This window comes from Anabaena subtropica FACHB-260, assembly GCF_014697105.1.
In the GTDB taxonomy this organism is placed as follows: Bacteria; Cyanobacteriota; Cyanobacteriia; order Cyanobacteriales; family Nostocaceae; genus Trichormus; species Trichormus subtropicus.
Genome location: NZ_JACJRF010000015.1, coordinates 1 through 57671, shown reverse-complemented (window position 1 = coordinate 57671; position 57671 = coordinate 1). Strand labels below are relative to the sequence as shown.

Below are 57671 nucleotides of genomic sequence, written 5' to 3'. Positions count from 1 at the left end.
CTTTGATGGCTATTTCCAGCGAGTGAATCCAGCCGGTGAAAAAATTCTCGGTTATTCTCAAGCAGAATTACTATCCTTACCCTTTATAGAGCTAGTACACCCAGAAGATCAAGCCTCTACATTGGGTGAAATGTCTAAGTTGAGTGAAGGAATCAAAGTTTTTCGGTTTGAAAATCGCTATCGCTGCAAAGATGGTTCCTATTGTTGGCTATCGTGGACTTCGGTTGCTCACGATAATTGTGTCTTTGCTATGGCCAGAGATGTGACTGAGCGCAAAGCCACAGAAGAAGCTTTAAAGAAATTCGAGACGAAAATAAAATTTTTGCTGCAACAGACACCTTTAGGAATTATTGAGTGGAACTCTGCTTTTGAGGTAGTGGAGTGGAACCCGGCGGCGGAAAAAATATTTGGCTATTCGGCAGCTGAGATGCTGCATCAACACGCTTTAGAAATTGTGCCAGAAAACCAAAAAGATACTGTAGTTGAAGTAATAAAGTCTCTGCTGGAAAACAGAGGTGGTAACTATAGTCTGAATGAGAATATTAGCAAATACGGTAAATCAATCACCTGTGAATGGATTAACACCCCATTAGTTGATAGTGAGGGTAATTTTTTGGGTATCTATTCAATGGTGCAGGATGTAAGCGAGCGCCTAAATTTTGAAGCTGCACTACGAGACAGTGAAGAACGATTTCGTTTAGCAACTGAGCAAACTGGACAAGCTGTCTATGACTATAACGTTCTCTCAGGAAAAATCCAATGGGCAGGTACTACTGAGAAATTCATGGGTTTGACTGCTGAAGAATCAGAGGATTTTGATATTGCTACTTGGGAATCAATGATTCATCCACAGGATCGGAATTTGGTAACTTCTCTGCTGACGCAAGCAATGGCAGGAAAAACCCGGTATCAAGTTGAGTATCGCTTGCAAAAAAAAGATGGCACATACATTGATGTAGAAGATACCGGAGTTTTCTTGTTTAACCATGAAGGCCAGGCATATCGAATGCTGGGTACTTTAAATGATATTAGCGAACGCAAAAAAGCTGAATCCATGCTACGTCAACAAGAAGCCCAGTATCGGGGCATTTTTGAAACCGTGAATGATGGTATCAGCGTTGTGGATCTCGAAACTAGCAATATTGTTGCTGTTAATCCTGCTATTTGCCAGATGCACGGCTATTCTCAAACAGAATTCCTCAATTTAAAACTTACAGATTATGTTCATCCCCATGATCATCACAGATTAGAGGATTTCATCAAAATCATCAAAGCTGGAGGCGAGTTTCATGCTCAGGCTACGGACATTCGCAAGGATGGTACTAGCTTCGATATAGAAGTGACAGGAAAACGTTTTGACTATAATGGCAAGCCTCATGCAATTTCGGTAGTGCGGGATATTAGTGAGCGTATACAAGCAGAGCAAGAGCAACAAAGATTACTAGCTATTTTGGAAGCTACCACTGATATCGTTGGCATTGCTGATGCTTCTGGCAGAAATTGCTACTTAAATAAAGCAGCACAGAGGATTCTTGGTATGTCCTCAACCGATAACTTTCCCATCATTGAAGTTGTGGGAGTGTCAATGTTAGAGAAATTTCAGACAGAAATTATACCAACAGTTCTGCAACAGGGAATTTGGTCTGGAGAATCTCTCATGCGATCGCTCTGTGGGGAAGAGTTCCCTGTTTCTCAGGTAATTATCGCCCATAAAAATGAACAGGGAGAGGTGGAATTTTTATCCACAATTGCCCGCGATATCCGCGATCGCCAACAAATTGAAGCCCAACTCAGACAACAAGCCCAAGATTTAGCAGCAACTCTGCAAGAACTCCAACGCACTCAAACACAGATGATTCAAGCAGAAAAAATGTCTAGTTTGGGACAACTGGTGGCTGGTGTCGCTCACGAGATTAATAACCCTGTCAATTTTATCCACGGTAATCTCAGCTATCTGGAAGAACATATTCAAGACCTGCTGCGAATAATTCAAGTTTACCAAGAGAAAAATACAAATTACGATGCTGAATTTCAAACTCTGCATGAGGAAATTGACTTAGATTACATCCAACACGATTTACCAAAAATTCTCAATTCGATGAAGGTGGGTACTCAACGTATCCGTCAAATTGTGCTGTCACTCCGTACTTTTTCCCGCATGGATGAAGCCGAGTTTAAAGCTGTGGATATTCATGCAGGTATCGATAGTACCCTAATGATCTTGCAACATCGCCTCAAAGAACAACCAGAACGTCCAGCTATTCAAATTATCAAAGATTATGGGACATTGCCGTTAGTCGAATGCTATGCTGGGCAACTCAATCAAGTTTTTATGAATATTTTGGCAAATGCGATTGATGCTTTAGAGGAGAGAATGGGAAATAACCAAATTCCCACAATTCGCATTTCTACTTCAGTTTGTAATTCTCATCGGATTAAAATTGCGATCGCTGACAACGGTATGGGAATGCCTGAGAAAATTCAACAACAAGTGTTTAATCCGTTTTTTACGACTAAATCTGTGGGTAAAGGAACAGGGATGGGGATGTCTATCAGCTACCAAATTATCACCGAAAAACATAATGGTAAACTGGAATGTCATTCACAACCCGGACAAGGTACAGAATTTATGATAGAAATTCCCATTCAACAATAAAGAACTTCTGACTAATTTAAAAAAGTGCTGACTAATAACTAATAACTATTGACTACTTATACAAAAAAGCATGGAATAATTATCCCATGCCTTCTTGTTACTTAAAGCTTTATCTGCCATTTGTTGATGAATTCGTATTTACCAAATATCTGCTGTACGTTTTTTATAAGGTTCACCAGTAAATGGTTGTACTCCTATAAATGGATAAGCATCATCTGTAGGCCCAAAAATCCGCAAAAATGCTTCAGAAATATATTGCATTACGCCAGAGAACATTTTGGAAATAGCCATAAACTTAGACCCCTATTTGAGTCAATTTCTGGTGATTTCCCTACTGTAGTTCAACTAAACTTATCTGGCTTTAGTTCTCAATATATTGAGAATAAATGCAATACTTTTTCAGATAGCTTTGCAATACTTTAAATTATTGGCAACTAACTGACAGTTTTCACTTAGATTTTAACTTAAAAATCCCCATGAGAAAAACTTGAAAACAACGGCAGAGAACGTGAATGTTTGCCTTCTTTTCCTTACTGTAAGGTGCTTTGAAAAATCTCGTGGATATTAAACACGAATTTTTAGTATCGGAATAATATCAAATTCAACTATTAAGAAATATTAATTAATGGAATTTTTCAAGCTTATCAATTGCTAAAAATGTTGTCTTTGCTTGTATGCGACCAAATTTTTCTGAGCGCTTGACAATATTTATGGTAAATCCTACCATAATAAAAAGAAGCATTCTTTTAAGGAAGCGCTTGCATGAAAACTATCCCCATCTGGGATGTTCAGCAAACCCCAGAATTAAACATCTCTGCGGCTGATTACAGCCTGCTTACCGATCTTTACCAGCTGACAATGGCAGCTTGTTATACAGGTGAAGGCGTAGAACAACGACGAGCTAGCTTTGAATTATTTGTCAGGCGATCGCCAGAAGGTTTTGGTTACTTAATTGCGATGGGGCTGGCGCAAGCACTGGAATATTTAGAAAAGTTACGCTTTAGCCCGGAACAGATAGCAGCATTACAAGCCACAGGAATTTTCGCTCATGCAGGGGAAAGCTTTTGGTCATTACTAGCAGAGGGGCGGTTTAGTGGGGATGTGTGGGCAGTACCAGAAGGGACAGCCGTATTTGCCAACGAGCCATTTTTACGGGTCGAGGCACCCCTATGGCAAGCACAGCTAGTAGAAACTTACTTATTAAATACGCTCAACTACCAAACTCTAGTAGCCACAAGAGCAGCACGCCTCCGTGATGTAGCGGGTGAGCCAGCAAGACTTTTGGAATTTGGTACAAGACGGGCATTTAGTCCCCAAGCCTCTTTGTGGGCAGCCAGGGCAGCCTTAGGGGGCGGACTAGATGCCACCTCCAATGTGTTAGCAGCGCTACAACTGGGTGAACAGCCAAGTGGTACGATGGCTCACGCCTTGGTTATGGCATTGTCGGCGATGGAAGGCAGTGAAGAGCAAGCTTTTAGTGCGTTCCATCGCTATTTTCCCGGTGCGCCATTGTTGATAGATACTTATGATACTGTCGCGGCAGCCCAACACTTATCAGAGCAAGTGAATAGCGGAAAAATGCAATTATCTGGTGTCAGGTTAGATTCTGGTGACTTAGTTACCTTATCAAAACAAGTGCGATCGCTCCTACCAGAAGTATCCATTTTTGCCAGTGGCGACTTAGATGAATGGGAAATCGCCAAACTCAAAGCAGCCGGTGCAGAAATCGACGGCTACGGACTAGGAACCAGACTAGTTACAGGTACGCCTGTGAATGGAGTTTATAAACTCGTAGAAATTGACGACATCCCAGTCATGAAAAAGTCCAGTGGTAAGGTAACATACCCAGGGCGCAAACAAATCTTTCGCTCCTATGCGGGAGGTCAGGTCAAAGCAGACAGACTGGGGTTAATGACAGACACCCCTTTGGCACAAGAAACGCCTTTATTGCAATTGGTAGTCAAAGAAGGTCAACGCCTCCAACCACCAGAAACCCTGTCCGCAATTCGCCAACGCACCACAGCCTCCGTAGCCAGTTTACCCGAACAAACAAGACGGCTGAATAATCCCATTCCGGTACCAGTGGAAATTTCCCCCACACTGCAAGATTTGACAGAAGTTACATTGCAACGTCTCAACCAATGACTATGAACAAAATCGCTTTATTTGGTACTAGTGCAGACCCACCAACAGCCGGACATCAGAAAATTTTACGCTGGTTGTCTGAGCGTTATGATTGGGTGGCAGTTTGGGCGGCTGATAACCCGTTTAAATCTCATCAAACACTATTAGAGCATCGGGCGGCAATGTTGCGGCTGTTGATTGCGGATATAGAAACGCCTCGACAGAATATAGCTTTAGAACAGGATTTGAGTAGCTTTAGAACTCTGGAAACAGTGGAGAAGGCGAAATTACGTTGGGGTGCAGAGACAGAGTTTACTTTGATAATTGGTTCAGATTTACTGAGTCAGTTACCGCGCTGGTATCGAGTTGAAGAATTATTACAGCAGGTGCAACTGTTGATTGTGCCACGACCCGGATATGCAATAGATGGGACTAGTCTAGAAGCCGTGCAACAACTGGGAGGCAAAATTGCGATCGCCTCTTTAACAGGTCTAGATGTTTCTTCAACAGCGTATCGTGAACGTGGAGATACCGAAGCTCTCACACCCCCTATAGTCGCATACATTCATCAACAGCATTTGTACAAATGCCCGGACGCAACCACAAAAAGTTTTCAACTCCGCTAAATCAACAACCTTTGGCCGATTTTAAGGTTGGTGTTGATAATGTAATTTTTTCCGTAGATACTGAAAAGAATCGGCTGTTAGTTCTGTTAGTAATGCGACAGCAAGAACCATTCTTAAATTATTGGAGTCTTCCCGGTACTTTGGTACGAGAAGGAGAGTCTTTAGAAGATGCTGCCTATCGCATTATGGCTGAGAAAATTAGAGTCAAAAATCTCTATTTAGAACAGTTATATACCTTTGGCGGCCCCGAACGTGACCCACGAGAAGAAATTGGTAGTTATGGTGTACGTTACCTATCAGTTAGTTACTTTGCCCTCGTCAGATTTGAGGAAGCAGAATTGATTGCTGATGGTGTTACTGGTATTGCTTGGTATCCAGTCAAGCAAGTGCCAAAATTAGCGTTTGACCATAATGAAATTTTGGCTTATGGACATCGGCGCTTACGCAATAAATTAGAATACAGTCCAGTGGCTTTTGAAGTCTTGCCGGAAATGTTTACTTTAAATGATTTATATCAGTTGTATACAACAGTTTTAGGGGAAAATTTTGCCGATTATTCCAATTTTCGAGCGCGTTTATTGAAGTTGGGATTTTTATCAGATACCGGAATCAAAGTATCACGAGGCGCAGGTCGTCCCGCGAGTTTATACAAGTTTGATGCCGAAGCTTTCGCCCCCTTCAAGGACAAACCTTTAGTATTTATTTAATTGGTAATTGGTAATTGTTGATGCAGAGATAACCTTTCTGTAATAGCAACTGATAACTGACAACTGACCACTAACTAAAAATAATGAAAATTGCGATCGCTCAAATTAATCCTATTATTGGTGATTTATCAGGCAATGCCCAAAAAATTCTAGAAATGGCACAGCAGGCAGTCAAAAAAGGTGCAAGACTGCTGTTAACACCAGAATTATCTTTATGTGGTTATCCACCAAGAGATTTGTTATTAAATCCTAGCTTTTTGGCAGCAATGACTATCAATTTACAACAATTAGCTAGAGATTTACCTGTAAATTTGGCTGTGTTAGTGGGTACAGTTACACCAAATTATCAAGCTCATATTACTGGAGAAAAGTCTTTATTTAACAGCATAGCTCTATTAGAAAATGGTGAAATTAAACAATTTTTTCATAAGCGACTTTTACCTACTTATGATGTATTTGACGAGCATCGTTATTTTGCAGCAGGTCAAGAAGCTAATTATTTCACTTTAGATAATATCAATGTTGGCGTGACAATTTGTGAGGATTTATGGAACGATGAGGAATTTTGGGGCAAACGTAGTTATGTAGCAAATCCTATTGCTGATTTAGCAATTTTAGGTGTAGATTTAATCGTCAATTTATCGGCTTCACCTTACAGTTTGGGTAAGCAAGGCTGTAGAGAAGCAATGCTTAAACATAGTGCAGTAAGATTTCAACAACCAGTAATTTACACTAACCAAGTCGGCGGCAATGATGATTTAATTTTTGATGGTCGGAGTTTTGCTTTAAATCGTCAAGGCGAAGTAATGTGTCGGACTAAGGGTTTTGAGTCTGATTTAATTACAGTAGAATTTGACGAGGCACAACGGGATTTACAATTAAGTTCTGTTGCTCTTGCTTATGAGTCAGAAGATGAAGAAATTTGGCACGCTTTAGTTTTGGGAGTGCGGGATTATGCTCAAAAATGTCGTTTTTCTCAAGTAGTGTTGGGTTTAAGTGGGGGGATTGATTCGGCATTAGTAGCGACAATTGCCACTGAAGCATTAGGTAAAGAAAATGTCTTTGGTGTGTTGATGCCTTCCCCTTACAGTTCCGAACATTCCATTAGTGACGCTTTAGCATTAGCCGGAAATTTGGGAATCAAAACGCAAATTTTACCCATAGGGGAGTTAATGCAAAGCTTTGATAACAGTTTGTTAGAGTTATTTGCTGGGACAGAATTTGGTTTAGCTGAGGAGAATATTCAGTCACGGATTCGCGGTAACTTATTAATGGCGATCGCTAATAAATTTGGTTACCTGTTACTATCCACCGGCAACAAGTCTGAAATGGCGGTGGGTTACTGCACTCTCTACGGTGACATGAACGGCGGCTTGGCTGTAATTGCTGATGTTCCCAAAACTCGCGTCTACTCTTTGTGCAGATGGTTAAATCGCTCTCAAGAAATCATCCCCCAAAACGTCCTCACCAAACCACCAAGCGCCGAACTCAAACCCGGTCAAGTTGACCAAGATTCCCTACCCCCTTACGAAATCTTGGACGACATCTTACAACGCCTAATTCACAATCATCAATCAGTAGGGGAAATTGTCGCCGCAGGTCACGACTCTGTGGTAGTAGACAGAGTTATTCAAATGGTGGCGCGAGCAGAATTTAAGCGCCGCCAAGCACCCCCAGGATTGAAAATCACCGACCGCGCCTTTGGTACTGGTTGGCGAATGCCAATTGCTAGTGACTGGAGTGCGATTAAAAGTAATTACCACAATATAGCGGTTTACAGTTAGAAGGTTGCGCTACTTATGAATTGAGTAATGAGTAATGAGTAATGAGTAATGAGTGATGAGTAATGAGTAATGAGTGATGAGTGATGAGTAATGAGTGATGAGTAATGAGTGATGAGTGATGAGTAATGAGTAATGAGTAATGAGTAATGAGTAATGAGTGATGAGTAATGAGTAATGAGTAATGAGTGTAGTAGTAGGGTGTGTCAGTATGAATAATTTTTTGATACAGCTAGGTTTTCTCGCACTGACGCACCCTGCATTTTGGATATTTTTTTATCTGGAAATCCCTTAACCAAAAACACTGGCGAAAAATTCCAGAGTTTCCTTGAGTGCTTTGATGAAGACATCAATTTCCTCGCGGGTGTTGTAGAACGATAGGCTGGCGCGTGCGGTTGCTGCTAAACCTAAGTGGCGGTGTAATGGTTGAGTGCAGTGGTGTCCGGAACGGATAGCAACGCCTTCTTGATCTAATAATGTAGATAGGTCGTTGGCGTGGACTCCTTCGGTAGTAAATGTTGCTAAAGCGGCTCTACCTTCTCCGTCTGCGTTAGGTTTGGGGCCGTAGAGGGTAATTTGGGGAATTTGCTCTAATTGTTGGTACAAATAAGCTGTTAATTCGGCTTCATAGGCGTGGATTTTGTCCATACCGATATTAGTAAGATAATCTATCGCCGCACCGAGTGCGATCGCTTCCCCAATTGCAGGTGTCCCAGCTTCAAATTTATGGGGTAATTCGGCATAGGTGGAATGATCTAAATATACTTCTGCAATCATCTCACCACCACCAAAAAATGGCGGCATTGCTTCTAATAATGCCAACTTACCATATAAGAACCCGATGCCTGTGGGAGCGCACATTTTATGCCCAGATGCTACCAACCAGTCACAGTCTATTTGCTGGACATCGACAGGTATATGGGGAACACTTTGACAAGCATCAACTAAGAATTTCGCGCCGTATCTGTGAGCAATTTCCGCAATCTCTGCCACTGGATTTATACAACCCAATGTGTTAGAAACGTGGACGATGGAAACCAGTTTTGTTTTTTCACAAATCAGTTGTTTAAACTGTTCCATATCCAAAGTTTGTTCTGGTGTTAGTTCCACAAACTTGAGAACTGCACCTGTTTTTTGAGCCACAAATTGCCAGGGAACTATATTACTGTGGTGTTCCATCACCGACAGAATAATTTCATCACCAGCTTTTAAATTGTTCATTCCCCAGCTATAGGCGACGAGGTTAATGGCTTCGCTGGCGTTGCGGGTGTAAACAATTTCTTGACGGGAGGCTGCATTGATAAATTTAGCAACCTTATCCCGTGCGGCTTCATAAGCGTCGGTGGCTTTGGCGCTGAGGGTATGCGCTCCCCGATGCACGTTAGAGTTGTATCGTTCGTAATAATCCCTGAGTGCATTTAAGACGAACAAGGGTTTTTGCGATGTCGCCGCGTTATCTAGGTAAACTAAGGTTTTACCGTTGACTTCCTGATGCAATATGGGAAAATCGGCGCGGACTTTATCTGCAAGGGTTTTGGTAGGTGTATAAGTCATTGGTAATTAGTCAATAGTCAATACTCATAGTCATTAGTCATTAGTTAGAGACTTAAAACTAGTGACAGTGTTTAGTAATTTGTCTCGCAAGGAAGGTACAGGTATTTGGTTGATGATTTCGGCGGCGAAAGCGTTAATTAATAACTTGCGTGCGTCGTTGGCATCTATTCCCCGGCTTTGCAGGTAGAATATTTCATCATCTTCCAACTGACTGACAGTTGCACCGTGGGCGCATTTTACGTTGTCGGCGGTGATTTCTAGTTGGGGTTTGGTGTCAACTCTGGCTTTTGATGATAACAGCAAGTTGCGGTTTAACTGGGCTGCATCTGTTAGCTGTGCTGGTTTGGGAACGAAAACTTTACCATTGAAGACTGCATGAGCGCGATCGCCTACAATACATTTATGTAATTGCTTACTTGTACCATAGGGATGATTGAGTGCGATCGCACTATGAGTATCTGCCAACTGGTTACTGGCTACCATTGTCAAACCGTTGAGAGTAGTTTCGGTTTGTTCACCAGTCTGCAAAATCTCTAAATTATGCCGTGATATTTTTCCACCCAAAGTTACGGCGTGACAAGTATAACGGCTATAACGTGCCTGTGTTACCGCAGTTTTCCCGATGTGGAAAGCCTGCTTACTTTCATTCTCAACTCTAGTGTGACTGACATGGGCATTGTCAGCGATCGTAATTTCCGTAACTGCGTTGGTTAGGTAAACCCCCTCTTCTGCATTTGGGGTAACAAACTCTTCAACTACACTTACCTGGGAACCACTTTCCGCCACCACTAAACACCGGGGTTGGGAAATCATCGCCGTTTCACCAGCCACAGAAATAAATACCAGATGTATTGGTGTTTCCACGATGACATTCTTCGCCACCAACACCACAGCCACATCCGAGATACCAGCCGTATTCAAGGCGGTGAATACTTCTAACGCACCTTCAGATTGTGCTAAATATTTTTTTACACGTTCCTGCTCAGTGATGGGTAACGCAGATAAATTACCAACAACTACACCGGGAGGTAAATCTGCAACTGCTGATAAATCAGGCGCATAAACACCATTGACAAACACCAACCGACTGTCTGCGGCTTCTGACAAACCCAGCACCGAAATATCAGCTGGCTTTACTTCCCCTTGCTGAAATTCCACCCGTCGCAAAGCCGACAAATCAGTAAACCGCCATTCTTCCTCACGAGTAGTAGGAATAGTTGAATGACGCACCCAATTCGCAGCACCTTCACGCAATTCCTGTAACCATCCCTCTGTCGCTGGTACAGTCACCTGATTTAACAAACTAAGCAAATAACTATCTCTATCCAACAAACTCGATGTCAAACTCACCGCATCCGAATTAGCAATTGCACTAGGAGAAACTTGCATCGTCATTACACACCCACCTCAACAGCAGCATCTTCTAGCAGCCAGTCATAACCACGAGACTCTAACTCTAGTGCCAATTCCTTACCACCACTAGTAATTATCTGCCCCCGTGCCATCACATGGACAAAATCCGGCACAATATAATCAAGCAACCGTTGATAGTGAGTAATCAAAATCGTCGCATTTTCCGGACTAGCGAGTTGATTCACACCATGAGCGACAATTTTCAGCGCATCAATATCTAAACCAGAATCAGTCTCATCCAAAATTGCCAACTTCGGTTCCAGCAAAGCCATTTGCAGAATCTCATTCCGCTTCTTCTCACCACCAGAAAACCCTTCATTCACACTCCGATTCAGGAAAGCAGCATTCATCTTCACCACTTCCAGCTTTTCCTCAATCAAATCATCAAAATCAAAGGTATCAATTTCCTCCAACCCTTGAGCTTTGCGACGAGAATTATAAGCCACCCGCAAGAAATCCAAATTACTCACACCAGGGATTTCCAAAGGATATTGGAACGCCAAAAACACACCAGTCCGCGCCCGTTCCTCCGGTTCCAACTCCAGCAAATTCCGTCCTTGGAAAACTACCTCACCACCAGTAACCGTATAAGCAGGATGTCCCGCCAACACCTTAGACAAAGTACTCTTACCAGAACCATTCGGCCCCATAATTGCATGAACTTCACCAGAACGCACCTCAAGATTCACACCCTTGAGAATTGGCGTACCATCAACTTCAGCCGTCAAATCTCTAACTGACAGCACAACTTCACTATTTTCAATAATCATCTTCTCTCTTCTCTCTTCTCTCTCTTCTCTGCGTACCTCAGCGCCTACCTCAGCGCCCTCTGCGTTAAAACTCCCTAACCAACACTACCTTCCAGCTTCAGACTCAACAACTTATCAGCCTCCACCGCAAACTCCATAGGTAACTGATTAAACACATCCTTACAGAAACCGCTAATCATCATAGAAATAGCGTCCTCCGAAGAAATACCGCGTTGAGCAAAGAAAAATAGCTGATCTTCCCCTATCTTGGAAGTAGAAGCTTCATGCTCCACCTTCCCCGTATTATTCTGCACTTGAATATAAGGGAAAGTATTAGCGTGGGCATTATCACCGATTAACATAGAGTCACACTGAGAATAGTTCCGTGCGCCTTTAGCTGTGGGATTGATTTTCACCAAACCCCGGTAACTATTACTAGATTGACCGGCAGAGATTCCTTTAGAAATAATTGTGCTACGGGTGTTCTTCCCGATATGAATCATCTTCGTCCCGGTGTCGGCTTGCTGCATATTATTTGTCAGCGCCACCGAGTAAAATTCACCAACGGAGTTATCACCAACCAATACGCAACTAGGATACTTCCAAGTAATAGCAGACCCAGTTTCTACCTGTGTCCAAGAAATCTTAGAATTTACACCTTGACACAAACCGCGCTTGGTGACGAAGTTATAAATACCACCTTTACCGTTAGCATCACCCGCATACCAGTTCTGCACTGTGGAATATTTAATCTCGGCGTTATCTAAAGCCACGAGTTCCACCACAGCAGCGTGGAGTTGGTTGCTGTCGTACATAGGTGCGGTGCAACCTTCGAGGTAGGAAACATAGCTACCTTCTTCGGCGACAATCAAAGTCCGCTCAAACTGTCCCGTATCACCAGAGTTGATGCGGAAGTAGGTAGACAATTCCATTGGGCATTTTACGCCTTTAGGAATATAGACAAAAGAACCATCACTAAATACTGCCGCGTTGAGGGCTGCAAAGTAATTATCAGCAATGGGAACAACGCTACCCAGATATTTCTTGATTAGTTCTGGGTGTTCTTGTAAGGCTTCGGAAATTGAGCAGAAAATTACGCCGTCCTCGGCAAGTTTTTCTTTAAATGTAGTGGCGACAGAAACGCTATCAAAAATCGCATCTACCGCAACGTTTGCCAAGCGTTTTTGTTCAGATAGGGGAATACCCAGCTTCTCGAAGGTTTCTATGAGGGTGGGGTCAACTTCGTCCAAGCTGTTGAGTTTTGCCTTCTTTTTTTTCGGCGCTGAGTAATAGATGATATTCTGATAGTCTATTGGCGGATACTTGACACTAGGCCAAGTTGGTTCCGTCATTTTTTGCCACTGGCGGAACGCTCTGAGGCGAAATTCCAGCATGAACTCTGGCTCGTTCTTCTTGGTAGAAATCAAGCGGACAACATCTTCATCGAGTCCACGGGGGATAGTGTCGGCTTCAATATCGGTGACAAAGCCGTACTTGTAAGGTTGGTTGACTAAGGTTTTGACAGTGGCACTCATTGGTAGTGTTCTCTCGTGTTCGGTACTGAATCTCTTGATAAGGATGGGAGACGGGCTTTGTTCTAGCCGAATCTCATCTCATATTACTGAGTGGTGACACGGCTGTTAGAATGGGGGTGGAGAGTAAAACAACATTGACGTTGTTTAATGTATCTCCATTTTACGCTAGATTAACAACAACAATGTTGTCAAAGTCAAATTTTCTCAAAAAATTTTTAGAAAAAGATGGCGACTACTCAGCAAGCCTCAACTAAACAAGAGATTTTAGAGTATCTCTGGAAACACTCACAGGCAACAGCCCTTGACCTAGCTAATGTTTTAGATGTCAGTCCCCAAGCAATTCGTCGTCATCTCAAAGATTTGGAGACGGAAGAATTAGTTGTATATTCAACTACAGTGCAAGCGGGGATGGGGCGACCGCAGCACGTTTATCAATTAAGCCGCCAAGGAAGAGAACGTCTGCACAAAAATGTGAGCGATCGCCACGGTGATTTTGCCGTATCCTTATTAGATACCCTAGCCGAAACCGTAGGACACGACCAATTCAAGACTATTTTACAGAAACAGTGGGAGCGTAAAGCCCAAGAATACCGCGATCGTGTAGGCAATGGTTCCCTGCAAGAACGGGTAGCTACCTTAGTCGAACTGCGAAAAGCTGAAGGCTTCATGGCAGAATATTACCCTGTAGATTCCTCTGACTCAACAGAGGAAGAAAGATTTATCTTCATCGAACATAACTGTGCAATTTCCAATGTTGCTGAGTCATTTCCCAGCGTCTGCGGACATGAACTAGAAATGTTCGCCGCCGTCCTCCCAGATTGTACAGTCGAGCGTACCCATTGGCAGATCAACGGCGAACATCGTTGCGGCTATCTAGTTCAAGCCCGTAAACAAACATCTCATATATAAATCTATTTTCCAATTCAGTTTAGGTCATGAATCATAACCAATTAGTAAAAGCTTTTACCAATTAGCCCAATCATGGACTAAATACACCAACATTAACAATTCAATATTCAAAATATTCTACGGCAAGTGCCAGCGCTACAAAAATAAAGACAGTTGGATTTAGGGACTCTTACCCCAACTCAACTAAGACTAAGTGTAGACTTAAAGGTCTTAAACTTTTGAATTTATGATAAAAATGTTTCTTCCCCTACAACCTTTTTCCTGCTAGCTATATAATTACCCAATATTGGCTTTTATATACTTCTATGGATTTACCATCACAGCAACCCTCAACCCAATTCCTCACCTTAGAAGAATCAGCAAAAGTAGACACCGCTCTTTTGTCATCCCCTGAGAAATTCTTAACAAGATTAACCATTTCTTCACTCAAACTCTTGAAGCATATTGCCCAAGAATATGGTGTTCCTATAGAAGATTTAACAACCCAGCAAGTTATTTCTTGGTTTGAAAACGACGGTAAAATTAGAAGAGAGCAAGGAATAGAAGCATCATATTTAAAGTGGTGAAGCTCTTAATTTTTTAAAATTAGACGAAATATTGTGAGTCAAAAACCATAACATAGCTGAAAAGACTACATTTTAAGTTTTTCACCATTCCCCAAGCCCCAACTAAGTAAAGTCCATTAAATTAGGAGGTGAAAACCATGAAATTAGAAAGTAACGCCTTTGATGCTGATGGCTTAATTCCTGTGCAATATACCTGTGATGGTGTAGATATTTCCCCACCATTAACTTGGAATGAAGTTCCCAGAGAAACACAAAGTATAGCATTAATTGTTGATGACCCTGATGCACCTAGAGGAACATTTGTACATTGGGTAATTTATGATATTCCTGCTACGGTCAACGAGTTACCAGAACAAATTTCACCGGTGAAAACTCTTTTTAATGGAGGAGTGCATGGTAAAAATGACTTTGGCAATTTAGGTTATGGCGGCCCGTGTCCACCTAGTGGTACTCATCGCTACTTTTTCCAACTTTATGCGTTAGATAAAAAGTTGGGTTTGCCAGTAGGTGCAACTAAAAATCAAGTTTTGGCTGCAATGAAAGGCCATGTATTGGCGATCGCACAATTAATGGGAAAATACAAACGCAGTTAAATCACAAAAAGCACCTGATCGGAGGTGCTTTCAAAAATGATTCCACAGTATTTATTTATTAAGCGTTGTAATGGTTAGTTCTAGGACTGCGAACTCCAGCCGCCGCACCTATTAACGAGGCAACTAGACCTAATAAAGAGCCAAATACAAACCACCATAAAGCTTTAGAAGTAGCAGCAGCAATTTCACGAGTTTGTTGAGCCGTGACATTGGGGACGTTTTGTGGTACGCCAGTACCTGGTTGTTGTACTTGGTTGATAACTTGTCCAGCGTTGGAAGCGGCTATACCAAAAGCACCTGTTACTCCACTGGCTAATAACCATGAGCTAAGTGCTAAAGTAGTCGCCCACAAAATTGCACCGTTGAGTAGTGCTGTATTCCGGTTCATGGGGCCACAGGCGCGAGATGTTACCCAACCACCAACAAATAAGGAAAGCAACAAAGCAATAGTTGACCAAAGTCCTACATTGCCGGCAACGTCAGGAGCAATTGTTCTAGGTGCGCCTGAATCGGCAACTGTGCCAGTGCCAATTGCGCTAAACAAGGCACTCAAAATTAATTGTGTAGCTAAAGCAACTAATACACCAGAAATTATAGGACCCCAACGAACACGGTCATGGTAATCACTTACTCTTCCAACTACTGCCGATTCGGGCTGAATCACATCGTCGCCTACTCGATTTACGTATGACATAAGTCTATTTTCTCCTTGCTACTTTAACTTAGGTAAAGTGTTCTCTTATTTTTATGCTTACGTTAAAATTAAATGGCTAATTACGGATTTTAATATCTATCAACAGAAAGAGTTATTTGATCTATCTTCGGTAATAATAAATAGATTCCATTTATAGAAATTAATTTATCTTTATCGAAATAAAAATGTCTATTTTTTAGATTAAGTTTACTTAAAAAATTTTCTGAATATGACCATTATATTTAGTAATTAAAAATATTTTCATAGTTGATGATGAGTAATGATAGGCAAAAAATTACCCATCATTCATTAATAAAGACCCTGTAAATGAGGAATTTATCCACTTTAACGTACTTTCACAGCAGTACCTGTCGCAGTAATTAATAATAAAACACCTGACTGGTCAACATTAATTGTGCCGGTGTCTATTTCAATGCCGATGACAGCATTCGCTCCCAAACGTTGCGCCCGGAGTTCCAATTCTTCTATAGCTTTACGTTGTCCCTGCTCAAATAGACGTTCATAACTGCCAGTACGACCACCAATAACGTCACGAATACTAGCTAAAAAATCTCGCAGAAAATTACTACCATAAACAACTTCTGCGGTAACAATACCTAAGTAGGAATCAATCACTGCACCTTGAATTACATCTGTTGTAGTTACAATCATCACTGTTCCTCATAAATTGCTGACTAGCGAACCTAGTTACTAGTCTATCAAGCTGTAGTCAGGAGAGAGTGAAGGAGGATAGATATTGACCGAATCTTGTCAGCCCATAGCGCAGCTAAGTCAACAAAAATTATCTAGGAGTCCTATAGAATTTACTCAGAAGAATTACACAAACAGAGGATGAAAATCTCTCCCTCGTTTATCTTTTCTACTTACTAACCTCATTTGAGCAGCAATCGTATTCTCAAAACAGTGCTTCAGGAGAAAATCCGACAACCTAAAATGAAAATATATCTACTATAAAACCTTTTTTACAACTAGCTTACAGGATTTGTCTAAGAAGTTTTATGTCTAAACAAATTAGGACTTTAACCCTTGTTACCAACCTATTAAATCACCAATAATTAACTCAGTATATTTTCTAGGCTTTTTGTATTGAACCCTTTAGTTAAATTTACTGATTATTAATATTTTGTAAAGAGGGATAAATACAGTTTTCAAAAATCAAATTTTTTGTTTTAATGAACAAGAAAAAAGTTCACTATAATTTAGGGAAAATTACTGTGTACAAACGCATATCATTCGTGTTGGGTGTGCTGTTATTAGGCTGTTGTGTTGCGAATATCCCCTCAGTAGCCCAAGCTCAGGTTTTGATTGTGCAGGCTAATAGCGCAGAATTAAAACGATTGTTGGAAGATGGCAAGAGGCTAGTAGATGCTGGTGATTATAATGGGGCGATCGCAGTTTATCAACAGGCTGCTGCTATGGAACCCAAAAATGCCAGAATCCATTCGGGAATTGGGTATTTATACGCTCAACAGGGAAATTTTCAGGCAGCACTAGCATCATACCGTCGGGCGATCGCCATTAACCCAAATAATAGTGATTTTTTCTATGCAGTAGGTTACATCAAAGGCAACATGGGAGATACTCCTGGTGCAAAAGAAGCTTACCGCCGTGCTATCCAATTGAACCGCAACAATGTTAGCGCTTATGTCGGCTTAGGCATCACTCAATCTCGGATGGGCGACTTCAAAGCTGCTAATTGGGCATTTGAGCAAGCAATTAACCTCGACAAGAACAATGCTCAAACTTACGAATTTATGGCGGCGATGTATAAACAACGACGACAAACCAAACAAGCAAGTAATCTGCTGCAAAAAGCCCGTGACTTATATCAAAGGCGCAATGATGCAGATGGCGTAGCTAGGGTAGAGGCGATGCTTCAGCAGTTATAAGGCTGAATTAATTTAATTGCCGTCCTGTTAACTCGACAAAAATATCTTCTAAATTAGAAGGACGTACCATCATTCCCGTTTTATCTGGCTGTTGATTTAGATAAATGTTTGCCTCTTCCAAAGAAGGAAAAAATAAATATTCCCAGCCTCGTGAACTATCATTACCTGCGTCGGTAACGCTCAACTGTTTCATGACTAGACCTTCACCGTGAGCAGAACGCAATTGTTTTAAAGTTCCCAAAGAGATTAGTTTACCACCATCCATAATACCAATGCGTCCTGGTTTAGCAGAGCCAAAAGCATTACATAAAAATTCCACCTCATCCATGTAATGAGTAGTTAGTAACATCGTCATTCCTTGTTTATTTAAATCCCGAATAATTTCCCACAGGCGGCGACGAGTTTGGGGGTCTAGTCCCACTGTCGGTTCATCTAAAAACAAGATTTTTGGTTGATGCAATAAAGCTCTAGCTATTTGCAATCGTCGTTTCATCCCACCAGACAGGGTTTTTACCAAGCTTTCCCGTCTGTCTGCTAGTTCGACATACTCCAGCCATTGATTAATTAGTTGCTGTCGCTGTGGGTTAGGGATATGATGTAGCCTGCCATGTAGCTCCATATTTTCCCACACACTTAAATCACCATCTACACTAATTTGCTGCAAAACAACGCCGATACTCTGCTTTGCTAGTATGGGTTGACGAGCTACATCATATCCGGCTACTTCCATCCGTCCTTGGGATGGTTTTGTCAGTGTAGTCAGCATCCGAATTGTGGTTGATTTTCCTGCACCGTTCGGGCCAAGGAGAGCAAATATTTCTCCGGCTTCGATGTTGAATGACAAGTCATTGACTACAGGGACGTTGTTGTAAAATTTGTAGATGTTTTCGAGAAGAACAGCAGCAGTCATGAGTAAATTGGTGACACAATTTCCTTATCTACACTACCATTCATATTTATGACGGAGTGGGGGCAATACGGTTCGGTTAACAGAGTTATCTGTTGAGGCGAGCTGTTCTTGTGCAGGGGGAGAATAGAAGCAGGGGAAGAGAAATTGCTTAATAATAACTCTCTTCCCTCCCCTGCACCCCCTGCTTATCCGAACCGTATTGGGAGTGGGGGAGATGAAAAAGATTCACCAAGGACTATGAACTAAAAAATACAAAATTTATCATCCCACAGGAAAAACCCAGTTTCTCATAGAAACCGGGTTACACGCATGAAATCAGAAAGTGAAGAGATAAGGGAGGGCAGAGAGCAGGAAGCAGAATTTCCTTCAGCATAGCTGCCTTTCTTGATAAAATTTTACTAATTATTCACTCTACAGAAAGGTAAAGCTACATCTCCATCATTCCCTCTATCTGTTCCACTAAGCCAAGGTCAAGAAACCAGTTTGAATCAAGTAGGCTGTGTAAGTCATAAATAATGTGCCATTAATCGGCGGACAGCTAATAGAACTACCTGCTAGTGCTTTGAGGGTATCTTGACAGCTAATGTGGGGCCTTCTGGCTTTGAGGTATAAATCGGGAATGGTGAGTTGTTCATCAGACCAGCGTTCTAAGAGGAAGGGACGCAAGGTGTATAGGGGATTGTCTACAGAAGTGGCATTTTGAATTAACTCTGCTTGCCATTCTTCATAAGGCAGCATTTTAATGTCATAGCCGAAAGAGCGTACCCAATCAACTAGAACACTCAAAGATACTGGTTCTGGGTGTTGCAAGTGGAAAGCTTTACCTAGCGATTGTTTCTGCATCGATAGATGCACGATCGCTTTACTGACATAATCTACAGGAGACATATCTAGCATATATTCTACTTCCGGGAAGCATCCCATTTGTAGACAACCCTTGACCATCAAGTTAATAAAGTCGTGGGTGTTACCGATACCAGTCTCACTATCTCCAGAAATTAAGGGTGGTCTATGGATAGTAACAGGTAAACCGCGATCGCTGGCAATCTTCACTAATTTTTCTGCTACCCATTTGGTTTGGGAGTAGCCTAGAAAAATACCTTCCCAGTGACTAAAATCATCACTTTCCTGCACTACCTTACCAGCATAGATAGGTGATTCAAACACCGCCACACTGGAAACATAATGCACAGGCTTGACTTTAATTTGACAAGCCAATCTTAAAATTTCTTGCGTTCCCAATACATTCGCAGCTTTCAAAGCCGAGTAAGGGAAAACATAATTCAACAAAGCACCACTATGATAAATAGTGTCAATTTCTGCTGCTAAAGTTTGGAATTGTGTTCCACTCAAACCCAGCAACGGTTCAGCTAAATCACCCACAACAGGAATAATTCTCGACTCATATTCTTCCTGCCAAATTGCATAACCTTCTAAATTAGTTTGCAGTTTAGCCTTACCTGCTTCAGTATTAGCAGCACGTACCAAACAATATATATCAGCCTGAGTTTCTTGTAGCAGTTCCCGAATTAAGAAAGCACCTAAGAACCCTGTAGCACCAGTGAGTAATATTTTCTTCGGTTGAGTCACCGGAAAATCAACAGGAATTGCACCACCAGGATGAATTGTGGGGTCAAGAACTACTTCAGCTTGTAAATCGAGGACAGGTGTATCAGGGGTGTGATTAGAACTAGGAGAATCTGTATCTTTTCCCTCAGATAATTCCTCTAATTCTTCAGCCAAACGCCCAGACAATGATTCAATAGTTGGGTAATGCCACAACAACAAAGGTGATGGTTGAAAACCTAGCAATTGCTCTAGTTTACTCACTAGAGTCATTGCCTGGGCTGAATCCAAACCGTAGCTTTCTAAATTGACGGTAGCATCAATTTCATCACTATCTACTCCCAATAATTCAGCTAGATGAGACACCATCCAAGCTTGAATATCTGCTGCACTATAATTTTGTTTTAGACTCATTTTGATATCTCCAAATTATTTAGTAACGAACTGGGTGATATTGACAGTAGTAATCAGGTATTTGCATTCCTTGAATTTTCATACTTTGAATGCGATATAAAAATGCTGCCCCAGTCATAATGTGATGAGCAACATCCACAACTTGCCGATTATTTGCTTCTGCCAAATAAGAACCACGCACCCAGTCGTTAAAACCACCCATCGCCGGGCCGCACCAAATTTGATAATCAACTTCTCTACCTTTTTCCCCGGAACTAGACCAACGGGAAGATAATCCTAAATACCAACGGAAAATCAACGCCATTTTTAGCTTAGGATTGTTAACTGCTTTACCTAATTTCTCTGGATTTTTCTGAGATAAATAAGCCGCCGTCCCTTCCCAAACTTCAGCAATTGTTTTCCGGAAAACTTGTTTTTCTAATTTCTCTCTTTCAGCTTGAGGAATGGCTTCAATTGAGTCATAATTGCGGTACAATTCATACAATTTTTGCGCCCGCATAGCGAACATTGTCCCACGTTTGAGGACTTGTAATTTCACTCCCATTTCAAACATATCGGCGGCGGGAGCCATAATTACATCAGCCATTTCAGCTTGGGCTAATAATTGCTTGGTATGGTCACAAGCACCCGATTCAATACAAGCTTGATTTACCGAACCAGTTACTATGTAAGCAGCGCCCATCATAAAAGCTGCTAAAGCTGATTCTGGTGTGGCAATTCCACCGGCTGCACCTACTCTAATCGGTTGGGGATAATTATATTGTCTTTGAATTTCATCCCGTAAAGCAATAATTGAAGGTAACAAACAAACCAAGGGACGGTTATCTGTATGACCGCCAGAATCAGCTTCAACGGTGATATCATCAGCCATCGGTACGTTAGCAGCAAGCTTTGCTTGCAACTCAGTAATTAACCCTTGTTCCAGCAATTCTTTGATAATTCTGGCTGGTGCTGGTTGCATAAATTTACTCGCTACTTCCCGGCGAGAAATTTTCGCAATGACTTTATTTTTAATTTGAATTTGATTGGCATCATTTAAACTTAATCCTGCCACCCGATAATAAACGATGTTGGCAGTTAAATCTAAAAATGCCGAAGCTTCTACAGTTGTCACCCCATATTTGAGGTATAAATCCACAGCCCGGCGCTCAATTGCCATATCATTGGGGCTGTGGATTAAATTGAAGGCGTAGGGGCCATTGGGTAAAGCTTGTTGAATCCGATTAATAGCTATTTCTAAACGTTCTGGAGGTAAACCACCAGCACCAAAAGAACCCAAAATTTTCTGTTTACCTAAAGCAATGACCATTTCTTCCGAAGCAATACCCCCAGCCATTGCACCAGTCATATAGGCAGACTGTACGCCATAAAATGAGAGAAAAGTAGGGTCGCCCAGTTGTTGAATGCGGATAGATGATAGAGATGTTAAAAGTTCTACTTGTCCTGTGATGCCAATTTCCGCAGGAGCTAAATAACCGTCATTTGTTACACCAATTTTGCCAGCAACTTTGACAATGTAACAAGGTTTATCTAAAGCCATTAATTTATTTTTTATGGCTACTTGTTCAAAAGATATGCAGTCTAAAGAACCTTTCCAAACTAGATTTTGATATGAGTTCTGGGCAGAAAATCCTAGACCATTATCATATTTATTTATCAGCGCATCAACAGTGGTCACAGTCGTTCCCTCGCACGATTAGCAATTAATTACTACCTACTGGCTCATGACAATTGGAAATAGATGTTCGTAGTAAGGACTTTAGTCCTGAAAATTAAAGACTGAAGTCCTTACTACAAACGATGATTGTTTAACTATTTCACTTCTTCCTGCAATAAATCTTCAGCACAAACCATTTGTAATTGAATAATTTCACTCAATTGCTTACTAAAATCTTCTCTGGCTTTTAAGAAGGCTGTGTGATTTTGCGTTATCCGCGCATTGTTTGCATTCAGCTTTTGATACTGAGCTTTATTTAATTCCAACATATTGATGATGGTTGCAAATTCGATATCGGTGGTAATTAATGATGAAAAATCTTGTGGCGTTGTGGGTTGAGTTGCGGTTAACTCAGAAGATTTTAGTTGTTCTTCTGGCTCTAAAACGTGTTCAATGATATTTTCTGGGGAGTTTTCTACAGGCTGGGGTAGAGTTGCACTATTAGCTAATGCCTGTGGTAACTTCAGTGAAGTTATGCCTAAAATATCGTGTTGCTGTTGTCTCTGGGCGCTTTCTTGTTTGAATTTCTCGGCAATTTCTTGAAATAGCTGACGGTTTTCTGCACTGAGGATTTTACCTGTAATTGCATCACCACCTAAAGTTACAGTCCGCAGCATGACTTTATTTAGCTGACTAATTTCTGTAACTGGACTATATAGTGGCGATAAATTCACAGCTACTCGATGGCTGACGAGTTTAGCTAAGGCTTTGATAAAAGAAGTATGGTCATCTAAACCCCGACGGTTCAGCGATATGGTAATGTGTTCTTTATCTTCGAGGATTTTATCAAGCCAGCGCGAGCAAACACTACCAGCACCAGCTTCTACGAAGATTTTTGCCCCGTCGTCGTAGATGCGGTTAACTAGTTTGGGGAAATCTAATTCTTGAGATAGCCCTGTGGCGATACTACGGGCAATATTTTCCCTCTCCAAGGTGATAGTTTGATATTGGGCAGCAGAATAAAATACAATGCCGGAAATATCCTGACTCGGTAAAGTATTTAATTTTACTAGTTCATCAAACTCCGATCGCATGGTTTGACAATGAATCACATGATCGAATGGAGCCGGAAAAGCATTACAGCCTATAGTTTTGATCACCCTTTGACAAGCCGCAGGCTCACCTGCAATTAATACTTCTTCTGGTGTATTAATTTGTGTCAGATAAACCCGTGTTTCATTTCTAATAGCATCCCGCACTTGTACAGGACTAGCCATCAGCACATAATTACCCCACAAATTATCACCTGAAGCTGTGGCAGCTTTTGGTAATCCCCAATACTCACGCACTGCGTTTTTCGGCCCAGATAACCTATCACCAAACAACGCCGAGGAGTTGAAAGAATTACTACCCTCATAAAAATTGCTCCACACCCCTTGAGCAACCATCATGCTGGTTTCACCCAAACTATAGCCAAACACATATTTCGGACGGACTTGAAAATCATCCCGAATAATGGTTGTGAGCAATTTGGTGCAGAACATTTCCGCTTCAAACATCGCCAGAGAATCATTGAGTAATTTCTTCTCTAGCTGTTCTAACTGTCTGGTGGTTAACTTATTCAAGCTTCTAGGAAATACCAGCCTCTCGACATCAGCAGCCCGTTTGTAAATACTCTGTACAAAGGGGTTGTCGTGGAGTTTGGGAAAGAGACGGAAAAGATTACGCCCAATACCCACATAAGAATTTACCGCCGCCGGATAGACGTAAGCGACTTCACCTTTTTTACCCAGTGGGTTGGCTGTAAAGTAACTACCTACAGGTGTTTGCCAATCTGTACCTTTGTCAAACGCCGCATTAATACCTTTACGAGCCGATTCAATTTCTCTGAGGAGTTCTTTCTTATTCCGCCCAGCAATTGAGATGGCGTAAGGTGCTTGGGATTGCTGTTCAAAGGTGTTGAAGGCTTGACTGGCACTATTAGATAAAGCAGCACTTTCAGCAATACACTTTTGTAGCTTATCCAAAGCCTCTACAAGGCTGGTACGGTCATCAGCCGTTACAGGGAACAGATAAAAAGGCATCTGTTCCAAATATTTATTCGGACGCTCTTGCTCACTGGTTTCTTCCGACAAGATGACATGGGCATAACTACCATCACACCCTATCCCATTAATCGCCGCAATCCGTCGTGAGGCGTTCTTGCTGAGGAACCAAGGTCTAGATTCTGTAGCTACATAGAAAGGGCTACCCTCAAAGGCTTGGGGAGTCTTCACACCAGACCAATTAGGTGTAGAGGGGATGTATCTGTAATACAAACACAGGGCGGTTTTAATTAAGCTGGCAATTCCCGAAGCCACAAAAGTATGACCAATGTTCGCTTTCACACTGCCAATTGCACAGTGCAGCCCATCACCTACCGACGGATAAGCTTGGACTAAACCAGCGATTTCCGCCTCATCTTCCTGGGGAATCCCACTGGCGCAAACTTCTACATACTTCACCTGCTCAGGTTGGACACCAGCCATCTGTAAAGCTTGCTGACAGCCTTGGCTAATGCTTGTTCCGTCTACATTTGTGTGGGATTGTCCAATACTAATAGCATCAATTACAGCATAAATGCGATCGCCATTTTCAATTGCCTGTTGATGACGCTTGAGAACAACTACACCCGCACCCTCTCCAGGTGTCCAACCGTTGGCTTTTTGGTCATAGCTCAAGGTATTGGTGCCTGTATTAATCTTCGCAGATTGACTGCGTAATAAGACATTTTCTACCCCACCAGCCAAGTCCACCGCACCAACAACCACTGCATCCACTTCTCCAGTCATCAGCAGCATTTGTGCCACTTCTAGCGCCTTGAAAGCAGAACTTTCTGCCGCCATTACCGTGAAAGAAGGGCCAGTGAAATTCCATAAAGAGGAAATTCGATTAGCCATGATGTTGGTGATGCAGCTCAAATACTCACCAATCTCTACTTGATGGTGAATACTGTCTTTAACGATGGTTTCCAGTTGAGTAACTTGTTCTGGTGGTAGGGTAATTTCTGCTGCGTTCAAACCATCCTTAACTTGCCAAGAAGCATCCCAGCGTTGTTGTAGCTGGTGTATAGATAACTCTGTTTCAGCCCCAATAATTACGGCTACATTGCCCCCTTCTGAAATCTTCGCATCTTTGAGGGCGCGATCGGCTACTGTCAACAGTAGCAATTGTTGAGGATTTAATTTTTCAACTTCGTTGGGAGGAATCTTATAAGCGAGAGCATCAACATCAAATTCTTTGATGTAAGCACCTACAGGCGCTTTCCCGTCAGCTAAACCATACTCTGACAACAAGTCTTTCTGCTCATCAATGCCATGCCATCTCTTTAGCGGTAGGGAAATGAAATGCTGCTTACCGTCATAAATACTGCGCTCAAACGCATCTAAGCTATTGCACTCACCAAAGAAGGCATCCATACCTACAATAGCGATTTTGGCAGTGTTGTTATTTTCTGTTTCAAACATCACTTTACTATTACCCTGTCAAGGTTACATAAATCCACAAGTTTGTAGTAAGGGCTTTAGCCCTTATTGATAAAGCACTTTAGTGCTGACTACAAACCTTCTTTTTCTAGAATCAGATGGGAATTGGTTCCACCAAAACCAAAAGCACTCAAAGCCACATATTTAGTTCCAGTATTGTGAGGCCATGATGTGGGAGTACGGACAATATTCTTGGCAGAAATCACATTATTTGCCGAACCTATAGGGTCATTTACATTAATAGTTGGTGCAATCTGATTATGATTCATGCCGTAAATTGCCTTCGTCAAACTCACCATACCGGCAGCTACTAATAAATGACCCACATTAGCTTTAGCTGAACCTACTAATGGTGATGTTTGGTGTTTTCCAAAAAAGGTTTCTATCGAGTTAAATTCTGTGGTATCGCCCAATAGAGTACCAGTGGCGTGACACTCCAAATAATCAATAGCTTGGGGACTCAGTTGGGCTTCTTGATAAGCACGTTCAAAAGCTAATACTTGTCCCTTCGTACTAGGGCTAAGTAAATGCTTTCCTTTGCCATCATTAGAAAGACCATTACCACATACTGTAGCCAGGATTTTATCGCCATCTCTGACAGCATCACTATACCGTTTCAGCATTACCATTCCAATGCCTTCGGATGTCACCAAACCTCTTGATGATTTATCTAAAGGCGAGCTAATTCCATTTTCTGGATAGGCTTGCAGACCAGAGAAAAACATCCGCAAGAACAAAGGGTCTGTGCAACTGATAGCACCAGCTAACATCACATCAGCTTTACCCGTCCACAGGTAATGAGATGCTAATTTAATCGCGTAAAAAGCTGAAGAACAAGCAGCATCAATACAGAAATGATTAGCTGATAGAGAGAAAGCCTTAGCAACTAACGCGGCTGGTAAGCCAGATATCATGGCATTATGTGTAGCTGGTTTAGTTGCTGTGGGTAAAGCAGCTAGATGGAAATCTGGATTTTGTAAAAGTTCTGCAACAGCAGGTTCAATGGTTTGACGATAAATTGGTGCAATTAATTGATTAGATAACCTTGTTGGTAAAGAAAGAGTCCCTAAAATTACTCCACATTTAGAGAGAACTTCTTTATTTCCCCAATAACCACTATGTAAAATTGCTTGTTTAGCCGCATATAGCGACCATTTGAAGCTATTATCTAAGCTTTCCACATATTCTGCTGGCAGATTGTATTCACTAGCATCAAATTGAAAATTGCGAATAAATCCACCTTTGAGGAAATAAATTTTTTCCGGCTTGCCTTTTACCGGGTCGTAAAATATTGTGGGATCTACGCCCATTTCTTCAACAGTTACAGATGATGTCGAATCTTTCTGATCATTAATATTCTGCCAAAATTGCTCAGGATTGTTAGCATCAGGAAAGAGGCATGATAAGCCAATGATGGCGATTTTTTCCACTACTAATTTCCTCGTTAGGGTATAACGAATTACGAACTATTAGATTTACGCTATTCCCCAAACTGGACAGGATTCACTAAGTCGCAGACAAGCAAAGATATGAGGCTGATTAATATCGGCCTACTATAGCAATCCTAAACTATTTAGGATGTTTTGAGGGTTTTGTTTTCAGATTTGTCTTACTCACAGGAGTCGAGACTTGGGAGAGTTTAGGACTAGAGTAATATACATCATTGCCCTTATAGCAATTCCTAAGCAAGTGAGGTACAGATTTATTCTTCTTGAACGCAGAGGGGCGCTGTAGACGCTTTTTCGGCTTGCCGCAGGCTGGAAAACGCAGAGAAGCGCAGAGATTTTACCTAGTACTTCAGTAGATTAGGAAACGCTATATCTCCCTTATTTCTTACTTTGGTTTATGTAAATTCATCGGTGCAATGATGGCTTTTGCGCCTAAGATGCGGGAAAATAGTTTTCCTTCGCTGTCGTGTAAGATGATGTTGGCATTTGTGCCTGTGGCTGTTTTACTGATAACTTCGCAAGAAACGTAGAATGGTTCATCGCAAGGTATGGCGCGAAACTGCTCTGAGTGAGTTAATTGTCCGGGTAGGCATACTTCTTGATGTAAATGACTCAACCACAGCCATAAGGGTTGGGTACTGATATCAGTGGAGTAGGGATTGTGCCATCTGACAGGAAACTGTCCTTGGGCTTCATCTGAGATTGTTTTCCACAAACATTCAACGGTAATTTTTTCGGAATTAATGTTTAAAACTCTGGTAATTTCTTGAAAAGATGGGCCGTGAAATAAGGATGAATCTCCATTACGATAAAAATCTTTACCTCTGGTGGTAATGATGTTATCTTCTGTGAGATTTAGGGATTCATAAAATGGTGCTTCTGGGGATTTGTGGACGATGGTAATGTGGGCGCTGAAGTGATAATGGGTTTTACCTTCTGGTGTTTTGCTGAGTATTTTGGTCTGAAATTCGATAGATTCAGAACCATGTTTAGCAATTTCTTGTATTTCTAAAATATGTTCTTTAGGAACATTTTGATTGAAGGTGATTCCCTTCAAAACTTTAAATTCTTGACAACGGAAATACTTATAACCTGGGTACAATTCTTCGCAAGCATTAATCATCCAAGACATGGCACAGGTAGCAGGTAATACGGGAATACCTGCAATTACATGGTCTTGTAAGAAGGGGTTCGCCTCTACTGTCATGCGGCGACGGATGCGATAGCTGCGTAGTTGGGGGTCTAGGTTTCCTGGTGGGGGGATGATGGGGCTACCGATGACTACTTGAGTGGAATCACGGTGACTGGGATGGAGTTCGTTAACTAACATTTTTGTGCCAACATCCACAGGGATAATATCAATTCCCCGTTCAGCAAAGGCTTTTTTTAGTTCTGGTGTCACCATTCCACTATCCCAACCGCCCCAGTTGATGGCGACAACGTGACACTGGGGATTGTTTTGTTTGATTAGATGGGCAGATTTATTGAGGATTTCATTAGCGATCGCATAATCCGATTGCCCCATATTCCCATAAAATCCGGCGACGGAGGAAAACAATACTAAATGCTCTAGTTGTTTGGGGTCAACACAAGCCAACAGGTTTTCTAAACCTTGCACCTTTGCAGTGTAAACTTTTTCAAAGTCCTGGTCTGTCTTCTTCTCAATCAATTTATCGGCTAAATTACCCGCGCCGTGGATAATACCTGTAATCTTGCCGACAGATGCTAACTTTTGCTGTAACTCCGCGACATTAGTCACGTCAACATTAATATACTCTGCTGTTGCACCTGTGGCAGCGATCACCTGTAAGGTGGCTTTGATTTCTCGGCTGGAAACAATTGTGTGATAAACCTTCTGTACGCTCATGGGTGTGGGCTTTTCACCTTGAGTCAGTAGGTGCTGCATAATCGCTTTTTTTAAAACTGGCTCCTCAAGACAATCACGAGCAAAATCTGGCTCGTTTTCGATGACTTCTGAGCGACCAAGGAGAATAAATTTACAAGGTTGGTGTTGGGCTAGTTCAATGACGCACTGAGCTGTGATTCCTTTTGCACCACCACTGACAATAAAAACTGATGCGGGGCGAACTTGGGTGAGTGTAGTCATATACTTGAGTTGTAAAAGTATTTTGTTTATTCCTCTGCGTGGGGGAGAAATAACGCAGAGGAACGCAAAGGTAAGCGCAAAGTTACGCGGAGTGGTTAGCTGATGAGGGTGAAGCGTCCTTGGGAGTTGTAAGCGACTTCAGGGATATAGAGGTTGGAGTCGTGTAGTTCGTTAAGGATGTGTTGCGCTGATTTTTGGGGGTTGATGGTGGGGCTGAGGTCGATTCCTCTGGTAAATACGTTAGGCCATTCCCATCTTAGGGTTTTCACTAGTCCGAATAATCCGCCAGCGATCGCCCCAAAATTGGTGTTATGCTCTAATCCAAAGGCTCCATCTAGGCGGGTGACGGTGAGGAAGCAACTACGCTCATAGCGTCCGGCTTCGGTGAGGGATTTTTTCAGGTACTTGGCGATGAAAAATATTTGCTTGACAATCGCTTTCTCTTGTGGTAAGTAAAGCCCTTGATTGGAGAATGCTGGGTGGAGGTGGATGAAAGCGCCAATTGTGCCGTAGTTGGTGGCGATCGCAGATAATTTGTGTTGTAGTAATTCTTCACTCATATCTGCGAGGGCGACGCGGTGGACGCTGGCGGGTAAGACTGATTGTTGGGGAACGATGGATGAGGGGAAGCTTAAGACTACGAGTTTCCAACCACGCTCTGTTAGGGATTGCACTACTTGGGAGGTGGTGAGGGAACCATCATCGGTGATTAAACAGATGTGTCCCTCTGGTAACGAAAAGTCTAAGCTATCTGGTGTTGGTAGGTATTTGAGTTTGGCTGGACGGCGTTGGACGTTGCCGATTATTTGGACTGGCTGCCAGTTGCACTCAGACTGAGACTTTTTTTTTTCACCTCCCACCAGCTTCTGGAGGTAGTCAACAATTTGCCGGATGGTACGGAGGTCGCCTAGTTCCTCGATGTTGGGCTTGGGTAGGTTGGGGTATGTCTCTTGCATTGCTCCCAGGATTTCTACCCGTTTGATGGAGTCAATCCCCAAATCTGCCTCCATGTCCATATCGAGTTCTAGCATTTCCACTGGGTAGCCAGTCTTATCGCTAGTGATGTTGAGTAAGGTTTGCGCTAAGTCTGCGTAGTCGGTGGTGTCTGCGACAGCTTCCGGTTCTGGTGTTGCGGGGATGGCGACTGGCTCAGGTGCAACTACTGGTGCTGGTGTAGGTATACTTGCAGTGACTACTGGCGCTGGTGTCTCGGTTACTTGTTGCGCTTGTTGAATCGCTACCTCTACCGTCTGGCTAATCGCAACTTGAGCTTGCAGATACTCGACAATTTGCCCGATGGTGCGTTTTTCTGCCAGTTCTTCTAAGTTGGGCTTGGGTAGGTCGGGGTACACTTCTTGTAATCCGCCTAAGATTTCTACCCGTTTGATGGAGTCAATCCCTAAATCTGCCTCCATGTCCATTTCCATTTCCAGCATTTCCACTGGGTAGCCAGTCTTATCGCTGATAATTGCTAGGAGGTTTTTATCCAAGTCAGCAATATTAATGGCTGGTGCTGGTGCGGATTCAGCAATTTTTGCGACTATTGGTGCTGTAACGACTGGTTCACTTGTGGGGATGACGGGTGCTGGTGCGGTAGCTACAGGTTCAATTGTGGGAATGACAGCAGCAGGCGCAGGTGTTGTGGGAATAACAGGAGCAGGTGCAGTAACTACAGGTTCAGACTGAATTTGCCAAGCTGTCGGTGCAGGTGCATCAACTATGCTGATGTCTTTTTTGACTACAGGCTCAGGGGTGGAAGTGACGGGTGCAGCAATTACGGGTGTTTCGATGGTGAAGGCGGAAACTTCTGGGACTGGTGTTTCAGTCACTGGCGTATTCACTCCACCAGACAACACCAAAGAATATTGTTGTTGAATTAGTTCAAAAAAGTTTCTTGCATAAGCTACCTGTTCCTGGAGGTATTTTTCATGGATGCGGAGGGTTTCGCCTTGTTGGGAGTGAAACTGCACCATGCTACGCTCTAGGCTTTCCATCACCACTAGTTTAAGCTGGGCTGCTTCTTGGGAAGATTTGGCGTTTGCAAACAAGGTGTTTTGTTGCTGCATCAGTTGGAAGAACGCTTTGGTGTATTCCATCTGATGGTTGAGGTAAGTACCATGAACTTGCAGGTTCTCAGTTTGATTTTTTTGAAACTGAGTTGTCAGGTACTCTAAGCTTTCTAGCACGCGCTTGTAGTTGTCCAGTTTTTCTGGTGTTTGCATCTTCTTTTCTTCGACTAGTTTGGGTGAAGCGATCGCCACATTCATTTCAGGTCGGTGAGCTATGAGACTAGTAGAGTTATCTAATATTTTGGGTAGTTGGGTGATTTTGCCATGTCCGTTACCGTTACCGTTATTTTCTTTGACTGCTGCTACAGGTTCAGAAATTGCGGGGGTAACAGGTGCAGAGGGTAGGGATACTTTGAACCCATCGTTCATTGCGTCCTCCCACGCCTTTTTGGTTTTTTCCGATCTGTAGTTGATACCCCGTAAGGTGACACTCAGACCTTTCTTTGTCTCGGCTGGTGGTAGTGCAGGAGGGGCTTGGTATGGGTCGAGGTTTTGTAACTGCATCCCTATCACTCGCATTTGTACGGCTGCTTCCCGCAGAGAGCGATCGCTGTTCTTTTGGGTGCTGGGGTTCAAGGATACGGTGATGTGGGGGCGATCGCCAAGGATATCTTTCACTAAGTTGGTGAGAATCCGCTTCGGCCCAAATTCTACGAAGCAATGACCGCCAGCCGCATAGATATTTTCAATCTCCTGCTTGAACAACACCGAGTTAGCCAGGTGAGTTTCTAGGATTTTTTGAATCGCTTGGGGGTCTTTGGGATAAGGCTTACCTGTAACGTTAGTGAATACAGGGATTTTCGGCTCGTGGAATTGGACTGATTTTGTGGCGATCGCAAAGGATTTTTGGGCGAAAGCAATCAGTGAGGTGTGGAAGGCGGCGGAGACTGGTAAGGGTACAGCCGCGTAACCTTGGGCTTGTAAGGCTTGACGGACTTTAGCGATTTCGGCGGTCGGCCCTGCTAAGACAATCTGGGTGGGAGAATTGTAATTAGCGATGCTAACTTGAGGGAACTGCTTGAGGATGGGTTCAATTTTGCTCAAGTCTTCCTTCACCGCCAGCATTGTCCCTGCATCATGGTCTGGGTCTTCTGGCGCAGCCATTGCTTGACCCCTAGCTTTCACTAGGTACATATAATCTGCGTCACTCAACACACCCGCAGCCCACAAAGCGGTGATTTCCCCAAAGCTGTGTCCGGCTACAAAGTCAGACTTAAACCCAGCTTGTTTGAGGATAGAATAAAGCCCGGCGCTAAATGCCCCAATTGCTGGCTGTGCGTATTCTGTACGTTGCAGTGCAGAAACTTGAGCGTTTTTCTGGGCTTCATCAAACACAGGATTGGGGAAAACAATTTCCGACAGAGGGCGCAAGTTATCTTGAAGCAACAACCCATCCATATAACCGAACAAACGGCGCAAGGTGGGGAAGTTCATCACCAGTTCCCGTCCCATTTCCAGGTATTGAGAACCTTGACCGGAGAACAGGGAGACGACTTTACCGTTTAATTCCATACCGGAAGCACGGTAGTAAATCCCTTGGGGATGTTCCCAGTTAGCTGCACCAGCTTTATGCTTCAGCCAGTCGATGCTGGTTTGCATGAACTTGCAAGCTTCTTGCAGATTCTCGGCGACAAAGCCCACCCTAGCTGCATTTTGGGGAATTTGCACCGATTGACAATCTTGAACTAATTGGGAGTAATGCTGATTACCACCATCAGATTGCAACTTACCTAAAACTTCCTCACACTGTTTGAGCAGTTCCGCCGGGTTAGCCGCAAACAGTAAGATTTCATTGGCGCTGTTGTGTAAGCGGTAAGGGCGATTTTGTTCTGCTTCGTATTCTTCCAAAACTACGTGGTAGTTTGTCCCACCAAAGCCGAAGGAACTGACCCCAGCCCTTCTTGGTGCTTCTCCTTCTGGGCGAATCCAAGGTCTAGTTTCGGTGTTGAGGTAAAAAGCCGATTCTGTAATGTTGAGTTTGGGGTTAGGCTCGGTGATGTTAATTGTCGCTGGTAATACTTTATGGTGCAGTGCCAAGGCTGTTTTAATTAGACTTGCTGCACCAGCTGCCGCTTTGGTGTGACCGATTTGGGATTTCACACTACCCAAAGCGATGTGCTGCTTTTTGTTGTCGTGTTCGCTAAAGTAATCTCTTAAAGAACCGAACTCGGTGGGGTCACCAGCCATTGTCCCTGTACCGTGGGCTTCCATCAGACCAACGGTAGCGGGGGAGAAGCCTGCATCTTCATAAGCACGGCGCAAGGCATTGACTTGTCCTTCCTTGCGGGGCGCATATATACTCTTGTAACGACCATCACTAGAAGTACCAATACCTTTGATGACTGCATAAATGCGATCGCCATCACGTTCTGCATCTTCCAAGCGTTTCAGCACCATCATACAGATTCCTTCGCCCAACATCATCCCGTCGGATTTTGCATCGAAGGGTTTGACGTTATCGCTGGGAGATACGGCTGGGGTTTTGCTGAAGGAAATATAAGCCATGATGGTGTTATCTGTATCCACACCACCAGTCAGCATCATGTCGGCGCGATGTTCGACTAATTCACTAATCGCCATCTTCAATGCACCGAAGGAACTAGCGCAAGCCGCATCCACGACGCAGTTCATCCCGCCGAAGTTCAAGCGGTTGGCGATACGTCCAGCCACAACGTTAGCTAACATCCCAGGGAAGGCGTTCTCATCCCACTTGACGTAGGCACTTTTGATTTTATCGACGATTTTTTTGGTGTCTTCGTCGGAAAGTCCACTGTTTTTGAGGACTTTTTCCCAAATTGGATATTCTAACCTTGCGGAAAGTGGCATACCCAATTGCTTGGCCATCGCCACACCTAAGATTACCCCCACCAAATCGCGGTTAAATTCACGAGCATCGCCATAACCAGCATCTTCCATTGCTTCTTTCGCAACTACTAAACTTAATAGTTGGGAAACGTCGGTTACTTCCAAAATGCTGGGAGGAATACCAAATTCCATTGGGTTAAAATCAACCTCAGGAATAAACCCGCCCCGTTTACAGTAGGTTTTATCTTCAGGGGTTCTGGGGTTGGGGTCGTAGTAATCTTCTACGCTCCAGTGAGTAGAGGGAACATCAGTGATACAATCAATTTTATTAACTATGTTTTGCCAATATTCCCGTAAATTTCTCGCTTCGGGTAGCAGTGAAGCCATGCCAATGATGGCGATAGGATTATGTTGTAGCTGTCTATTAATTTTGTTGATTGACATTGGTTTTTCTGATTTCATTTTTTTTTCCTCAATACACCTCAACAAAACCTTTTCGCAGTTATTTATTTGGGTTTCTAACTCCGCTAAGGCACTATCAATTGGATTAGCAGACATAGGACATATACTGTTCTGGAGTACTGTGGATTTTGCAGCTACAGTAATTTCTGTTGCTCAGTTAAAATAGCGATCGCACTTGTTAGCAACTACCTATCCTATGTGCATTGGCACAGCTGATATCAATTCAAAATACTCCTTCCCTGCGGGACGCTCCGCGAACGGAGAAGCAAGCTACAAAATTCAAAAAGCCAGATTTTCTAATGGTTTTCTAGTTTGAATTTGTTGCAGGATTTTCGAGAATTGGTATGACTGTAGGTCAGGCTAAATGCTTTTCTTGAAACACCACACCATATATACGGCCCATTTCACCCTGTCAGCTTTGGGCGGGTGTAAGAGTGTTAGGGTTTTGATATCTATATAGACCCTACATTCCTAAACTCAGTAATCAAAAGAATGTTATCCAACGCTTGACTCTTGATATTGTGGCAATAGGTCAATAACGTTGTTGAAACTGGTAAAATAATCTTGGACAACGGTAGCTGCTTGACCCGTAAATTCAATCCATTCGTAATGGTAGAGATTTTGAGCAATTGTATCCCACTGGAACGATGGCAACTGAGGAGTAGCTATGAGGACAGAAACGCTTTTTTCTCCCAAACTAGTTTGATTATCTAGTTTCACCGCAGCCACATAGCTGGTATTAATGACAACGTTCTGTATCTTGATGAATGCCATAGCCAGTTTCAGCGTCCAGGATAATATATGTTATGGGATTTGTCTCAGAAAAGTTGACAAGTTCGTTACAGAAGAAACATCACCTTGATTACGAATTCATACCGTTATTTGCAGGAATAATCAAGCATATAAAAGGTGATGGTGATGCAGCACTCAGGAGGCAGAAAGCAGAGGGGAAGAAAATTCTTTTCGCTTTTTCAATTGAGTAATTATTTCTGCCATACTGCACTGGGTTTAGTTTTTGCTGTTACAGTTGCGATTAAATAACTAATTTGCCTTGCCGCTTTTTTACGTTGAATTAATAAAAACAATAGCACAGTTCATAGAAACTAAATCATTTGTTTAAGTTTTTTTTATAAAAAAGCTGGTTATTTATTGATGAAAATCTCAATTTAGACATAGTATGCAAGTATAACTAAGAACTAACAAAGATAGACTGTAAGTTGCTTGATTCAGGCTTTAAGGTTAGCTACATCTTGATGCAGAGAATAGTCAAACCATCTAGCACCTCAGTAATAACTCATGAAATACATAAATCAGATTACTGAAATTTCTAAATTTGTTTTTCAGCATAACGCCATAATTGAGGGATGCTTTTTGAGGGATTTCTAATATAAATGACTGATGAAGGTGAGTAAGTATTTATCAAGCAAACATTCATTTTATCTATTGTGCATAATAAACATATCAAAGGCTTGTGATGAATTACCTAAATTGCTGATTTACAAATAAATATTTGACAAACAAGCTACAGAATAATTCGTAATTGATATCTTTATTTTTCTCTATGCTCTATTCCCTGCTCCCCATCTACGCAAATAATTTCAAGAATCAAATCGGATTACTATATGGGTAATTATGCTTTTTTAATTTGTGATTCATTAGTCACTGTTTTGATGGCTTGTTTGCTAGTCCATTTTTGCCATCGTCCAATTCCCCGACTCATTAATTCGGAATTGCTGTCACCAATAAAACAAATTCTCCCCATTCGTTCACAAGTAATTAAGATTTCGCCGTGTCCCATAAATGGGGCAATCACAAAATGATTGGGGCTGGTGTACAAATTGATCAAATAGTTAACAATTCCTTCAACGCCTTCAATATTAATTGGTGTTTGGGGTTTAGGTATTACTTGATGAGAAAAAATTCCTACATAAAAGTGACCTAGTAATAATTCATATTGGAAGGGCATTTGATTCCGCTTGTAAAATTCATAAATATGTCCTTCCGAACGGATAACAGCCACAACTCTGGCTTCATCCACCAAGTAATTATGCTCCCAAGTGGGTGAGATGGTGGCGATCGCCAATGCTGCATCTGAAGGTAGTAAATTGCGAAATTCTGGCTTGGCTGTGTCGCCACAATATACTAAATGTCTGCCTAGTATCCATTCATCACCAGTTTGAATCACTGGTTCATTGGTGGTTAGTGGTGCTGGCTGGCGTTGCGTTTTCTTCGCTGCTAACTTGGCTTCCTTTTGGGCGATCGCACTTTTATAAGCTAGTAACTGAGATGCTTTTTGCTTTTCCTTCGACTCTTCTACTAACTTCGCTTGTTTTTCCGCCTCTTTTTTATCGCCTCTCACCTGGGCTAACTCCCAAGCCTGTTGCGCCTCTTCTGCCAAATTCCGTTCCTGTGTCCCCGCCCTCGCCACCTGTAAGAGGGCTGTGGGACTATCTGCAATGGGTGTACCTTTAATCAGCTGTTTGACTTCTGGGTGAATACTTTTGGCAATTTGCTTACCATGCTGAAAGGTGCGTTCCGAGTAACCAGCCTCTTTCGCTAACTCCACAGTTCTCTTCGGAGGTGGTGAAACCATTTCACCACCTTTAAATGTATGTTGATTATCCCCAACCTTCGCCCGCAATCCCATACGTTCGAGAATTTGGTCACGTTCCAACCACAATTCCGAACGTTCCAAAGGCTCTAACTCATTGCGAATCAAATTTTCGTCAATTTCTGCTAACCGCGCTTGGTCAGTATCTTCGTAATGGATAATATTGCAGGCGATCGCTTCTAGCCCCAACAACTTACAAGCTGTCAGCCGATGCAGTCCAGCAATCAAGGTGAGCCTCTGATCTACCGTGATGGGGTTCAATAGACCATTAGTCTTGATTGATTCCTTCAACTCATTCACTTTCTCACCCTTGACCGGACGGCGATTGCGACCGATTTTAATTTGGTCTATGGGTACTATAGGCATAGTTATACCAATTCAAAATTCAAAATTCAAAATTAGGAAAGCCAAGCAGAATCATGGTTTTGGAGTATGTATCTGTCCCATTCTTTTCTCAAATTGGTATTACTATTTTTCAGTGCAGTCAATTAACACACCAATAATTACGACTAAGATACACCTAATAAGTTTCATCAATCATCTGGAAATGATGATTTTACCGCCAGAATCGATGAGAATGTCTTATACTACACAGCTAGGGGAAGCACAATCCGCCAATAATACCAAAGACACTTAATTACTCACAAAATACGGCATCCCAGGGTAATCTATATACTCATTTAATTGACAAAATCAGAGTTTTTTGCAATGATTAGAGACTAGTTTGCCCAAAGTTTTCGCCTACTTTTATCAGCGCTTCGTGGTGTTTGAGATGCAAATTTCTTGCTAGATATTTATAGGCGATCGCCTCCCACTGATAGGAGTACATCGCTGACAACAAAGGCATTCATTTTTTCACTCCCTAATTCCAACACAGAGCGATCGTATTTTACGCTACTTGATTCGGGATCAAATTAGGATAAAACTGAGGAAGATTCAAAGCACAACCACCATCAATTTTGCTAGTCGTATTTTGTGCAACTAATAACTAACACGCACAGAAAAGCAATTCATACACAATTAATTAGACCTCTCCGCTAACTGTAGGTAAAACCATATAAGAAAAGAGTTTTTGGTTAATTGCGGATGAGTAGCAGTTTACCAAACATAGCCATCTTGGCTATCTCCTAAATAATCACAATTATAATTTGGAATGAAAATATGGCAGTAAACAAAGAACGCCAGTTATTTATCAAACCTCAAGGTAGGTGGCGATTAATTTTCGCAGCCTCTCTTGCATTAGCAGCTGGGTTAATTTCTTTCTACAGTTTTTCGTCCAATAAGTTCAGCCCCCAAGTTAAGACTCCCACAGCCAATCCTCCTAAGGCTGAACCCGTGAGAGTTGCTGTCACCGCTTTAGGACGCTTACAACCACAAGGAAAAATCACTACTTTATCCGCCCCTAGTTCCACCAATGGTATCCGAGTAGACAGACTATTGGTGACAGAAGGTGAACAGGTAAAAGCAGGGCAAGTATTAGCTTACCTAGAAGATTATAATCGTGCTACCTCAGCCCTAGAACAAGCTTTAGATAAACTGCAAATTGCTAAAGTTAGACTTGCGCAAGTTAAAGCGGGAGCAAAATCTGGAGACATCGATGCTCAAAGAGCTACAGTTGCTCGTTTAGAATCACAATTAAAAGGAGAAACTGCTACTCAACAAGCAACAATTAACCGTATTCAAGCGGAAGTCAACAACGCTCAAACTGAAAACGATCGCTATCAACAATTATTCAAAGAAGGCGCAGTTTCCGCCTCTGTATCAGATAGTAAAGCCCTGCAACTCAAAACTGTACAACAGCAACTAACCGAAGCCCAAGCCGCCCTCAGCCGGACTCAAAACACCCTTGCTGACCAAATTAAAGAAGCTAAAGCCAGACTCAACAGTGTCGCCGAAGTGCGGGATGTAGATGTAGATTTAGCCCAGATGGAAGTCAGAAGTGCTGTAACAGCTATCAAACAAGCCAAAGCCGATCAAGAGCTAACTTACATTAAAGCTCCTATGGATGGCAGAATTTTAAAAGTTCATGCCAAAACAGGCGAAGTTATCCCCAGCACCGGATTTGCTGACATCGGTAAAACATCGCAGATGTATGTAATTGCCGAAGTCTATCAAACTGACATTCAAAAAGTGCGTGTAGGTCAAACAGCCAGAATTACCAGCACTGCATTTGCTGGCACACTACAAGGAACCGTCAAAGAAATTGGTTGGCAAGTTGACAAACAAAGTATCTTCAGCCTCAACCCCAGATCAGACACAGACCGCCGAATAGTTGAGGTCAAAGTCTCTATCGAAAATCCCGCAGATAGCGAACGGGTCGCACGTTTAACTAACTTACAAGTTGATGTAGCAATTCAAATCTAGTGGTCATTAGTCATTAGTCATTGGTTATTAGTTTCAACGTGTACAAATAACAACTGACAACTGACAACTAACAATCAACAAAATCAAGATGAATTTTAAAATTCCCTTAGCATGGCTACAGCTAGTCCAACAGAAGATCCGTTTTCTTATAGCTGTAGCTGGCATTGCTTTTATTGTCTTGCTGATGTTCGTGCAGCTTGGTTTTCAAGATGCGCTTTACTCCAGTGCTACCGCAGTACATCAGAATCTCAAAGGTGACTTGTTTTTAGTGAGTTCACAATATAAATCTTTGACATCAAATCAAAGTTTTTCTCGGACTCGATTGTATCAAACTTTAGGGTTTAATGGGGTGGAATCAGTTAGCCCCATGTATTTGCAGTTTGCTAAATTAAAAAATCCGGAAACTGGAGAAAAATATTCAATCTATGTTATTGGTTTTGACCCTGGTCAACCAGTAATGAATATTCCCGAACTGGATCAAAATTTAGACAGACTGAAAATTCCTGATGTCATGCTTTTCGATAGAGATTCCCGTCCAGAATTTGGCCCTATAGCTGCCAATTTTGACAAAGGGGATACAGAGCAGACAATTGAAATTTTTCCCTTTGATGCGCCTATTGGCTACAAAGTCCGAGTAGGTGGCTTATTCAGTTTAGGCCCCTCTTTTGGTGTTGATGGTAACTTGATTGTCAGCGATTCAACTTTTCTGCGGATTAATCCTAATACTCGTCCAGCCGAGAAAATTGATGTTGGTATAATCACCCTGAAACCAGGTGCTAATCAGGAAAATGTTGTGGCAAATTTAGAAGCCAGTTTGCCTAATGATGTGAGGATTTTCACTCGCCAAGGCTTTATTGATTTTGAAAAAGAATATTGGTCTGCTAGAACACCAATTGGCTTTATTCTCAACATCATGCTCACAATGGCTTCTGTTGTAGGTGTGGTGATTGTTTATCAAATTCTCTACAGCAATATTGCCACTCAATTCATTGCTTACGCAACATTAAAAGCAATTGGATATCCTAACAGTTATCTCTTGAATGTGGTATTTCAACAAGCTTTAATCCTAGCATTATTAGCTTATATTCCAGGATTTATAGTTTCAATTGGTTTGTATGATTTTGCCATGTCAGCAACTAAATTACCAATTGTCATGACGGCAAATAACGCTTTAATTGTCTTTGTTTCAGCAGTGCTAATGTGTATTACTTCTGGTGCGTTGGCTATTAACAAACTTCGTTCCGCCGACCCAGCAGATATTTTTTAGGACGTAGTTAGTGATGAGTAATGAGTGATGAGTAAGGAGTAATGAGTGATGAGTAAGGAGTAAGGAGTAATGAGTAATGAGTGATGAGTAAGGAGTAAGGAGTAATGAGTAATGAGTAATGGAGTGATTATTCTCCTGGGTTAAGAATGGAAATTTTAGTAAAACAATAACTCTGTATTATGGATTTACAAAATAAAACTCTGCTGATTACTGGGATTGATGAATTTATCGGTTTGCGTGCAGCCGAGTTAGCGATCGCCCAAGGAATGAAAGTGCGTGGACTGCAAAGTTCTACCAATAAAGACAAAGCGCAGCAATTGGGTGCGGAAGTGATTGTTGGTAGTATAACTGATGCAGCGATCGCCCAAAAAGCTTGTCAAGGAGTAGACATTGTTCTACACACAGCACAATTGACCGAAGAAGCAGGCCCCATCAAGAATTTTCGGGAAATTAATGTGGCTGGCGCAGTCAATATGGCTAAAGCTGCCAAAAATGCTGGTGTGAAAAGCTTTGTACATCTTTCCAGCGTCATGGTTTATGGGTTTAATTATAGCGATCGCATTACCGAATCTGGCACACTTTCCGGTGATAACAATCCCTATTGTCAAACCAAAATCGAAGCTGAAGCCGAACTTTTACCCCTAAATTCTCCGCCTGATTTTGGCGTAATTATCATTCGCGCCGGTGATGTTTACGGGCCAGGAAGTATCCCCTGGATAGTTCGACCAATTTTGATGATGCGGCAAAAATTGTTTGCTTACGCTAACGAAGGCCAAGGAGTTATCAATCATGTTTATATCGATAACTTAATTGATGCCATCTTTTTAGCAATAGAAAAAGATGCTTATGGTGAAATCTTTAATATCACCGATGGAGAAGAAACTTCTTGGAAAGAATACTTCATGCGCCTAGCGGCGATGGAAGGTTCATCTGCTCCTATGTCTATTCCAAAAGATGAAATGAAATTGTTTTTGAAATTGCGAAATCAGGGACAGAAACTATTTCGCAAAAAAGCCGATATCCTTCCAGAGTCGGTAGATTTTATGACTCGTCCTCATGCTTATTCTATTGCTAAAGCCCAAACTTTACTAGATTACAAGCCAAAAATTGACCTCGAAGAAGGCTTACGTCAGACAAAAGCATGGTTGCAAAACACTGACCTGCAAAAATTAGTTAAATAAAAGTGAAGATTCGGTTTTGCTTATATCTGGAAACTTCATTTTTCGTAACTCAACAATTAACCATCTCAAATAATTAGAGGAATAGCAATCATGTTAAAAATTTCCCATTTGCGTTATTTCCTATTAGCTACCCTATTAAGTTTAGGCTCTCTGACAGGCGTAAACGCAGAAACTCCAACTAAATTAACTGTTAACGTCAACGGTATACGTCATCAAAAAGGTGAAATTTGCTTCCGGGTTTACGCCAGTGAAGAAGGATTTCCCATGAGTGACACCAGTGAAATTCAAAGTGGCTGTACAAAAATTACTGGTAAGACTGTAAGCAAGAGTTTCTACGGCTTACCAGCAGGTAAATATGCTGTGGCGATCGTTCATGATGAAAATGGTAATCGCAAGCTAGATACAAACTTCTTTGGTATTCCGAAAGAAGGCTTTGGTATTTCTAATAATCCCACTGTCTCCATCCAAACAGGTACACCAGCATTTAGCAAGTCAAGTTTTTCAGTCTCAAAAAACACCACTGTGAATATTTCTATCAAATACTCACTTGATAGATAAATGGAGTGAGGAGAGATAGGGACTTGGGGAAGATGGGAAAGAATACCACATCCCCCACATCCCTAAACAATAGACCATTACACAAGCAAGGCAAAATTTGCCGGAGACATAGATGTGATGAAAGAGTTGGCAATTTTCTTGTCTAAGTCTTTGCTGGGGTGGTTAGTTATTCAGATGTGTCTCTCATTCATCTTTTTGTTGTATGTGCGGACATGGCGTTCTCAGAATTTACCTGATGACCAGTTACCTAAAACGGCGATAGTTCTTTGCTTACGGGGGGCTGACCCTTTTTTACACAACTGTTTAGAAGCGTTATTACAGCAGAATTACCCAAATTACAGTCTCAAGGTAGTTGTTGATAGTCAAGATGACCCAGCTTGGCAGATTACTAGTGATACCATCAATAGATTAGGAGCTACTAACGCTCAAATCGATCATTTGAGAATTATCCGCCACAATTGTAGTCTCAAATGCAGTTCTCTAATTCAAGCTATTTCTGATTTAGATGATTCTTATCAAGTAGTTGCTTTAGTAGATGCAGATACAATCGTTCATCCTCACTGGTTGCGGGAATTAGTTAGTCCTCTGAATAATCCCAAAGTTGGGGTGACAACAGGTAATCGTTGGTATATTCCCACGGGTAAATATTGGGGTTCTTTGGTACGCTACACCGGTAATATCGCTACAGTTGTGCAGATGTACCTATTTGGTATTCCCTGGGGTGGGACTTTAGCTGTGAAAACAGAAGTGTTGCGCCAAACAGGACTACTGGAACAGTGGGCGCAAGCTTTCGGCGAAGATTTGATGATGCACAATGTGTTAAGGAAACATGGATTGCGAGTTAAATTTGTGCCTTCACTGATTATGGTCAATCGTGAGGAGTGTGATTTACTGGGTATCATCGAATATCTCCAGCGTTTCCTGCTTTATTCTCGGCTCTATCATCCCCGGTGGCTGGCTATAGTTAGTGAAGCTGTTTCTAGTATTTTGTTCCCAAGTTTAGCCATTATTGTATTTCTGTTGTCCTTGGGTGATGCTCAATGGGATGTAGCAGCTTTATTGTTCAATTCCTACAGCATTTATACTCTGGGATTGCTCTTACTGATGCTGGTGATGGAGATAGGACTACAACCAGTAATTTGCGCTCAAGGTCAGCCAGGGACACAGTTATCAATTGCTAGGGTGGGGAAAATGTTACTGGCAATTCCCTTAACACAATGGGTTTATGGGTTAGCAATGCTATCTTCTTTGTGGATATCAACAGTTAAATGGCGGGGCATTATTTATCGAATTTACAGCCCTGAGAATATCCGCCTAGTTGAGTACCATGCTTATGATTCCTTAGATCAACCTATTGATAGCAAAATATCCCTGTGAGGGATGTTGCATTGCGGTAGAGGCGTTGCATGGCAACGTTTCTACTAATTATTAACCGCCGATTAATACATAGAGGTAATCCATTAATGGATGAATTGGCGATCTTAATATCTAAGTTATTGGTGATTTGGTTAGTTGTGCAAGTGTATTCAGTATTACGATTTTGGTGGGGTTTGAATACACGCTCAAAAAATCTACCTGATGAGCAATTACCTAAAACAGCAGTAGTCTTGTGCTTACGGGGAGTATATCCGTTTTTAGCTGATTGTTTGCGATCGCTTCTTCAGCAAAACTATCCACGATATGATCTAAAGCTAATTGTCGATAGTGAACAAGACCCAGCTTGGCAAGTTGTTAACGATATCATCAAGCAAATAAACGCAAATAATTTCCAAATTAATCATTTGCGGACTGTACGCCAAAGTTGTAGTCTCAAATGCAGTTCCTTATTGCAAGCTGTCTCAGAATTAGATGACTCTTATAAGGTAATTGCTTTAGTCGATGCTGATACTATTGTTCATCCCAATTGGTTACGAGAATTAGTCAGCCCTCTGTCTCATCCCACAGTAGGTGCAACTACTGGTAATTGCTGGTATGTATCCACAGGAACTTATTGGGGTACTTTAGTGAGGTACATCGGGAATGTTACCGCAATTGTGCAGATGTACCTATATGGGATTCCTTGGGGCGGAACTTTGGCAATAAAAAGGGAAGTGCTGCACCAAACCGGACTGTTAGAGAAGTGGGGAGAAGCCCTGAGAGAAGATACAATGATACGCCGTGTATTGGCTAAATATAACCTCCGGGTGCAGTTTGTACCTTCTCTGATAATGCTCAATCAAGAGGAGTGTAATTTACCAAGTTTAAGATACTGGTTCCAGCGCCAACTACTTTCCTCCCGACTTTATCATCCCCATTGGTGGGCGGTAGTAGGTGAAGCTGTTTTAACCATAGGACTATCTCAACTCTTAATTGTGGTGTGGTTTATTGCCTTTTTAAGTGGACAAGGGGATACAGCTACTTTTGCTTTGAGTTGGTATGTCATTTATATATTGGCATTAGCTATGCTGATGCTGTTTTTAGAGTTGGGTGTACAACCAATCATCCGTTCACAAGGTAAACCGATTACCCAATTGTCAGCACCTCTTATCTTGAGGATGGTGATAGGAATACCGCTAACACACTGGATTTATGGGTGGGCGATGATAGCCTCTTTGCGGATGCAAACAGTCAATTGGCGTGGTGTCAGCTACGAAGTTAATGAATCGGGGAATATTCGCCTAGTTGATTATCGTCCTTATCAGCCATTGGAGTAAACAGGCGTTGTCCGACACGCGGCGTGTTCGCGTAGCGTCTCGTAGAAATCGCAAAATCTTCTTGTGAAGGAACTACAGAAATGGGTGTGGGGAAGAAATAACCAATAGGGCGCTTTCAAATACCAATTTTCTCTAAGAAATACACAAATTTACTAAAAATATGCAAAAACCAAAGCTTCGCATTGCGCTGTTTAGCGGATTGTACGCCCCTTTCTTAACTGGAGTATCAGTTGCGGTACATCAGAGAGTTCACTGGTTGTTAAAACAAGGGCATGAAGTTTTACTCGTCCATCCCCAAATCAACGAACAGTTTCCTAAAAATGTTGGGAAGCGTCCTATGGCGGGACTAGATGAATTAACTCCTTTCCCGAATTTCTCTTCCTACGCCTTTCCTACACAGCCACTAATATTTTATAAATCTCTTCCCCAACCTTTGAACTATCGCCATTGGAGTGATAGTCAGTTACTTGCAGACTTTCAACCAGACATTATCGTAGTGGAAGAAGCAGCACAAATGCGAGGTTTATACTCAGCTTTGTTGCAAGGTTATGGTCGTCCTGTAGGTGTGGAATACGCCAAGTTTACTCAAACCCCCATCATCTCTGTCTTTCATACAGACATTGTTGCCTATATTAAATATTACTTTGGCGATATCTTCTTTAGTTTGGTGCGTCCTCTTGTTCCACTTTTAGTGAAGCAGTTTAGTGAAGAGTATGATCTGAATGTGTTTTCTTCACGAGAACAATTGGCGAAGTACCAGAAATTAAAATGTCAACGTAGTGAATATCTACCTTATCAAGGGATTGATTGTGAAAAATTCCATCCCCGCAACATTACTCACAATCCGATTCCTAACGACGATAGACCAACTCTGTTATTTGTAGGACGTGTCACCGCAGAAAAGAATGTCACTCAACTGATAGATATGTATCCCCTGATTGCTGCCAAAATTCCTGATGTGCATTTGGTAATTGTTGGTAGCGGCCCTCTAGATGAAGAAATCCGTAGACGCGCTCAAAAGTTTGTCTCTGGTATCACTGTGTGGGGCGAGTCTCACGGTACAGAACTTTTAGGTTGGTTTGCTCGCGCCGATATATTCGTGAATCCCTCAGTAACAGAGAATTTCTGCACAACAACAAACGAAGCTCTAGCTTCCGGTACTCCCGTAGTTGCCGCATTAGCACCGTCAACATCAGAACAAGTATTCCCTGGTCGTAACGGCTTTTTGGCAGAACCTAACAATCCAAAAGATTTTGCGCAAAAGGTAATTGCTATTTTGGAAAACCCTGAACTCAAAGCTGCCATGAGTGAAGAAGCACGTCCTTCTATACTGGGCTATGATTGGTCAGCTTGTATGGAAAGGTTTGAAAGCAGACTTTTTGAGTTAGTGCAATCATCTAACAAGCAAGAAGCAACGCCTGTTTAAAAAAGTTACTGATTAAGCAACGGAGAGAAAAAACCCCAACTCTTTTTAGTTGGGGTTTTCCGCCGCTTTCAATAAAGTTCTGTGATTCTCCAAAGGAGACGCACATTAAAGTTGGTGAATTTTTGAAAAAGTTGTTCTAAAATACACTAAAATAGTTAGGCAAATGCGGGTATATAAAATAACCTATTCTTATGAAAACCATAAAGCTCAACATCTGTAAGCTAGAGGCGAATCAGGAATGGTTGTGTTTAGATTCTATGGCTTATATTACAGAATGTTTAGAAGCTTGTGTTTGTGCTGATATGTTGGCTGATTTGAGAGAAATTTTTCCCCGCCAAGCATTAACAGTAGCAAGTGTGAAAGTCTGCGAATTACAGAGAAAACGCATTCAGAAATGGTTGAAAGAAATGAACGGAGAAGTTCAGAATCTAGATGAACCTCCCCAAGTTTTGCAAAATGCTACAGATCCATGTTTGGATAAGTGTTCATCGTAATTGAGCGAGGCGCAGGATCAGAAGCGATCGCCAATTTATAGTCACTCTACCAGAAAAACATTCACTACAATCAACCTCAGCGCTTATGGGGATTGAACTCTGTTTGCTCAAAAATATTTTTGAGTAAGGCTAATCCTTTCTCAACAGAGGAAATTTCCTCGGCTGTCAGACCTTTTAAAAGGTCGGCGATTTGAGTGCGCGTTTGATCTAAGGATTGCTGCAAAATAGATTTCCCCTCTTCAGTGAGAGTGAGGACGATACGTCTTCGCTCTTGGGGATGGTGAATACGTTGTACTAAATCGCGTTGTACTAGCCGTTCGATTGTGGCTGATGCTGTGGCTGAAGTGACACCTAAATGCTCGGCTAGGTCAGATAATGAAGCTCCAGGGTAGCGATTGAGATATGCTAGCGATCGCAATTGTGGTATTGACAAAAAAGCTGCTTTATGGGCCCGCATTTCCGATCGAATAAACCGCATCACTAACGGTACAGTTTCCATGACATTGGCTGCACATTCTGTGGAATTTGCACCTTGTTGAGAGGGTTTATCGAGCGTCATGAGTATTGTGATTCTCCTAATTACATTGCCCCCGTGGATAAAGTTGGCCACAGATGAGGCTTAAACCTATTAATGTTACTAAGAGAATTGTACAATCCAGACCAAAGCCATACACGCATTCACTACCCCATCTACATAATTTGGTGGGGTAATTAGCAAGGGAGCAGGGAGCAGAGGCAATGCTTCCTGCTTTCTGCTTCCTACCTCTTCAGTGATTTGCCATTCTACTTATCTCCCCGTTCTTCATAATCTTCAGAAGACTTGGGATCTAATTCCCAGCGTCTATCATCACGCTGTTCTAAAATCTCATTGGTGCGGAGAAAGGCTTTATCGTGCATTTCCAACCCCACGGCTGCTTCTATTTCTTCAGTCACATTCTGATCTGGTGTTGGAGCAGTACCACCAACAGCTTCGTCTCCTACTGCATCCGCATCTTGCCAATAAGCATCAACATCGCCACCTGTAAGTTCGGGACTAGTTTCTGTATATTCACGTCTTCTGTCTTGTAATACACGTCCACCAATGTTGTATCCTGGTAAGTCTTTGACACCAGTGCCATAGGATTCAGTAATTTCCTGTGGCAAATCTTCAGAATTAATTTCTTGATTATTAGTTTTTTCTGCCATAATACTAACCATTTCTATATTCTCACAATAGCTTTTTATTTTCATTAAGTTGTACTGCATAAGATGTACAACTTTAGAAATAAAAGGATCTATTTCTTGGGAACGAAGTAAAACCAGCTATTTCCACCTAATCTAAAAAGTATCAAATCAAGGTCAAGCCATTTGTAGTTGAATCTGTTAGTTATGAGTTAGGAGTTTTCAAACCACAATCAACTAAAGTAAAAACTTTTGACTTATAACTATTTTTTGTGTTTATTGTGGTACTTGTGTCAGTCGTTTTGGAACCTGGTTTAATAATTTCTTTGTGGGTGATATTAAAATATTTTGTTGCTAACTGGCCATTAACAAAACTCTATCCTTTTGTGGATGAGGTTTTTATAAAAAAGATATTTTCAGTTATGCTTTTCTTTCAAATTATTAATGATTATCAGTGGAGGTAGAAGGTGGAATACGGCGGATTCATTACTCATGTACAAAGCCTCGCTCAATCAAATTCTCGAGAAGAGGCTCAAAGAGCTACCTGTGCCACTCTAGAAACTATTAAAGAACGCATTTCTGGTGAAGAAGCTCAAGAATTAGCAGCTCAACTACCACAAGAATTAGCAGACTGTTTGCGGGGTAGAGAAGGAGAACCAGATCAAAGTTTTAATTTGCAAGACTTTATCATGCGCGTGAGTCAAAAGGAAAACCTAGAACCCACAACAACAGCAATTCATGTACGTGCTGTTTTTGCAGTTTTGCAAAACGCTATTAGACCAGAAGAGTTTGCCAAACTGCATTCTCACTTCTCGCATGATTACGAAGAAATGTTTGGTACTTCACCCACTAGTGAAACACCAGCATAGTTACCAAGTTAGGGTTTTAGCTCAATCTACCGTTAGATAGGAAAAAATATGACCAGCCATAGTAATAATTCTGGGAAGAAAAAAGTAGCTATTCTCATTGAACAGGCAGTAGAAGATGTAGAATTTATCATCCCTTGTAATGGTTTAAAACAAGCCGGATTTGAGGTGGTTGTCCTCGGTTCGCGGATGAATGAAAAATATAAGGGAAAACGAGGTAGACTTTCTACTCAAGCCGATGGTACCACTACAGAAGCGATCGCTTCCGAATTTGATGCCGTGATCATTCCTGGCGGGATGGCTCCCGATAGAATGCGGCGCAACACAAATACAGTCCGCTTCGTACAAGAAGCCATACAGCAAGGAAAATGGGTAGCTGCGGTTTGTCACGGGCCACAGGTTTTAATTGAAGGCGACTTGCTGAAAGGTAAACGGGCTACTGGCTTTAGTGCTATCAGCAAAGACATGATTAATGCTGGTGTAAACTATCTAGATGAAGCCCTAGTCGTTGATGGGAATTTAATTACATCCCGTGAACCCGGAGATTTGGCGATTTTCACCACAGCTATTTTGAGTCGTCTGGGTTATGGTGGTAAAGATGCAGCACTACCAGACGAAAATGATACTAGTGCAGAATGGTGGAAACTCGCAGATGCTTGGGGCGGTTCAACTAAAGGTGATATCGTCAGAGGTTTAAATACTGCTTTGGGTGGAGAACGTTACTCACTAGAAGCCCTAGAGAAGTACGCAGAAAAAGAATCGGATACAGAAGCAAAAGCACTGTTCCAAGAAATGATTACTAATAAACAGCGTCATATTGAGTACCTAGAAACCTATCTCTCTAGGATGGGTGAAAAACCCTCCTTCGGGGCAAATATCGCTAATCAATATGCCAAGGTGAAAAGCGCTTTAAGTGGTAGCGATGACATATATCAAATACGTAGCGCCTTGGGCGATGTACAAACTGGTATTGGTGATATTGGTAATCTCTGTGCAATGTACACTGACCCCATAGCAACCGCTATTTTCAAAGAAATTTACAAAGATTTGCTCAAATACGAACAGCGATTAGTAGGACTGTACCGGACACGCACAGGTGCTACCGTTCAGCCTCCTAAGCCAACAACAGGGGCTGCTGTATCAATGTAATTCGTAGTTCTTAGTTAGTAGGGTGCGTCAGTATGAATAACTTCTGGGTACAGCTAGGTTTTTTCGTACTGACGCACCCAACCTACTTGGATATTTTTTTATCAGAAAAAGCTAGGTTCAAAACCTTGCCCCTAGTGGGCGTACTCCTCCGGAGAAGCAAGCTAGGCGGTAGCGTCTGTCTACGACACGCTACGCGAACGCGTAGCGTTCCGCAGGAAACGTAGAGAAGGTAGGTACAAACCCCAACGCCAGTTGCTTTAAGCCGGGGAACCCTTTCAGCAGTTCCTCCTGGGGGGAACCCCCAAGACCGGACTGCTTCACCAACGCACTGGCTCCCCCAGGTGTCTGGCTGTATTTAATTTTGAATTTTGAATTGATCTGGAAGTCCCTCATTAGGGGTTTGCATTTTAAATGGGAGATAAAAGAGTGACTTTGACATCAGGAGATAGACAGAGTAACACTCCGAGTCAAGCCAGTGAGAGTGAGCGTTGGGCTTCTCTCATTGGCGGCGGGGCATTAGTATTACTAGGTTTAAGACAAGCTTCTTTGCGGGGAGTGCTGACGGCTTTAGCTGGTGGCGGTTTAATCTATCAAGGTGTAACCAAACAAAGCACTATTCAGCAAGCGCAAGAAGCGATAGGCATAAATAAACCCATCAAAGTTGAAAAGACGGTGACAATTAATAAACCAGCAGATGAACTGTACCGTTATTGGCATAACTTTGAGAATCTGCCGACCTTTATGAAGCATCTCAAATCTGTAAAGGTGTACAACGAAAAACGCTCGCATTGGATAGCTAATGCGCCTTTAGGTAACAACGTGGAATGGGATGCCGATATTTTAGAAGACCGAGAAAATGAGTTTATTTCTTGGGCTTCTGTGGAAGGTGCAGATGTGGAAAATTCTGGTTTTGTACGTTTTCAAAAAGCCCCAGGCGATCGCGGTACTGAAGTAAAGGTTGTTTTAGAATACAATCCCCCTGGGGGTGCTTTAGCTGCTGTAGTTGCCAAACTTTTTGGTGAAGAACCAGAACAGCAAATTGGTGATGAACTACGCCGCTTCAAAATGCTGATGGAAGCTGGAGAAATCGCCACAACTGAAGGACAGCCATCGGGAAGGAAGTAGGGAGGCAGGGGAAGTAGGGGTTTCCGAGATACTGTGAAAAGTCAGAACGTCTGACAACTGACAACTAACAACTGACTAATAACTATGAAAGCTGTCTGCTGGTATGGTGCTAACGAGGTGCGGGTGGAGACGGTACCAGACCCGAAAATTCTCAACCCCCGTGATGCAATTATTAAAATTAGTTCCACAGCAATTTGTGGCTCTGATTTACATATTTATGGCGGCTATATCCCCACAGTACAACAGGGTGACATTATTGGTCATGAGTTTATGGGGGAAGTCGTCGAAGTTGGTAGCGGAGTCGATAACTTAAAAATAGGCGATCGCGTTGTTGTTCCTTCTACGATAGGCTGTGGTAGATGCCACTATTGTGAACATGATATGTGGTCGCTGTGTGACAACTCTAACCCCAATGCTTGGTTAGAAGAAAAACTCTACGGCAATGTCACCTCAGCCATTTACGGTTACTCTCATCTATTAGGTGGTTACGCTGGCGCACAAGCTGAATATATCCGCGTCCCTTTTGCTGATGTCGGTGTGGTGAAAGTTCCGCCAGATTTACCAGACGAGATGTTGCTATTCATCTCCGATGCTATTCCCACCGGTTATATGGGTGCAGAAATTTGCGACATTCAACCAGGTGACACTGTCGCTGTGTGGGGTTGTGGTGCTGTCGGTCAATTCGCCATGATTAGCGCCTATATGATGGGTGCAGAAAAAGTCATAGCCATAGACCGCTTTCCCGAACGTCTAGAGATGGCGCAAAAATATGCCAAAGCCGAAGTTATTAATTACGAAGAAGTCAATACAGGTGAAGCCTTAAAAGAAATGACAGGGGGACGCGGCCCTGATGCTTGCATTGATGCAGTAGGTTTGGAGGCGCATGGTGTTGGTTTAGAAGACTTTTACGACCAAACAAAGCAAAAGTTAAGGCTAGAAACCGACCGTCCTCACGTATTGCGGGAAATGATGGTCGCCTGTCGTAAAGGTGGCACGCTTTCAATTATGGGTGTCTACGGTGGATTTGTAGACAAAATACCAATGGGTGCTGCTTTTAATAAAGGTCTAACTTTCAGGATGGGACAAATGCACGGTCAGAAATACATGAATTTGTTACTCCAACTTATCTTAGACGGCAAACTCGATCCATCTTTTGTTGTCACCCATCAATTACCCCTAGAACAAGCATCCCACGGTTATCACATTTTCCAACAGAAAAAAGATAACTGCGTCAAAGTTGTACTTAAACCGTGAGTATGGGGAGTAGGAAATAAGAGCTGATTCGTAAAGAAAATCTTAAGGAGATTCAAATCATTACTAGGTCTAAGTTTCAGCGAATAAGTGCTGTATTAACCCGAATTCCTGAAACCCTTACATGGTAAGTATTTTACTTTAGTTTACAAATTAGCTCTAAGATTTTTAAGGTTGTAATTAGGTATTTAGTAATCTTTTATAAATATAAACTACTACTAATTGCCGATATCTAAACCTAGTTACAGATAGATGTTTAATAACATTGATCACGTCAAAAATATATACATCCTTACACATCATGTAATAAAGGAGTTCTATGAACCGCCTAATTTCTTGGATACAAAATATTTTGCTTCGTCAAATTTTAGTTGTTTTCTTGGTAGCAGCAACATTTTTCGTAGGTCAATCTTTAATCTACGGTACTGCTATGATTGCTCAAGCTAATACCGTCCAAACACCAGAAGGTACTTACTACAAAGGTACTCCTAATAACGAAGGTATCAGAAATGATAATCAAGTAAGAAACGCTCAAAATCGTCTGAGAAACACTGCTGATAATGTGCGTGAAAAATTAAACTTAGACGAAGAAACACCCAGAGCTACTAAAGAGTTTGGCAAATCAGTACAAAGAAAAATAGGTAAAACAGTTGAGCCAATGACTCAAAGTGAAGGTGGTTATTATCGACAGCCTGAGCGTGTAAGAGAAGCTAGAAGTCGGAGTTAATAATTAATACCAAGCTTGAGTTTTACGCGTGAATCATTGATTTAATCACCATCTTAATTAAACTGGAGACGCGATAATTCGCGTCTCTGAGTCACAAATAAATTAGGAATCATCAATATGAAAGCTGTTTGCTGGCAGGGGACAAATGATGTCAGGGTAGAAACAGTACCTGACCCAAAAATTCTTAATCCACGAGATGCAATTATTAAAATTACTTCTACAGCTATTTGTGGGTCAGATTTGCATATATATGATGGCTATATTCCCACTATGCAAAATGGCGATATCCTTGGTCATGAATTCATGGGGGAAGTAGTTGAATTAGGGAGTGCTGTAAAAAATGTGAAAATAGGCGATCGCGTGGTTGTTCCTTTCACAATTTCCTGCGGTTCTTGCTTCTTCTGTCAACGGGATTTATGGTCTTTGTGTGATAATTCCAACCCTAACGCCTGGATGGTAGAACTGCAAATGGGTCATTCTCCAGCAGGTCTATTTGGCTACTCTCACCTATTTGGTGGCTATGCTGGCGGTCAAGCAGAATACGCCCGCGTACCTTTTGCAGATATTGGCTTGCTCAAAATACCCGATAATCTTCCAGATGAAAAAGTATTATTTTTAACTGATATTTTTCCGACTGGTTACATGGCGGCGGAGAATTGCAACATCAAACCCGGCGATATTGTGGCTGTGTGGGGCTGTGGCCCAGTCGGGCAGTTTGCCATTAAGAGCGCCTATATGTTGGGTGCAGAAAGAGTTATCGCCTTTGACCGCATTCCTGAACGCTTACAAATGGCTAAAGAACAATGTAATGCCGAAGTCCTCAACTACGAAGAGGTCAATATTGGGGAAGCACTCAAGGAAATGACTGGTGGACGTGGGCCTGATGCTTGTATTGATGCAGTCGGAATGGAAGCCCACGGTACAGATTTGATGGCTTTCTACGACCAAGTAAAACAGGCTGTCCGCCTAGAAACAGACAGACCAACCGCATTACGACAAGTAATTCTGTCTGCGGCTAAAGGTGGTCATGTTTCAGTGGCGGGTGTATATGGTGGTTTCCTTGACAAAATCCCGATGGGTTCGGCAATGAATAAGGGTTTAACTTTCAAGATGGGACAAACCCATGTCCATAAATATTTGAAGCCCTTACTAGAACGTATTCAAAATGGCGAAATTGACCCATCATTCGTCATCACCCACACCCTCCCACTAGAACAAGCATCCCACGGGTACGAAATTTTTAAACATAAAAAAGATAACTGCATCAAAGTTGTACTAAAACCGTAAGGTGGTTAAATATGAGTGATACCAGCGTTAAAAAAATAGATTCTCACCATTCTCCCAAAGGTAAACTCGGTCAGAAATATTTAGCATCGGGTAAATCTATTTCTATGCGTCTTTGGGAAGACGAACAACCAGGTGAAGATAAACAACCAACTCGTCGAGAATACGAAACCGTTGGTTATGTAATTAATGGTCGTGCCGAGTTGCACATTGAAGGGCAAATAATATTACTAGAACCTGGGAGTTCTTGGACTGTGCCAAAAGGCGCAAACCACACCTACAAAATTCTCGAACCATTCACGGCTGTGGAAGCAACTAGCCCACCGGCTGAAGTTCATGGGCGAGATGAAAATTAAAGGTTTGTAGTCAGGACTTAAGTCCTGATTACGAACTCGAACACAATAAACTTATATTATTTTACATAGTGAGATTTAGGGACTTCCAGATAAAAAAACATCCAAAATGTAGGGTGCGTCAGTGCAAGAAAACTTAGCTGTACCAAGAAACTATTCATACTGACGCACCCTACTAACCGTCAATTTGGAATAATTTATTTTTTGGTGTTTCCTTATTCTCACCAACTTACTTAATCTCTTTTAATATTAAATATGAACACTCAGGATTTCCCTGTAGATTTTTTTGTCAAAGCTTGTGAATTTCTCTATTGGATGTGCTGTTTGGGCTTATAAGGGTTGGGTGGGTGAACTTTATCCCCAAGGGACTCGCGCTACAGAATTTCTCAACCTCTACAGTCATTGCTTCACTACAGTAGAGGGTAATACAACTTTTTATGCAGTACCAAACCAAGAAACTGTAAGCCGTTGGGCAGCAGAAACACCGCCAGGCTTTGAATTTTGTCTGAAATTACCACGAGATATTACCCACCAAGGTTTATTAAAACCCCAGATTCCCGCAGCATTAACATTTTTGGAGGGGATGCGTCCTTTGGGTAAACGTCTTGGCCCCATATTTGCCCAGTTACCACCAAGTTATGCACCAAAATTGATTGATGATTTGGCTGGTTTTTTAGAAGCTTGGCCGCGCACAACAGCACCACTAGCCCTAGAGGTGAGACATCCTGACTGGTTTCGAGAACCTCATAGAAGTAATTTGACACAGCTTTTAGAAACTCTGGGAGTGGGAAGGGTGCTACTAGATTCACGCCCCATCTACACTGGAGACGACGATCGCCAATTACAATCAGAACGACGCAAACCGAAATTACCTGTACAATTCAGCGTCACCGCACCTTTTAGCCTGATTAGGTTTATTTCTCATCCTGATTTGACAGTAAATCAACCCTTTATGGAAGAGTGGGTGAGACAACTTCAACAGTGGTTACAAACTGGGACACGAATTTATTTCTTTGTCCATTGTCCTCTAGAAGAGCGATCGCCTAACACTGCCCGTTACTTCCAGCAGCTATTAGAACAAAATAGTGTACCAGTTCCACCCCTTCCTTGGAATCACCTCCAGCATCCACCCAATCAACTTAATCTCTGGTAGCTGAAAAATCTGCTCAATTTCTCCTCATTATCTTCGTCATTAGCCTGGAGGAGAAATACGTCCATAACCCAAAACAATGGAAATCAATCCAAAATCTCTTATGTAGAGATGCGATTTATCGTGCATGAAAGACCAATTTCCCAATTCATACGGTATTCTCGACTCTTTTAGGATGAAATCACCACATATTTATTTTGTCAAGCACTTGCAAAAATTGTTTACATAAAGTTATATTTAGTTACATAAGAAAACAAAAGGAAAAAAGACATGATAAGCAAAGGTTTTACTACCAACGAACTCGGACAACTCAACAACTTCGCCATCGAACCAAAGGTTTATGTAGACCAAACACCAAGGGCTGGTTTCACCGAGTATGCAGAGAAACTTAATGGACGTTTGGCTATGATTGGTTTTGTCTCACTCATAGCGGTAGAGTTGATTACCGGACAAGGCTTGATTGCATGGCTGACAAACCTGTAATTAGATTTAAATCTTCAAAAATTGCCATTCATCACAAATAAAACAGTAAGTAAGGAAAGTTATGAGAACTGATTTTGATTTCCCTAGAAAAGATTTAATTGGTCCTGTTGTATTCAGACCTAATTTCAACAACTTTGAGACAATTAATGTTAATCAAGCTTGGTCATTGTTTTTTAGCGCCGGTCAAGATGACAAAAAATTGGGAGAACAGGCTGAATTAGGCAATTTTTTGACAAATACTCTAATTGCTATCGGCGTAACCGGAACCTTGTGGGCAACTTTCTTTAGTAATTTGGGCTAGAAAGTTGAGCTTAGATTGGAAACTGAATAAATATACCAGAAGCCTTGGTGAACATCACCAAGGCTTCTTTTCAATATCAATTACGCCAACAAATCTTGGGAAAAAGTTAGTAGTACTAAGTTGAACGGCATAAATCATAAAATTCATGGTTTTTTGACTTTTGTCACTTATCGCCCTTTGAGTGATTTCAAAAAGAGTAATAATGGTTTTTGTAATCCTTTTCTGATAAGACCGAAAAAATAATTATTGGCAATAATAGGGGGTCATACCCCTCTTGGCAAAATTACATAGTGGGTATCAACAATGCCAAACATTGACAAACAGAAATGTATGAATTGTTGCAGAAGTGTTGAATGTTAAGAAAAAGCCAATAAAAATAGCCCAAAATATGTTAGATTTTGGGCGAAGGATTAAAATATTTTAGTTTAACAGTGATTATAAATTCATT

Annotated in this window: 46 protein-coding genes (1 of these 46 running past the window's edge); 27 read left to right on the top strand and 19 right to left on the bottom strand. The window is 41.9% G+C overall.

Annotated features, from left to right (window positions below):
* Window positions 1–2656, top strand: partial view of a PAS domain-containing sensor histidine kinase gene (locus H6G18_RS11145; RefSeq protein WP_190407167.1) — the 3' portion only. The gene continues 188 nt to the left of window position 1, outside the view; the window shows 2656 of its 2844 coding nt (coding positions 189–2844); its start codon lies beyond the left edge, outside the window; it ends in the stop codon at window positions 2654–2656.
* 138 nt (window positions 2657–2794) lie between these two features.
* Here the strand turns inward: H6G18_RS11145 and H6G18_RS11140 are convergent, their stop codons facing one another.
* Window positions 2795–2947: a nicotinate phosphoribosyltransferase gene (locus tag H6G18_RS11140; RefSeq protein WP_190407166.1), complete on the bottom strand. Its 153-nt coding sequence runs from the start codon at window positions 2945–2947 to the stop codon at window positions 2795–2797.
* Window positions 2948–3418: 471 nt separating this feature from the next.
* On the opposite strand from H6G18_RS11140, the gene H6G18_RS11135 reads away from it, so the two are divergent.
* From H6G18_RS11135 to H6G18_RS11120, 4 genes are all read left to right on the top strand, one after another.
* Window positions 3419–4801 carry a nicotinate phosphoribosyltransferase gene (locus H6G18_RS11135; RefSeq protein ID WP_190407165.1) on the top strand — a complete coding sequence of 461 codons (1383 nt, stop codon included), beginning with the start codon at window positions 3419–3421 and terminating at the stop codon, window positions 4799–4801.
* Window positions 4802–4803: 2 nt separating this feature from the next.
* Window positions 4804–5406, top strand: a complete 603-nt coding sequence (locus tag H6G18_RS11130) for a nicotinate-nucleotide adenylyltransferase (protein WP_190407221.1) — start codon at window positions 4804–4806, stop codon at window positions 5404–5406.
* Window positions 5367–6113 (top strand): NUDIX hydrolase, encoded by a 747-nt coding sequence (locus tag H6G18_RS11125; RefSeq protein ID WP_190407164.1) that lies wholly within the window; start codon window positions 5367–5369, stop codon window positions 6111–6113. Before H6G18_RS11130 ends, H6G18_RS11125 begins: the two co-directional genes overlap by 40 nt.
* Before the next feature lie 83 nt (window positions 6114–6196).
* Window positions 6197–7897: an NAD+ synthase gene (locus H6G18_RS11120; protein ID WP_190407163.1), complete on the top strand. Its 1701-nt coding sequence runs from the start codon at window positions 6197–6199 to the stop codon at window positions 7895–7897.
* Between the two features lie 288 nt (window positions 7898–8185).
* Here the strand turns inward: H6G18_RS11120 and H6G18_RS11115 are convergent, their stop codons facing one another.
* The 4 genes from H6G18_RS11115 to sufB form a co-directional block, all read right to left on the bottom strand.
* A complete protein-coding gene (locus H6G18_RS11115; RefSeq protein WP_190407162.1) occupies window positions 8186–9448 on the bottom strand; it encodes a cysteine desulfurase in 1263 nt (420 codons plus the stop codon).
* Window positions 9449–9481: 33 nt separating this feature from the next.
* Window positions 9482–10843 (bottom strand): Fe-S cluster assembly protein SufD, encoded by a 1362-nt coding sequence (gene sufD / locus H6G18_RS11110; RefSeq protein ID WP_190407161.1) that lies wholly within the window; start codon window positions 10841–10843, stop codon window positions 9482–9484.
* Window positions 10843–11631 (bottom strand): Fe-S cluster assembly ATPase SufC, encoded by a 789-nt coding sequence (gene sufC / locus H6G18_RS11105; protein WP_190407160.1) that lies wholly within the window; start codon window positions 11629–11631, stop codon window positions 10843–10845. Before sufC ends, sufD begins: the two co-directional genes overlap by 1 nt.
* A 74-nt stretch (window positions 11632–11705) precedes the next feature.
* Window positions 11706–13145 carry a Fe-S cluster assembly protein SufB gene (gene sufB / locus H6G18_RS11100; RefSeq protein WP_190407159.1) on the bottom strand — a complete coding sequence of 480 codons (1440 nt, stop codon included), beginning with the start codon at window positions 13143–13145 and terminating at the stop codon, window positions 11706–11708.
* Window positions 13146–13370: 225 nt separating this feature from the next.
* Between sufB and sufR the strand changes: the two genes are divergently transcribed.
* The 3 genes from sufR (at window position 13371) to H6G18_RS11085 (ending at window position 15213) form a co-directional block, all read left to right on the top strand.
* Window positions 13371–14054 (top strand): iron-sulfur cluster biosynthesis transcriptional regulator SufR, encoded by a 684-nt coding sequence (gene sufR / locus H6G18_RS11095; protein WP_190407158.1) that lies wholly within the window; start codon window positions 13371–13373, stop codon window positions 14052–14054.
* A 305-nt stretch (window positions 14055–14359) separates the two neighbouring features.
* Window positions 14360–14620: a hypothetical protein gene (locus H6G18_RS11090; RefSeq protein WP_190407157.1), complete on the top strand. Its 261-nt coding sequence runs from the start codon at window positions 14360–14362 to the stop codon at window positions 14618–14620.
* A gap of 137 nt (window positions 14621–14757) precedes the next feature.
* Complete coding sequence (locus tag H6G18_RS11085; RefSeq protein WP_190407156.1) at window positions 14758–15213, top strand: YbhB/YbcL family Raf kinase inhibitor-like protein; 456 nt, start codon at window positions 14758–14760, stop codon at window positions 15211–15213.
* A 58-nt stretch (window positions 15214–15271) separates the two neighbouring features.
* Here the strand turns inward: H6G18_RS11085 and H6G18_RS11080 are convergent, their stop codons facing one another.
* Both H6G18_RS11080 and H6G18_RS11075 read right to left on the bottom strand, forming a co-directional pair.
* Window positions 15272–15907: a hypothetical protein gene (locus H6G18_RS11080; protein ID WP_190407155.1), complete on the bottom strand. Its 636-nt coding sequence runs from the start codon at window positions 15905–15907 to the stop codon at window positions 15272–15274.
* Window positions 15908–16252: 345 nt separating this feature from the next.
* Window positions 16253–16579 (bottom strand): YbjQ family protein, encoded by a 327-nt coding sequence (locus H6G18_RS11075; protein WP_190407154.1) that lies wholly within the window; start codon window positions 16577–16579, stop codon window positions 16253–16255.
* Between the two features lie 563 nt (window positions 16580–17142).
* On the opposite strand from H6G18_RS11075, the gene H6G18_RS11070 reads away from it, so the two are divergent.
* Window positions 17143–17817 (top strand): tetratricopeptide repeat protein, encoded by a 675-nt coding sequence (locus H6G18_RS11070; protein ID WP_190407153.1) that lies wholly within the window; start codon window positions 17143–17145, stop codon window positions 17815–17817.
* Between the two features lie 7 nt (window positions 17818–17824).
* On the opposite strand, the gene H6G18_RS11065 is transcribed toward H6G18_RS11070, so the two are convergent.
* The 10 genes from H6G18_RS11065 to H6G18_RS25020 all read right to left on the bottom strand — a co-directional run bounded on the left by H6G18_RS11065 (window position 17825) and on the right by H6G18_RS25020 (window position 38237).
* Entirely contained in the window at window positions 17825–18727 is a 903-nt protein-coding gene (locus H6G18_RS11065) for an ABC transporter ATP-binding protein (protein ID WP_190407152.1), read from the bottom strand.
* 459 nt (window positions 18728–19186) lie between these two features.
* Window positions 19187–20707 (bottom strand): thioester reductase domain-containing protein, encoded by a 1521-nt coding sequence (locus H6G18_RS11060; RefSeq protein WP_190407151.1) that lies wholly within the window; start codon window positions 20705–20707, stop codon window positions 19187–19189.
* 19 nt (window positions 20708–20726) lie between these two features.
* A complete protein-coding gene (locus tag H6G18_RS11055) occupies window positions 20727–22385 on the bottom strand; it encodes a PfaD family polyunsaturated fatty acid/polyketide biosynthesis protein (protein WP_190407150.1) in 1659 nt (552 codons plus the stop codon).
* A gap of 134 nt (window positions 22386–22519) precedes the next feature.
* Window positions 22520–25870, bottom strand: coding sequence for a PfaB family protein (locus H6G18_RS11050; RefSeq protein ID WP_190407220.1), 3351 nt, complete (start codon window positions 25868–25870; stop codon window positions 22520–22522).
* Between the two features lie 89 nt (window positions 25871–25959).
* Entirely contained in the window at window positions 25960–27318 is a 1359-nt protein-coding gene (locus H6G18_RS11045; RefSeq protein ID WP_190407149.1) for a beta-ketoacyl [acyl carrier protein] synthase domain-containing protein, read from the bottom strand.
* 403 nt (window positions 27319–27721) lie between these two features.
* Window positions 27722–29443, bottom strand: a complete 1722-nt coding sequence (locus tag H6G18_RS11040) for an SDR family NAD(P)-dependent oxidoreductase (RefSeq protein ID WP_190407148.1) — start codon at window positions 29441–29443, stop codon at window positions 27722–27724.
* 95 nt (window positions 29444–29538) lie between these two features.
* On the bottom strand, window positions 29539–34875 hold the full coding sequence (locus H6G18_RS11035; protein WP_190407147.1) for a type I polyketide synthase: 5337 nt from the start codon (window positions 34873–34875) through the stop codon (window positions 29539–29541).
* A gap of 399 nt (window positions 34876–35274) precedes the next feature.
* Complete coding sequence (locus H6G18_RS11030; RefSeq protein WP_190407146.1) at window positions 35275–35553, bottom strand: hypothetical protein; 279 nt, start codon at window positions 35551–35553, stop codon at window positions 35275–35277.
* Between the two features lie 856 nt (window positions 35554–36409).
* A complete protein-coding gene (locus H6G18_RS11025) occupies window positions 36410–37756 on the bottom strand; it encodes a ParB/RepB/Spo0J family partition protein (protein WP_190407145.1) in 1347 nt (448 codons plus the stop codon).
* A 346-nt stretch (window positions 37757–38102) separates the two neighbouring features.
* Window positions 38103–38237 (bottom strand): hypothetical protein, encoded by a 135-nt coding sequence (locus tag H6G18_RS25020; protein WP_277875583.1) that lies wholly within the window; start codon window positions 38235–38237, stop codon window positions 38103–38105.
* Between the two features lie 314 nt (window positions 38238–38551).
* Between H6G18_RS25020 and H6G18_RS11020 the strand changes: the two genes are divergently transcribed.
* The 8 genes from H6G18_RS11020 (at window position 38552) to H6G18_RS10985 (ending at window position 47373) form a co-directional block, all read left to right on the top strand.
* Window positions 38552–39754 carry an ABC exporter membrane fusion protein gene (locus tag H6G18_RS11020; protein ID WP_190407144.1) on the top strand — a complete coding sequence of 401 codons (1203 nt, stop codon included), beginning with the start codon at window positions 38552–38554 and terminating at the stop codon, window positions 39752–39754.
* Window positions 39755–39842: 88 nt separating this feature from the next.
* Window positions 39843–41021 carry an ABC transporter permease DevC gene (gene devC / locus H6G18_RS11015; protein WP_190407143.1) on the top strand — a complete coding sequence of 393 codons (1179 nt, stop codon included), beginning with the start codon at window positions 39843–39845 and terminating at the stop codon, window positions 41019–41021.
* A 179-nt stretch (window positions 41022–41200) separates the two neighbouring features.
* On the top strand, window positions 41201–42202 hold the full coding sequence (locus H6G18_RS11010; RefSeq protein WP_190407142.1) for an NAD-dependent epimerase/dehydratase family protein: 1002 nt from the start codon (window positions 41201–41203) through the stop codon (window positions 42200–42202).
* Window positions 42203–42292: 90 nt separating this feature from the next.
* Window positions 42293–42760: a DUF2141 domain-containing protein gene (locus H6G18_RS11005; RefSeq protein WP_190407141.1), complete on the top strand. Its 468-nt coding sequence runs from the start codon at window positions 42293–42295 to the stop codon at window positions 42758–42760.
* 117 nt (window positions 42761–42877) lie between these two features.
* On the top strand, window positions 42878–44137 hold the full coding sequence (locus H6G18_RS11000; RefSeq protein ID WP_190407219.1) for a glycosyltransferase: 1260 nt from the start codon (window positions 42878–42880) through the stop codon (window positions 44135–44137).
* An 86-nt stretch (window positions 44138–44223) separates the two neighbouring features.
* On the top strand, window positions 44224–45453 hold the full coding sequence (locus H6G18_RS10995) for a glycosyltransferase (RefSeq protein WP_190407218.1): 1230 nt from the start codon (window positions 44224–44226) through the stop codon (window positions 45451–45453).
* 160 nt (window positions 45454–45613) lie between these two features.
* On the top strand, window positions 45614–46879 hold the full coding sequence (locus tag H6G18_RS10990) for a glycosyltransferase (protein ID WP_190407140.1): 1266 nt from the start codon (window positions 45614–45616) through the stop codon (window positions 46877–46879).
* Between the two features lie 191 nt (window positions 46880–47070).
* On the top strand, window positions 47071–47373 hold the full coding sequence (locus tag H6G18_RS10985) for a hypothetical protein (RefSeq protein WP_190407139.1): 303 nt from the start codon (window positions 47071–47073) through the stop codon (window positions 47371–47373).
* A gap of 76 nt (window positions 47374–47449) precedes the next feature.
* On the opposite strand, the gene H6G18_RS10980 is transcribed toward H6G18_RS10985, so the two are convergent.
* Together H6G18_RS10980 and H6G18_RS10975 are read right to left on the bottom strand one after the other, a co-directional pair.
* On the bottom strand, window positions 47450–47932 hold the full coding sequence (locus H6G18_RS10980; RefSeq protein WP_190407138.1) for a MarR family winged helix-turn-helix transcriptional regulator: 483 nt from the start codon (window positions 47930–47932) through the stop codon (window positions 47450–47452).
* Between the two features lie 224 nt (window positions 47933–48156).
* The gene (locus tag H6G18_RS10975; RefSeq protein ID WP_390824761.1) at window positions 48157–48570 is read right to left on the bottom strand and encodes a DUF6335 family protein; all 414 of its coding nucleotides are present in this window, start codon (window positions 48568–48570) and stop codon (window positions 48157–48159) included.
* A gap of 431 nt (window positions 48571–49001) precedes the next feature.
* Here H6G18_RS10975 and H6G18_RS10970 point away from each other — a divergent pair, with 431 nt between their 5' ends.
* From H6G18_RS10970 to H6G18_RS10925, 10 genes are all read left to right on the top strand, one after another.
* A complete protein-coding gene (locus tag H6G18_RS10970) occupies window positions 49002–49403 on the top strand; it encodes a DUF2267 domain-containing protein (RefSeq protein WP_190407136.1) in 402 nt (133 codons plus the stop codon).
* A gap of 48 nt (window positions 49404–49451) precedes the next feature.
* Window positions 49452–50549: a DJ-1/PfpI/YhbO family deglycase/protease gene (locus tag H6G18_RS10965; protein WP_190407135.1), complete on the top strand. Its 1098-nt coding sequence runs from the start codon at window positions 49452–49454 to the stop codon at window positions 50547–50549.
* Between the two features lie 426 nt (window positions 50550–50975).
* Window positions 50976–51674, top strand: a complete 699-nt coding sequence (locus H6G18_RS10960) for an SRPBCC family protein (protein ID WP_190407134.1) — start codon at window positions 50976–50978, stop codon at window positions 51672–51674.
* An 84-nt stretch (window positions 51675–51758) separates the two neighbouring features.
* On the top strand, window positions 51759–52928 hold the full coding sequence (locus tag H6G18_RS10955; protein WP_190407133.1) for a zinc-dependent alcohol dehydrogenase: 1170 nt from the start codon (window positions 51759–51761) through the stop codon (window positions 52926–52928).
* A gap of 316 nt (window positions 52929–53244) precedes the next feature.
* Window positions 53245–53652 (top strand): hypothetical protein, encoded by a 408-nt coding sequence (locus H6G18_RS10950; RefSeq protein WP_190407132.1) that lies wholly within the window; start codon window positions 53245–53247, stop codon window positions 53650–53652.
* A 117-nt stretch (window positions 53653–53769) separates the two neighbouring features.
* Window positions 53770–54939: a zinc-dependent alcohol dehydrogenase gene (locus H6G18_RS10945; RefSeq protein WP_190407131.1), complete on the top strand. Its 1170-nt coding sequence runs from the start codon at window positions 53770–53772 to the stop codon at window positions 54937–54939.
* An 11-nt stretch (window positions 54940–54950) separates the two neighbouring features.
* Window positions 54951–55292 carry a cupin domain-containing protein gene (locus H6G18_RS10940; RefSeq protein WP_190407130.1) on the top strand — a complete coding sequence of 114 codons (342 nt, stop codon included), beginning with the start codon at window positions 54951–54953 and terminating at the stop codon, window positions 55290–55292.
* A 295-nt stretch (window positions 55293–55587) separates the two neighbouring features.
* Window positions 55588–56442 carry a DUF72 domain-containing protein gene (locus H6G18_RS10935; RefSeq protein WP_190407129.1) on the top strand — a complete coding sequence of 285 codons (855 nt, stop codon included), beginning with the start codon at window positions 55588–55590 and terminating at the stop codon, window positions 56440–56442.
* 267 nt (window positions 56443–56709) lie between these two features.
* On the top strand, window positions 56710–56922 hold the full coding sequence (locus tag H6G18_RS10930) for a chlorophyll a/b-binding protein (RefSeq protein ID WP_190407128.1): 213 nt from the start codon (window positions 56710–56712) through the stop codon (window positions 56920–56922).
* Between the two features lie 61 nt (window positions 56923–56983).
* Window positions 56984–57223, top strand: a complete 240-nt coding sequence (locus H6G18_RS10925) for a hypothetical protein (RefSeq protein ID WP_190407127.1) — start codon at window positions 56984–56986, stop codon at window positions 57221–57223.
* Window positions 57224–57671 lie beyond the last annotated feature (448 nt).

Coding starts and splice junctions, on each gene's coding strand:
- H6G18_RS11140 (WP_190407166.1), bottom strand. CDS start 2,947: ATGGCTATTTCCAAAATGTTCTCTGGCGTAATGCAATATATTTCTGAA.
- H6G18_RS11135 (WP_190407165.1), top strand. CDS start 3,419: ATGAAAACTATCCCCATCTGGGATGTTCAGCAAACCCCAGAATTAAAC.
- H6G18_RS11130 (WP_190407221.1), top strand. CDS start 4,804: ATGAACAAAATCGCTTTATTTGGTACTAGTGCAGACCCACCAACAGCC.
- H6G18_RS11125 (WP_190407164.1), top strand. CDS start 5,367: ATGCCCGGACGCAACCACAAAAAGTTTTCAACTCCGCTAAATCAACAA.
- H6G18_RS11120 (WP_190407163.1), top strand. CDS start 6,197: ATGAAAATTGCGATCGCTCAAATTAATCCTATTATTGGTGATTTATCA.
- H6G18_RS11115 (WP_190407162.1), bottom strand. CDS start 9,448: ATGACTTATACACCTACCAAAACCCTTGCAGATAAAGTCCGCGCCGAT.
- sufD (WP_190407161.1), bottom strand. CDS start 10,843: ATGACGATGCAAGTTTCTCCTAGTGCAATTGCTAATTCGGATGCGGTG.
- sufC (WP_190407160.1), bottom strand. CDS start 11,631: ATGATTATTGAAAATAGTGAAGTTGTGCTGTCAGTTAGAGATTTGACG.
- sufB (WP_190407159.1), bottom strand. CDS start 13,145: ATGAGTGCCACTGTCAAAACCTTAGTCAACCAACCTTACAAGTACGGC.
- sufR (WP_190407158.1), top strand. CDS start 13,371: ATGGCGACTACTCAGCAAGCCTCAACTAAACAAGAGATTTTAGAGTAT.
- H6G18_RS11090 (WP_190407157.1), top strand. CDS start 14,360: ATGGATTTACCATCACAGCAACCCTCAACCCAATTCCTCACCTTAGAA.
- H6G18_RS11085 (WP_190407156.1), top strand. CDS start 14,758: ATGAAATTAGAAAGTAACGCCTTTGATGCTGATGGCTTAATTCCTGTG.
- H6G18_RS11080 (WP_190407155.1), bottom strand. CDS start 15,907: ATGTCATACGTAAATCGAGTAGGCGACGATGTGATTCAGCCCGAATCG.
- H6G18_RS11075 (WP_190407154.1), bottom strand. CDS start 16,579: ATGATTGTAACTACAACAGATGTAATTCAAGGTGCAGTGATTGATTCC.
- H6G18_RS11065 (WP_190407152.1), bottom strand. CDS start 18,727: ATGACTGCTGCTGTTCTTCTCGAAAACATCTACAAATTTTACAACAAC.
- H6G18_RS11060 (WP_190407151.1), bottom strand. CDS start 20,707: ATGAGTCTAAAACAAAATTATAGTGCAGCAGATATTCAAGCTTGGATG.
- H6G18_RS11050 (WP_190407220.1), bottom strand. CDS start 25,870: ATGTTTGAAACAGAAAATAACAACACTGCCAAAATCGCTATTGTAGGT.
- H6G18_RS11040 (WP_190407148.1), bottom strand. CDS start 29,443: ATGACTACACTCACCCAAGTTCGCCCCGCATCAGTTTTTATTGTCAGT.
- H6G18_RS11035 (WP_190407147.1), bottom strand. CDS start 34,875: ATGTCTGCTAATCCAATTGATAGTGCCTTAGCGGAGTTAGAAACCCAA.
- H6G18_RS11030 (WP_190407146.1), bottom strand. CDS start 35,553: ATGGCATTCATCAAGATACAGAACGTTGTCATTAATACCAGCTATGTG.
- H6G18_RS11025 (WP_190407145.1), bottom strand. CDS start 37,756: ATGCCTATAGTACCCATAGACCAAATTAAAATCGGTCGCAATCGCCGT.
- H6G18_RS25020 (WP_277875583.1), bottom strand. CDS start 38,237: ATGCCTTTGTTGTCAGCGATGTACTCCTATCAGTGGGAGGCGATCGCC.
- H6G18_RS11020 (WP_190407144.1), top strand. CDS start 38,552: ATGGCAGTAAACAAAGAACGCCAGTTATTTATCAAACCTCAAGGTAGG.
- devC (WP_190407143.1), top strand. CDS start 39,843: ATGAATTTTAAAATTCCCTTAGCATGGCTACAGCTAGTCCAACAGAAG.
- H6G18_RS11010 (WP_190407142.1), top strand. CDS start 41,201: ATGGATTTACAAAATAAAACTCTGCTGATTACTGGGATTGATGAATTT.
- H6G18_RS11005 (WP_190407141.1), top strand. CDS start 42,293: ATGTTAAAAATTTCCCATTTGCGTTATTTCCTATTAGCTACCCTATTA.
- H6G18_RS11000 (WP_190407219.1), top strand. CDS start 42,878: ATGAAAGAGTTGGCAATTTTCTTGTCTAAGTCTTTGCTGGGGTGGTTA.
- H6G18_RS10995 (WP_190407218.1), top strand. CDS start 44,224: ATGGATGAATTGGCGATCTTAATATCTAAGTTATTGGTGATTTGGTTA.
- H6G18_RS10990 (WP_190407140.1), top strand. CDS start 45,614: ATGCAAAAACCAAAGCTTCGCATTGCGCTGTTTAGCGGATTGTACGCC.
- H6G18_RS10985 (WP_190407139.1), top strand. CDS start 47,071: ATGAAAACCATAAAGCTCAACATCTGTAAGCTAGAGGCGAATCAGGAA.
- H6G18_RS10980 (WP_190407138.1), bottom strand. CDS start 47,932: ATGACGCTCGATAAACCCTCTCAACAAGGTGCAAATTCCACAGAATGT.
- H6G18_RS10975 (WP_390824761.1), bottom strand. CDS start 48,570: ATGGTTAGTATTATGGCAGAAAAAACTAATAATCAAGAAATTAATTCT.
- H6G18_RS10965 (WP_190407135.1), top strand. CDS start 49,452: ATGACCAGCCATAGTAATAATTCTGGGAAGAAAAAAGTAGCTATTCTC.
- H6G18_RS10955 (WP_190407133.1), top strand. CDS start 51,759: ATGAAAGCTGTCTGCTGGTATGGTGCTAACGAGGTGCGGGTGGAGACG.
- H6G18_RS10950 (WP_190407132.1), top strand. CDS start 53,245: ATGAACCGCCTAATTTCTTGGATACAAAATATTTTGCTTCGTCAAATT.
- H6G18_RS10945 (WP_190407131.1), top strand. CDS start 53,770: ATGAAAGCTGTTTGCTGGCAGGGGACAAATGATGTCAGGGTAGAAACA.
- H6G18_RS10940 (WP_190407130.1), top strand. CDS start 54,951: ATGAGTGATACCAGCGTTAAAAAAATAGATTCTCACCATTCTCCCAAA.
- H6G18_RS10930 (WP_190407128.1), top strand. CDS start 56,710: ATGATAAGCAAAGGTTTTACTACCAACGAACTCGGACAACTCAACAAC.
- H6G18_RS10925 (WP_190407127.1), top strand. CDS start 56,984: ATGAGAACTGATTTTGATTTCCCTAGAAAAGATTTAATTGGTCCTGTT.